63 protein-coding genes and 1 tRNA gene (2 of these 64 running past the window's edge) are annotated in these 53,697 nt (G+C 64.1%); 24 read left to right on the top strand and 40 right to left on the bottom strand.

The annotated features are described in order from the left end of the window. On the bottom strand, positions 1-573 hold the start of the coding sequence (locus D3D01_RS17330) for an MFS transporter (RefSeq protein WP_342764843.1). Its footprint begins 801 nt before the window's first position; 573 of the gene's 1,374 nt are visible here — the first part of the coding sequence; the start codon lies at positions 571-573; the stop codon falls past the left edge of the window. Between the two features lie 69 nt (positions 574-642). Between D3D01_RS17330 and D3D01_RS17325 the strand changes: the two genes are divergently transcribed. After that, positions 643-1,746, top strand: a complete 1,104-nt coding sequence (locus D3D01_RS17325) for a glycosyltransferase (protein ID WP_121513105.1) — start codon at positions 643-645, stop codon at positions 1,744-1,746. Between the two features lie 31 nt (positions 1,747-1,777). Here the strand turns inward: D3D01_RS17325 and D3D01_RS17320 are convergent, their stop codons facing one another. The 4 genes from D3D01_RS17320 to gatC form a co-directional block, all read right to left on the bottom strand. Further along, positions 1,778-1,963, bottom strand: coding sequence for a hypothetical protein (locus tag D3D01_RS17320; protein ID WP_004516202.1), 186 nt, complete (start codon positions 1,961-1,963; stop codon positions 1,778-1,780). Between the two features lie 41 nt (positions 1,964-2,004). Next, the gene (locus D3D01_RS17315) at positions 2,005-3,138 is read right to left on the bottom strand and encodes a M48 family metallopeptidase (RefSeq protein WP_233563453.1); all 1,134 of its coding nucleotides are present in this window, start codon (positions 3,136-3,138) and stop codon (positions 2,005-2,007) included. A gap of 105 nt (positions 3,139-3,243) precedes the next feature. Beyond that, positions 3,244-4,521: an Asp-tRNA(Asn)/Glu-tRNA(Gln) amidotransferase subunit GatA gene (gene gatA / locus D3D01_RS17310; RefSeq protein ID WP_101350404.1), complete on the bottom strand. Its 1,278-nt coding sequence runs from the start codon at positions 4,519-4,521 to the stop codon at positions 3,244-3,246. Beyond that, positions 4,522-4,800, bottom strand: coding sequence for an Asp-tRNA(Asn)/Glu-tRNA(Gln) amidotransferase subunit GatC (gene gatC / locus D3D01_RS17305; protein ID WP_101350405.1), 279 nt, complete (start codon positions 4,798-4,800; stop codon positions 4,522-4,524). A gap of 224 nt (positions 4,801-5,024) precedes the next feature. Between gatC and D3D01_RS17300 the strand changes: the two genes are divergently transcribed. Both D3D01_RS17300 and D3D01_RS17295 read left to right on the top strand, forming a co-directional pair. Continuing rightward, positions 5,025-5,999, top strand: coding sequence for a transcription initiation factor IIB family protein (locus tag D3D01_RS17300; protein WP_004591831.1), 975 nt, complete (start codon positions 5,025-5,027; stop codon positions 5,997-5,999). Positions 6,000-6,042: 43 nt separating this feature from the next. Continuing rightward, positions 6,043-6,519: an NUDIX hydrolase gene (locus D3D01_RS17295; protein ID WP_101350406.1), complete on the top strand. Its 477-nt coding sequence runs from the start codon at positions 6,043-6,045 to the stop codon at positions 6,517-6,519. Between the two features lie 7 nt (positions 6,520-6,526). Here D3D01_RS17295 and D3D01_RS17290 read toward each other — a convergent pair whose 3' ends face one another. The 5 genes from D3D01_RS17290 to D3D01_RS17270 form a co-directional block, all read right to left on the bottom strand. Beyond that, positions 6,527-7,621: an asparagine synthase C-terminal domain-containing protein gene (locus tag D3D01_RS17290; RefSeq protein WP_121513104.1), complete on the bottom strand. Its 1,095-nt coding sequence runs from the start codon at positions 7,619-7,621 to the stop codon at positions 6,527-6,529. Beyond that, on the bottom strand, positions 7,621-8,307 hold the full coding sequence (locus tag D3D01_RS17285) for a PHP domain-containing protein (RefSeq protein WP_101350408.1): 687 nt from the start codon (positions 8,305-8,307) through the stop codon (positions 7,621-7,623). Before D3D01_RS17285 ends, D3D01_RS17290 begins: the two co-directional genes overlap by 1 nt. Positions 8,308-8,754: 447 nt before the next feature. Next, entirely contained in the window at positions 8,755-9,990 is a 1,236-nt protein-coding gene (locus D3D01_RS17280; RefSeq protein WP_121513103.1) for a TIGR04347 family pseudo-SAM/SPASM protein, read from the bottom strand. Next, on the bottom strand, positions 9,987-10,301 hold the full coding sequence (locus D3D01_RS17275; RefSeq protein ID WP_101350410.1) for an Htur_1727 family rSAM-partnered candidate RiPP: 315 nt from the start codon (positions 10,299-10,301) through the stop codon (positions 9,987-9,989). The genes D3D01_RS17280 and D3D01_RS17275 overlap by 4 nt, the downstream gene beginning before the upstream one ends. A gap of 68 nt (positions 10,302-10,369) precedes the next feature. After that, positions 10,370-11,392: a hypothetical protein gene (locus tag D3D01_RS17270; RefSeq protein WP_121513102.1), complete on the bottom strand. Its 1,023-nt coding sequence runs from the start codon at positions 11,390-11,392 to the stop codon at positions 10,370-10,372. Positions 11,393-11,463: 71 nt separating this feature from the next. Between D3D01_RS17270 and D3D01_RS17265 the strand changes: the two genes are divergently transcribed. Continuing rightward, positions 11,464-12,105, top strand: coding sequence for a hypothetical protein (locus tag D3D01_RS17265; protein ID WP_101351456.1), 642 nt, complete (start codon positions 11,464-11,466; stop codon positions 12,103-12,105). Here D3D01_RS17265 and D3D01_RS17260 read toward each other — a convergent pair whose 3' ends face one another. Beyond that, entirely contained in the window at positions 12,106-12,780 is a 675-nt protein-coding gene (locus tag D3D01_RS17260; protein ID WP_121513101.1) for a cytochrome c biogenesis CcdA family protein, read from the bottom strand. It lies immediately after the preceding gene. Positions 12,781-12,833: 53 nt separating this feature from the next. Between D3D01_RS17260 and ccmA the strand changes: the two genes are divergently transcribed. Together ccmA and D3D01_RS17250 are read left to right on the top strand one after the other, a co-directional pair. After that, entirely contained in the window at positions 12,834-13,532 is a 699-nt protein-coding gene (ccmA, locus tag D3D01_RS17255) for a heme ABC exporter ATP-binding protein CcmA (RefSeq protein WP_121513100.1), read from the top strand. Beyond that, positions 13,529-14,206 carry a heme exporter protein CcmB gene (locus tag D3D01_RS17250; protein WP_101350414.1) on the top strand — a complete coding sequence of 226 codons (678 nt, stop codon included), beginning with the start codon at positions 13,529-13,531 and terminating at the stop codon, positions 14,204-14,206. The genes ccmA and D3D01_RS17250 overlap by 4 nt, the downstream gene beginning before the upstream one ends. A 5-nt stretch (positions 14,207-14,211) precedes the next feature. Here the strand turns inward: D3D01_RS17250 and ccsA (D3D01_RS17245) are convergent, their stop codons facing one another. The 3 genes from ccsA (D3D01_RS17245) to D3D01_RS17235 are packed head-to-tail and all read right to left on the bottom strand — an operon-like array spanning position 14,212 to position 18,483. Next, complete coding sequence (gene ccsA, locus D3D01_RS17245) at positions 14,212-16,563, bottom strand: cytochrome c biogenesis protein CcsA (RefSeq protein ID WP_121513099.1); 2,352 nt, start codon at positions 16,561-16,563, stop codon at positions 14,212-14,214. Beyond that, positions 16,560-17,024: a thioredoxin family protein gene (locus D3D01_RS17240; RefSeq protein ID WP_101350416.1), complete on the bottom strand. Its 465-nt coding sequence runs from the start codon at positions 17,022-17,024 to the stop codon at positions 16,560-16,562. Before D3D01_RS17240 ends, ccsA (D3D01_RS17245) begins: the two co-directional genes overlap by 4 nt. 49 nt (positions 17,025-17,073) lie before the next feature. Beyond that, positions 17,074-18,483: a cytochrome-c peroxidase gene (locus tag D3D01_RS17235; RefSeq protein ID WP_121513098.1), complete on the bottom strand. Its 1,410-nt coding sequence runs from the start codon at positions 18,481-18,483 to the stop codon at positions 17,074-17,076. Between the two features lie 150 nt (positions 18,484-18,633). Between D3D01_RS17235 and ccsA (D3D01_RS17230) the strand changes: the two genes are divergently transcribed. Both ccsA (D3D01_RS17230) and D3D01_RS24185 read left to right on the top strand, forming a co-directional pair. Beyond that, positions 18,634-19,392: a cytochrome c biogenesis protein CcsA gene (gene ccsA / locus D3D01_RS17230; protein ID WP_101350418.1), complete on the top strand. Its 759-nt coding sequence runs from the start codon at positions 18,634-18,636 to the stop codon at positions 19,390-19,392. Between the two features lie 2 nt (positions 19,393-19,394). Further along, the gene (locus D3D01_RS24185) at positions 19,395-19,517 is read left to right on the top strand and encodes a CcmD family protein (RefSeq protein ID WP_198560181.1); all 123 of its coding nucleotides are present in this window, start codon (positions 19,395-19,397) and stop codon (positions 19,515-19,517) included. 7 nt (positions 19,518-19,524) lie between these two features. Here the strand turns inward: D3D01_RS24185 and D3D01_RS17225 are convergent, their stop codons facing one another. Continuing rightward, positions 19,525-21,048, bottom strand: a complete 1,524-nt coding sequence (locus tag D3D01_RS17225) for a sulfite oxidase (RefSeq protein ID WP_121513097.1) — start codon at positions 21,046-21,048, stop codon at positions 19,525-19,527. 13 nt (positions 21,049-21,061) lie between these two features. Further along, the gene (locus D3D01_RS17220; RefSeq protein ID WP_101350420.1) at positions 21,062-21,559 is read right to left on the bottom strand and encodes a cytochrome c maturation protein CcmE; all 498 of its coding nucleotides are present in this window, start codon (positions 21,557-21,559) and stop codon (positions 21,062-21,064) included. Between the two features lie 254 nt (positions 21,560-21,813). Here D3D01_RS17220 and D3D01_RS17215 point away from each other — a divergent pair, with 254 nt between their 5' ends. Next, positions 21,814-22,389: a halocyanin domain-containing protein gene (locus tag D3D01_RS17215; protein ID WP_121513096.1), complete on the top strand. Its 576-nt coding sequence runs from the start codon at positions 21,814-21,816 to the stop codon at positions 22,387-22,389. Positions 22,390-22,580: 191 nt separating this feature from the next. Here D3D01_RS17215 and D3D01_RS17210 read toward each other — a convergent pair whose 3' ends face one another. Continuing rightward, positions 22,581-23,732 carry a multicopper oxidase domain-containing protein gene (locus D3D01_RS17210; RefSeq protein ID WP_121513095.1) on the bottom strand — a complete coding sequence of 384 codons (1,152 nt, stop codon included), beginning with the start codon at positions 23,730-23,732 and terminating at the stop codon, positions 22,581-22,583. 211 nt (positions 23,733-23,943) lie between these two features. Here D3D01_RS17210 and D3D01_RS17205 point away from each other — a divergent pair, with 211 nt between their 5' ends. The 3 genes from D3D01_RS17205 (at position 23,944) to D3D01_RS17195 (ending at position 25,076) form a co-directional block, all read left to right on the top strand. Then, positions 23,944-24,321 (top strand): helix-turn-helix domain-containing protein, encoded by a 378-nt coding sequence (locus D3D01_RS17205; protein ID WP_004516178.1) that lies wholly within the window; start codon positions 23,944-23,946, stop codon positions 24,319-24,321. Positions 24,322-24,323: 2 nt separating this feature from the next. Continuing rightward, the gene (locus D3D01_RS17200) at positions 24,324-24,623 is read left to right on the top strand and encodes a hypothetical protein (protein WP_053969073.1); all 300 of its coding nucleotides are present in this window, start codon (positions 24,324-24,326) and stop codon (positions 24,621-24,623) included. 156 nt (positions 24,624-24,779) lie between these two features. Beyond that, on the top strand, positions 24,780-25,076 hold the full coding sequence (locus D3D01_RS17195) for a hypothetical protein (protein WP_101350423.1): 297 nt from the start codon (positions 24,780-24,782) through the stop codon (positions 25,074-25,076). A 1-nt stretch (position 25,077) separates the two neighbouring features. On the opposite strand, the gene D3D01_RS17190 is transcribed toward D3D01_RS17195, so the two are convergent. After that, positions 25,078-26,391 carry a hypothetical protein gene (locus D3D01_RS17190; protein WP_121513094.1) on the bottom strand — a complete coding sequence of 438 codons (1,314 nt, stop codon included), beginning with the start codon at positions 26,389-26,391 and terminating at the stop codon, positions 25,078-25,080. Positions 26,392-26,480: 89 nt separating this feature from the next. Between D3D01_RS17190 and D3D01_RS17185 the strand changes: the two genes are divergently transcribed. Further along, positions 26,481-26,765 (top strand): DUF2249 domain-containing protein, encoded by a 285-nt coding sequence (locus tag D3D01_RS17185; protein ID WP_233560769.1) that lies wholly within the window; start codon positions 26,481-26,483, stop codon positions 26,763-26,765. Beyond that, on the top strand, positions 26,762-27,034 hold the full coding sequence (locus D3D01_RS17180) for a glutamyl-tRNA reductase (RefSeq protein WP_121513092.1): 273 nt from the start codon (positions 26,762-26,764) through the stop codon (positions 27,032-27,034). Before D3D01_RS17185 ends, D3D01_RS17180 begins: the two co-directional genes overlap by 4 nt. Positions 27,035-27,116: 82 nt before the next feature. On the opposite strand, the gene D3D01_RS17175 is transcribed toward D3D01_RS17180, so the two are convergent. Together D3D01_RS17175 and D3D01_RS17170 are read right to left on the bottom strand one after the other, a co-directional pair. Next, positions 27,117-27,434: a cupin domain-containing protein gene (locus tag D3D01_RS17175; RefSeq protein ID WP_121513091.1), complete on the bottom strand. Its 318-nt coding sequence runs from the start codon at positions 27,432-27,434 to the stop codon at positions 27,117-27,119. After that, positions 27,431-27,664: a DUF2249 domain-containing protein gene (locus D3D01_RS17170; RefSeq protein ID WP_101350428.1), complete on the bottom strand. Its 234-nt coding sequence runs from the start codon at positions 27,662-27,664 to the stop codon at positions 27,431-27,433. The genes D3D01_RS17175 and D3D01_RS17170 overlap by 4 nt, the downstream gene beginning before the upstream one ends. Positions 27,665-27,753: 89 nt before the next feature. Here D3D01_RS17170 and D3D01_RS17165 point away from each other — a divergent pair, with 89 nt between their 5' ends. Beyond that, positions 27,754-28,290: a hypothetical protein gene (locus D3D01_RS17165; protein ID WP_121513090.1), complete on the top strand. Its 537-nt coding sequence runs from the start codon at positions 27,754-27,756 to the stop codon at positions 28,288-28,290. A gap of 305 nt (positions 28,291-28,595) precedes the next feature. Further along, positions 28,596-28,928: a hypothetical protein gene (locus D3D01_RS17160; protein WP_101351457.1), complete on the top strand. Its 333-nt coding sequence runs from the start codon at positions 28,596-28,598 to the stop codon at positions 28,926-28,928. Between the two features lie 67 nt (positions 28,929-28,995). On the opposite strand, the gene D3D01_RS17155 is transcribed toward D3D01_RS17160, so the two are convergent. Further along, positions 28,996-29,361 carry a hypothetical protein gene (locus tag D3D01_RS17155; RefSeq protein ID WP_101350430.1) on the bottom strand — a complete coding sequence of 122 codons (366 nt, stop codon included), beginning with the start codon at positions 29,359-29,361 and terminating at the stop codon, positions 28,996-28,998. 325 nt (positions 29,362-29,686) lie between these two features. Here D3D01_RS17155 and purL point away from each other — a divergent pair, with 325 nt between their 5' ends. After that, positions 29,687-31,852 (top strand): phosphoribosylformylglycinamidine synthase subunit PurL, encoded by a 2,166-nt coding sequence (gene purL / locus D3D01_RS17150; protein ID WP_121513089.1) that lies wholly within the window; start codon positions 29,687-29,689, stop codon positions 31,850-31,852. Here purL and D3D01_RS17145 read toward each other — a convergent pair whose 3' ends face one another. The 3 genes from D3D01_RS17145 to D3D01_RS17135 all read right to left on the bottom strand — a co-directional run bounded on the left by D3D01_RS17145 (position 31,853) and on the right by D3D01_RS17135 (position 34,571). Beyond that, a complete protein-coding gene (locus tag D3D01_RS17145) occupies positions 31,853-33,070 on the bottom strand; it encodes a HAMP domain-containing sensor histidine kinase (protein WP_121513088.1) in 1,218 nt (405 codons plus the stop codon). It abuts the gene before it with no gap. A gap of 3 nt (positions 33,071-33,073) precedes the next feature. Then, positions 33,074-34,285: an FIST signal transduction protein gene (locus tag D3D01_RS17140; protein WP_121513087.1), complete on the bottom strand. Its 1,212-nt coding sequence runs from the start codon at positions 34,283-34,285 to the stop codon at positions 33,074-33,076. Positions 34,286-34,379: 94 nt separating this feature from the next. Beyond that, positions 34,380-34,571, bottom strand: a complete 192-nt coding sequence (locus D3D01_RS17135) for a hypothetical protein (RefSeq protein ID WP_101350434.1) — start codon at positions 34,569-34,571, stop codon at positions 34,380-34,382. A gap of 116 nt (positions 34,572-34,687) precedes the next feature. Between D3D01_RS17135 and hisF the strand changes: the two genes are divergently transcribed. Then, positions 34,688-35,503, top strand: coding sequence for an imidazole glycerol phosphate synthase subunit HisF (hisF, locus tag D3D01_RS17130; RefSeq protein ID WP_121513086.1), 816 nt, complete (start codon positions 34,688-34,690; stop codon positions 35,501-35,503). Between the two features lie 296 nt (positions 35,504-35,799). After that, a complete protein-coding gene (locus D3D01_RS17125; protein WP_101350436.1) occupies positions 35,800-36,648 on the top strand; it encodes a hypothetical protein in 849 nt (282 codons plus the stop codon). A 2-nt stretch (positions 36,649-36,650) separates the two neighbouring features. Here D3D01_RS17125 and D3D01_RS17120 read toward each other — a convergent pair whose 3' ends face one another. From D3D01_RS17120 to D3D01_RS17110, 3 genes are all read right to left on the bottom strand, one after another. After that, positions 36,651-36,935: a DNA-directed RNA polymerase subunit L gene (locus tag D3D01_RS17120; RefSeq protein WP_005538371.1), complete on the bottom strand. Its 285-nt coding sequence runs from the start codon at positions 36,933-36,935 to the stop codon at positions 36,651-36,653. A gap of 79 nt (positions 36,936-37,014) precedes the next feature. Next, a complete protein-coding gene (locus D3D01_RS17115) occupies positions 37,015-37,326 on the bottom strand; it encodes a C2H2-type zinc finger protein (RefSeq protein ID WP_121513085.1) in 312 nt (103 codons plus the stop codon). After that, a complete protein-coding gene (locus tag D3D01_RS17110; protein WP_121513084.1) occupies positions 37,323-38,669 on the bottom strand; it encodes a hypothetical protein in 1,347 nt (448 codons plus the stop codon). Before D3D01_RS17110 ends, D3D01_RS17115 begins: the two co-directional genes overlap by 4 nt. Positions 38,670-38,835: 166 nt before the next feature. Between D3D01_RS17110 and D3D01_RS17105 the strand changes: the two genes are divergently transcribed. From D3D01_RS17105 to D3D01_RS17090, 4 genes are all read left to right on the top strand, one after another. After that, positions 38,836-39,699 carry a heme-copper oxidase subunit III gene (locus D3D01_RS17105; RefSeq protein WP_101350439.1) on the top strand — a complete coding sequence of 288 codons (864 nt, stop codon included), beginning with the start codon at positions 38,836-38,838 and terminating at the stop codon, positions 39,697-39,699. Positions 39,700-39,741: 42 nt separating this feature from the next. After that, entirely contained in the window at positions 39,742-39,984 is a 243-nt protein-coding gene (locus D3D01_RS17100) for a flagella cluster protein (RefSeq protein WP_101350440.1), read from the top strand. 54 nt (positions 39,985-40,038) lie between these two features. Further along, a complete protein-coding gene (locus tag D3D01_RS17095; RefSeq protein ID WP_101350441.1) occupies positions 40,039-40,674 on the top strand; it encodes a PGF-CTERM sorting domain-containing protein in 636 nt (211 codons plus the stop codon). Positions 40,675-40,824: 150 nt separating this feature from the next. Continuing rightward, positions 40,825-41,865 (top strand): NAD(P)-dependent alcohol dehydrogenase, encoded by a 1,041-nt coding sequence (locus tag D3D01_RS17090; RefSeq protein ID WP_121513083.1) that lies wholly within the window; start codon positions 40,825-40,827, stop codon positions 41,863-41,865. Between the two features lie 51 nt (positions 41,866-41,916). On the opposite strand, the gene D3D01_RS17085 is transcribed toward D3D01_RS17090, so the two are convergent. The 11 genes from D3D01_RS17085 to D3D01_RS17035 all read right to left on the bottom strand — a co-directional run bounded on the left by D3D01_RS17085 (position 41,917) and on the right by D3D01_RS17035 (position 50,890). Next, positions 41,917-42,222, bottom strand: coding sequence for a hypothetical protein (locus D3D01_RS17085; protein WP_121513082.1), 306 nt, complete (start codon positions 42,220-42,222; stop codon positions 41,917-41,919). 273 nt (positions 42,223-42,495) lie between these two features. Next, a tRNA-Thr gene (locus tag D3D01_RS17080) sits at positions 42,496-42,569 on the bottom strand. 78 nt (positions 42,570-42,647) lie between these two features. After that, complete coding sequence (locus D3D01_RS17075; RefSeq protein WP_121513081.1) at positions 42,648-43,061, bottom strand: universal stress protein; 414 nt, start codon at positions 43,059-43,061, stop codon at positions 42,648-42,650. A gap of 3 nt (positions 43,062-43,064) precedes the next feature. Then, positions 43,065-43,814, bottom strand: a complete 750-nt coding sequence (locus D3D01_RS17070) for an ABC transporter ATP-binding protein (protein ID WP_101350445.1) — start codon at positions 43,812-43,814, stop codon at positions 43,065-43,067. A gap of 2 nt (positions 43,815-43,816) precedes the next feature. After that, positions 43,817-44,602 (bottom strand): ABC transporter ATP-binding protein, encoded by a 786-nt coding sequence (locus tag D3D01_RS17065; RefSeq protein WP_101350446.1) that lies wholly within the window; start codon positions 44,600-44,602, stop codon positions 43,817-43,819. Continuing rightward, positions 44,595-45,659 carry a branched-chain amino acid ABC transporter permease gene (locus D3D01_RS17060; RefSeq protein WP_121513080.1) on the bottom strand — a complete coding sequence of 355 codons (1,065 nt, stop codon included), beginning with the start codon at positions 45,657-45,659 and terminating at the stop codon, positions 44,595-44,597. The genes D3D01_RS17065 and D3D01_RS17060 overlap by 8 nt, the downstream gene beginning before the upstream one ends. Further along, positions 45,656-46,543, bottom strand: coding sequence for a branched-chain amino acid ABC transporter permease (locus D3D01_RS17055; RefSeq protein WP_121513079.1), 888 nt, complete (start codon positions 46,541-46,543; stop codon positions 45,656-45,658). The genes D3D01_RS17060 and D3D01_RS17055 overlap by 4 nt, the downstream gene beginning before the upstream one ends. A gap of 5 nt (positions 46,544-46,548) precedes the next feature. Next, a complete protein-coding gene (locus tag D3D01_RS17050) occupies positions 46,549-47,859 on the bottom strand; it encodes an amino acid ABC transporter substrate-binding protein (RefSeq protein ID WP_121513078.1) in 1,311 nt (436 codons plus the stop codon). A gap of 143 nt (positions 47,860-48,002) precedes the next feature. Further along, positions 48,003-49,550, bottom strand: coding sequence for a DASS family sodium-coupled anion symporter (locus tag D3D01_RS17045; RefSeq protein WP_121513077.1), 1,548 nt, complete (start codon positions 49,548-49,550; stop codon positions 48,003-48,005). Between the two features lie 61 nt (positions 49,551-49,611). Continuing rightward, entirely contained in the window at positions 49,612-49,863 is a 252-nt protein-coding gene (locus D3D01_RS17040) for a hypothetical protein (protein WP_101350451.1), read from the bottom strand. Positions 49,864-49,909: 46 nt separating this feature from the next. Next, positions 49,910-50,890, bottom strand: a complete 981-nt coding sequence (locus D3D01_RS17035; protein WP_121513076.1) for a class I SAM-dependent methyltransferase family protein — start codon at positions 50,888-50,890, stop codon at positions 49,910-49,912. A gap of 75 nt (positions 50,891-50,965) precedes the next feature. Here D3D01_RS17035 and dph5 point away from each other — a divergent pair, with 75 nt between their 5' ends. Further along, a complete protein-coding gene (gene dph5 / locus D3D01_RS17030) occupies positions 50,966-51,745 on the top strand; it encodes a diphthine synthase (protein WP_121513075.1) in 780 nt (259 codons plus the stop codon). Between the two features lie 24 nt (positions 51,746-51,769). Here the strand turns inward: dph5 and artA are convergent, their stop codons facing one another. Further along, the gene (gene artA / locus D3D01_RS17025) at positions 51,770-52,771 is read right to left on the bottom strand and encodes an archaeosortase A (RefSeq protein WP_121513074.1); all 1,002 of its coding nucleotides are present in this window, start codon (positions 52,769-52,771) and stop codon (positions 51,770-51,772) included. Between the two features lie 147 nt (positions 52,772-52,918). Continuing rightward, a protein-coding gene (locus tag D3D01_RS17020) for a BGTF surface domain-containing protein (protein WP_121513073.1) crosses the window boundary here: on the bottom strand, positions 52,919-53,697 show its 3' end. Its footprint extends 1,984 nt past the window's final position; the window shows 779 of its 2,763 coding nt (coding positions 1,985-2,763); the start codon falls outside the window, past its right edge; it ends in the stop codon at positions 52,919-52,921.

The following is a 53,697-nucleotide window of genomic DNA, read 5'->3' as shown; positions in this document are numbered from 1 at the left end:
AACGGCGGCCGCACACAGCCACAGCAGCGACTGCTGGGCGGGAACCTCACCGAGCGGTCCCGAGAGCAGCGTCGTCCACACGAGGCCGATGACGAGGCCGCCGGCCCACCCCCAGCCCTGGTAGCGGTTCAGGACGGCGAACCGCGCGGGCCAGTCCCGCTCGACGGTTCCGACGGTGACGAGCAGGGTCAGCACCGGCGCGACCGCGCCCGCCGCGAACCACAGCAAGCCGTTGCCGACGATGACTAGCCACGGCCGCTCCGTCAGCGAGACGAGCACCAGGGCGATGACCGCCAGTCCCAGCGCGACCAGGACGAGCGAACGGCGCTTCCCCGTTTTGTCGGCGACGCGCCCGAAGACGAGCGCGCCGGGCGCGCCCGCCGCGGCGGCCACCCCGGCGAGGACGCCCAGCATGAACGTCTCGCCGCCGATGGCGACAAAATACAGCGGCACGAGCAGCGAACCCGCGCCCAGTGCCACCGATGCGAGCGCCCAAGCGTACAGCCAGCCGTCCCGGTCCATTACCCACACTCCACCACGGTCCCGGAAAAGCGCTCTGGCGCTTGGTGGCAGGTGACAATCACCTGATTAGTGGCTTGCCAATGGCAACGGTTTAAGCCCTGGTCCTGCTACGCCGCGGCGATGGCACTGCCGCACGTCGCGACGTTTACCGACACGTATCTCCCGACCGTCAATGGGGTGACCTACACGGTGCAGACGTGGCGGGACCGCTGGCGCGACCGCGGCGGTCGCATGGGCGTGGTCTATCCGAAAAGCGACCACGACCCCGCCGACAACGAGTACCCGGTCCGGAGCCTCCCGTTCCCGTTCTACGAGGGCTTTCGCCTCGGGATGCCACAGATACCGAACGGCGTCCGGGACGCCGAACTGGTCCACGCCCACACGCCGTTCAGCCTCGGGATGGCTGGCCAGCGACTCGCGGGGAAGCTTGACATCCCGTTCGTCGCGTCGTATCACACGCCCACGAGCGAGTACGCCGAGTACGTCTCCTTCAACGGCGCTGTCGAGTCAGCGGTCCGCTCCAGCGCCGAGAGCTACGAACGCTGGTTCCTTGGCCGTGCCGACACCGTTATCGCGCCAAGCGAGCGCGCAGCGACCCATCTCCGGGAGTCTATTGGCCTCGATACAACGGTGTCCGTCGTCCCGAACGGCGTCGACACGACCGTGTTCGAACCGGTCGACACGGCCGACTTCCGGGACCGCTACGACCTCCCCGACGGCCCCATCGTCGGCTACACCGGCCGCCACGGCTACGAGAAGTGTCTAGCTGACATCATCACCGCCTGCGAGGGGCTGGACGTGACTGTCGTGCTCGGCGGCGACGGCCCGGCCCGTGAAACCCTCGAAGCGACGGCCGAACACAGCGATGTCGACGTGCGGTTTCTCGGCTTTCTGGACCGGGCGGAGCTTCCCGAGCTGTACTCGACACTTGACGTGTTCGCGTTCCCCAGCCCCGTCGAAACGCAGGGGCTGGTCGCGCTGGAGGCCAACTGCTGTGGGACGCCCGTCGCGGGCGTCGACGCCGGCGCACTCAGCGACACCATCGAAGACGGTGAAACCGGCTACTCATACGACGAAGGCGACATCGACGGTTTCCGCCGGGCTATCGAGCGCGTCCTCGATGACCAGATACAGCTTCGAGAGCGCTGTCTTGCCCGGCGGGACGTAATCAGCGTCGAGCACGCCATCGACAAACTGGCCGACGTGTACGCTAGCGTGCTGTAACCGTCATCCGAACAGCGCCGGACTCCGCAGCTCAGGCCCGCGAGTGTGACCAACCGATACCGAACGCGAGCCCGTTGAGTGTCCCGAGCAGTATCCCGAGGTAGAAATCCCCCAGTGAGACGGCCAGTATCAGGCCAGCCCCGATTCCCAGTGCCAGCCCCTTCAGGACTGTCGGCCAGTGGAGCCAGCTGAGTCGCCCTTCGGCGTCGTCGCTCATACGCTCTTTCGGGCCGCCGGCGAGTAAACTGTACCCATTCGTCACCGGCGCTCGTGCTGGTCACGGGCGGACTGTCGCTCTGCCAGCGCAGCGATGCGGCGTTCGACGTCCGGATGCGACCCGGGCAGCAGCCGTTCGGAGACGCTCCGCCAGCGGTGGGCGAGCCGTTCGGCCCGTCCCTCCGGCGGGTCGGGCGTCCCGTCTGCAATCGCGTACGGCACCACACACAGTTCCCGCACACCGGTCTCAGCAGTTCGGATGTCCGTGGCCGGGCGCTGGTCCGCTGTCAGCGTCTCCAGAGCACTGGCGAGCGCCGCCGGGGAGCCACAGATGGCGACGCCGCCTGCGTCCGCCGCGTACTCCCGGACTCTGGACAACAGCCGGTAACAGGCCGTGCTGGCGAGATACAGCGCCGCGGTAAACGGTACTGCGGCGAGCGCGAACGCGACCAGCGGGAGGTGAAAATAGGCAGCGCCGACGGCGTTTCTGCTTATTTCTCCGTCGAGGAACCGGTGAGTGAACACCGACGTTTCGAGCGTGGTCCGAAGCCTCCGGGTGGCGCGTGCGCTCACAATCGGCAGGAACGCCGCCGCTGTCATCACGAACGAGTCGCCGTTTTTCAGATGCGCGAGTTCGTGAGCGAGGACGGCGTCCAGCTCGTCGTCGGCAAGCTGGTCGATGAGCGCCGTCGTCACGAACAGCGTCCGCTCGCCGGGTCGGCTCGCGGCGTAGCTGTTCGGCGTCGCCGAGTCGATGACGCGCACTTCGGGCGTTGCCATATCCACCGTCTGGGCCAGCCGTGCGACCCGCTTGCGGAGCTGTGTCGCAGTCCGCTTGCGTTTGATCGCGGTGAAGCGCTCTCTGGTGGTTTCTGGCTCGGGTGCCTCGGGCAGGTCCGGGCCGCCGGCGGCCTCCCGTAGCGTGACCCGGTAGCCAAAGCAGCACTGGAGGGCCAACACGAGCGGTGTCCCGGCGAGCACCACGGGTCCGAGCGGGACCAGATGAAACCCCCGGGTCCAGACTGACGCGCCGACCGGGAGGCCAAGCGCCGGGAGCAAGCCGTACGCGACGTGTGCCAGGACGTACGCCGTGACCACGGCGAGGGCGTCGAAGGCGACCAGCCCGAGCAGGAGGGCACCCAGCCGTAGCCGGCGTGTACTGTGGGTGGAGGGCACTCTCGTGTTTATTTCACCAGCCTGTTCAAAAAGCGTGACGGGGCGCAAACCCGTCGACCGCGACGCGGGCGAAAAATCACTCGTTCGCTCCGCTCACTCGTGTCCCTACGCCAGCGCGCTGCCGGCGCGGATTATCTCGCGTTCGCCGAAGGCCGGTCCGACCAGTTGCAGGCCCACGGGGAGCCCATCGTCGGTCTCGCCGGCCGGCACGGAGATAGCCGGGAGGTTCGCCAGGTTCACTGGGGTCGTGTTGGCGTCGGCCAGGTACATCGTGAGCGGGTCGTCAAGGCTTTCGCCGCGTTTCATCGGCGGGACGGGCATCGTTGGTGACGCCAACACGTCGGCGTCATCCAGCGCCTCGTCGAAGTCCTGTTTGACCCACGCCCGGGCGTCCTGTGCCTTCTTGTAGTACTTGTCGTGGTAGCCCGCCGAAAGGGCGTACGTTCCGAGGAGAACCCGGCGCTTGACCTCCTCGCCGAAGCCCTCCTCGCGGGCGTTGGCGAAGGAATCGTTCCAGTTGCCGTCGTAGCCGCCCGACTGTCCGTAGCGGACGCCGTCGAACCGCGCGAGGTTCGAGGACGCCTCGGACATGGCGATGACGTAGTAGGCCTCGACGGCGTGTTCGACCGAGGGCAGGTCAACCTCGTGGTAGCTCGCGCCCTGTGCTTCGAGGTCGTCCAACGCCGTCCAGAACGTCTCGACAACCTCTTGGTCAGCCCCGTCGAGCAGCTCTGTCGGAACACCGATAGAGAGTCCGTCGACGTCACCGTCGGCAGCCGCCGCGTAGGAACCGTCGGCCTCGGGTGCTTCCTGTGTCGTTGCATCGTGTTCGTCCGGGCCGGCGATAACGTCCAGCAGTTCTGCAGCGTCCTCGACGGTCGGCGCGATGGGGCCTATCTGTTCGAGGCTGTTCGCGTAGGCCACGAGGCCGTACCGGGAGACCAGTCCGTAGGTCGGTTTGATGCCGACGACGCCACAGAACGCGGCCGGACAGCGGATGGAACCGCCGGTGTCGCTCCCCAGCGCGAGGTCAGCATCGCCGGCCGCGACAACGGCGGCCGAGCCACCGGAGGAACCGCCGGGGACGCGGCCCTCGGCGACGGGGTTCTCGACGGGGCCGAACGCCGACGTTTCGGTGGTCGTTCCCATCCCGAACTCGTCCATGTTGGTCTTGCCGGGGATGGTCGCACCGGCGTCTTTCAGCCGCTGGACGACCGTCGCGTCGTAGGGCGGGACGTAGTCGGAAAGCATCGCCGAGCCACAGGTCGTCCGGACGCCTTCGGTTGAGATGTTGTCCTTGACTGCGACGGTCGTGTCCGCCAGCGGGCCGTCCTCGGCCCCCTCGATTGTCTCGTCGGTGACGTAGCCGTTGTACGCCGTCATCTACGACACCTTCGGTCCTTTGAACTGTCCTTCCTCGGTGTCGCTGGCGTTCTGGAGTGCGTCCTCCTGTGAGAGACTTTCACGTATCTCGTCGGGGCGCATCACGTTCGAGAGGTCTGCCTCCCGTTCTGTCTCGGGCACATCGTCGAGCGCTTCGAACGCGTCGAGGATGTCACCGAACTGCTCGGTGAACCGCTCGATCTCGTCGTCTGCGAGGTCGACACGGGCGAGGTCGGCGACGTGCCGGACCTCCTCGGGATCGACGGCGGGGTCGCTCATGTCGGGCCGGAGTGCTGGATACGCGGTAAGCGTTTCGAAACACCGGGCAGAAATATAAATAAGTTAACAATTATGGGAGGTAATACACACGATTTGCCAACTCTTGTTTTCCGTTCCGAAAATTGGACTTCTGAAACAGACAAAAGTTTTAAGTCGCCGTAGATACAACAATAGGATACAACACGTTTTTCGGGTACGATACCCGGTTGTCCCACCCCCAACAAATGACCGATACCAGCATCCGCCGATACTCGAACGAGCGCGAAACGGAGACAGAGCAGACGGAGGAAGAGGAGTCGGAATCACTCGTCTGTCCGGAGTGTAGCGGTGCGCTACTCTCCGACAGCGAGCGCGGTGAGACGGTGTGCGAAGACTGTGGGCTGGTGGTCGAGGAGGACGAGATCGACCCCGGTCCCGAATGGCGCGCGTTCGATTCGAAGGAGAAAGACGAGAAATCTCGCGTCGGTGCGCCGACGACGAATATGATGCACGACAAGGGCCTGTCGACCAACATCGGCTGGCAAGACAAGGACGCCTACGGCAACTCCCTGTCCTCACGCCAGCGTGAGAAGATGCAGCGCCTGCGCACATGGAACGAGCGGTTCCGGACACGGGACTCCAAAGAGCGCAACCTCAAACAGGCGCTTGGCGAAATCGACCGTATGGCCTCCGCGCTGGGCCTGCCCGAGAACGTCCGCGAGACCGCGAGCGTCATCTATCGGCGCGCCCTCGACGAGGACCTGCTCCCCGGCCGCTCCATCGAGGGCGTCTCGACAGCGTCGCTGTACGCCGCCGCGCGACAGGCCGGCACACCGCGGTCGCTCGACGAAATCGCCGGCGTCTCCCGCGTCGAGAAGGATGAAATCGCCCGCACCTACCGCTACGTCGTCCGCGAGCTGAGCCTCGAAATCCAGCCCGCCGACCCCGAAAGCTACGTCCCGCGGTTCGCGTCGGACCTCGACCTCTCCGAGGAGGTCGAACGGCGCGCCCGCCAGCTGCTCCAGAACGCCAAGCAAGAGGGCGTCCACTCCGGGAAGTCGCCGGTCGGCCTCGCCGCCGCCGCCGTCTACGCCGCCTCGCTGCTCACCAACGAGAAGGTGACCCAGAGCCAGGTCAGCGAAGTCGCCAACATCTCCGAGGTTACCATCCGCAACCGCTACCACGAACTGCTGGAAGCGGAAGACAACATCCACCCCTGACCGGTATCGTAACCTAAACCTCTGACTGTGCCGTTCCGTCGGTATGGAGACGACCCGCCATTTTGTCGCAACCGTCTACGTTGTCAGCGACGGCCGCGTCGCGTTGCACGAACACAGCAAGCTCGACATGTGGCTGCCAGCCGGCGGCCACATCGACCGCGACGAACTGCCCCACGAAGCCGCGCTCCGCGAAACGCGCGAGGAACTGGGTCTTGATGTCGACCTCATCGCACCCCAGCAGGATATCGAGAGCGAGACGGTCCAGTCGATACCTCAGCCACAGCACTTCCTGCTCGAAGACATCAACGTCACCGCCGAGGGCGAGGTGGGCCACCAGCACATCGACTTCATTTTCTACGGCCGGGCGGACAGCCGCGACATCACACCGGGGCCGGGCGAACAGCCGGCCGAGGACTGGGAGTGGTTCTCCGTGGCTGACTTACGTGACCGGAGCGGGGAACTCCCGGCAGATGTCGTCGAGGTCGGCCAGCGAGCAATCGAGTCGGTTCACGAGCCGTAGCCGCAGCTCACTCGATGAGCGCTTCAATGTACTTCGTGACGTGATTGTCCATCCGGCGCTTGTAGCCGGCCTGCCGGGCGAGGCGGTCGAGTTCGCGGGCCGCCAGGGAGCCGTACTGGGCGGCCTTCTTGTCCCGGTCCGCAATCTCGTCCGGGAGCGACTCCCGGGCGGCCGCCCGGAGCGCGACTTTCCGCGTCTCACCGTCGACCAGCAGGTCGCCGTCCAGTCGCAGAGCAGCCCCGACGACGCGGTCGTGCAACAGCGGCGTCACCGGTTCGACGCCCGCGGCCCGCAGCGCGAGCACGTCCCGCTCTAGCTGGTCGGGGAGCGTGGCGACGACCTCGCGCTGTGCGCCCCTGACCGTGTCAGCGTCGACCCGGGGGTCCTCGGGGGCCTTTGCAACCTTCGCGTAGCCGCCGAACAGTTCGTCGGCTCCCTGCCCGAGCGCCAGCCGGTCGAAGCCATCCGCCGCGACCTGTTCGGCGGCAAGGTACAGCGGGAGCGCTATCTGTACGTCCATGGCGTTGACCCGCCCCGTCGCGCGGGCGATTTCGGGCACGGCCCGCTCGATGGCGTCGTGGGTGAGTTCGGCGACGCGCACGTCGGTCCCCAGCAGGTCCGCGGCCGACCGCGCCGCCTCAACGTCGTGGCTGTCCGGGAACCCGGCGACGTACAGCGGCGCGTCGAGCCGCGCCGCGAGCAACGCCGAGTCCACGCCGCCGGAGAAGGCGATTGCCAGCCCGTCGGTGTCGACGGCGTCGACGCTGGTCTCGACGGCCGCTTGGACCGCCTCGACCGCCGTCTCTCGGTCCGGAAACGGGTCGGGCGACGGCAGCGTGAAGCGGCGTCTGGTCCCGTCGCCGTCGCGGACGTGGGCCGCGGGGAACGACCGCGGGTCTTCCAGCGCCGCCGGGTCGTGACCCCACTGGTCGTGGCCGAGTCGCCCCTCTTCGGCAACGTCTCGCTCCACGAACAGCGGGTAACGCCCGAGCACGTCCCGGACGAGCGTCCCGTCCACGTCGCCCGCGAACCCGCCGGTCCCCGGGAGCGGGTCGCCGCTGTCGAGCGCGTCGGCGACGGCGGCCGCGTCGGCTCCCTGCATCACTGTAGGAGCTCCGCGATGCCGTTCTTGACGCGTCGCTTCGCCCCGCCAGCCGCCTGCCGGAAACTGATGCGCCACGGCGTCCGTTTCCCCTCGACGGTCGTCTTACCCTCGCGGATCGCGTCCAGAATCGCCTCGACCGTTCGCTCGTCCGTGCCGACGTTAGTGACCGCCTGCCCGACCATCTCCGCGATGTGGGCGTCACTGCCAGCGGTCATCGGCAGCCCTTTTCGTCGCGCGAACCGCTCAGCCTGCCGGTTCGACCGCCCGGTCAGCAGCCGCGAGTTGTACACTTCGATGGCGTCGGCCGTCGCGAGTTCGGCCTTCGAGATGTGTTCTAAGACGCCGTGGCGGGACTCCTGAAACGGATGCGGGACGACCGCGAGCCCGCCCTGCTCGCGGATGCGGTCAAGCGTCTCGTCGAAGGGGAGGTGGGGCGGAATCGCCTCTTGTATCCCCAGCGCGAGGACGTGTCCGGCGGCACACGTGACCTCCATGCCGGGAATCCCGACGAGGCCGTACTCCGGGGCGAGTTCGGCCGCCCGGAGGCTGGCGTCGATTTCGTCGTGGTCAGTCACAGCCAGCGCGTCCAGTCCGACACCGCTGGCTTGCTCTAAGAGGAGCTCGACCGGGTCCCGGCCGTCGTACGACAGCGACGAATGCGCGTGTAGCTCAACCGACTGCACAGGTGTCGATAGCGGGGGGCAGGGCAAAAACGCCCCGGTCCGCCCCAGTGCTCACAGAGAACAAACCGGCCGCCGTGCCCATGGCGGCCGAATGCCCGAAGGAACGCCCATCTGTCCCACGAGACTGAGCGTGTGTTTCCCGACGACACGACCGTCAATCGACGGTCGCATGTGATAGTTACCGGCACGCAGGAATGAGTCGTCCCCCTTGGTTTGGCGGGGATTAAAGTAGGGCTGTCCGGGTCGGTGGCAGCGGTTACTGCGAAGCGTGGTGCTGAGAGCCAGAAACCCCGGCCACCGGGAGACCGCAGGTCGCCCGAGCAGCGGGCGTGTAGCGCTGCCGACACCCCTCCCGTTCCGGCGTAGCCGCTCGGTCAGCCGACGGGGCGGGACTGAACGCGGGGCTGGTCAGTAGTACTTGCAGTTTCTCGACTAAACACGAGCGGGTCAGTCTGCCGAACTCCCGCCAGCGACCGAGTTCCCGCCGGTGTCGAACGGCAGCGGCCCGTGAACCTCGGCGTCCTCCAGATAGCACTGCGGGTCCGGGGCGAACAGGTCGTCCTCGACGGTGAGCGCACGCAGGCGCGACGCGCCGCGGCAGACCCCAGCGTAGCGGCAGTCGGCACACTTCCCGCTGAGGTGGTCCTCGCGGTTCCGGAGCGCCCGAAGCAGCGGATTCGACTCGTCCTCCCAGATGTCGCCGAACGAGCGGTCGCGGACGTTCCCCAGCGAGTACCCCTGCCAGAACTGTGTGAGGTGGACGTTGCCCTGATAGTCCACGTCGGCAACGCGTTCGCCGGTCGGGTCTCCGCCGTTGACCCGCAGGTACTCGTACACTCGCTTGGCCTGCGCGTCGCTCATGTGCTCGCGGGCGTACTCGACGAGGTAGGCCGCGTCGGCGTAGTTCCCGACCAGTAGTGTCTCGATTTCCTCGCCGCGGTCGTGGTACTTCCGAGTCATGTCACAGACCCGCTTGACCGCCTGCCGGCGGTCCTCAGGTGTGAGGTCAGCGTCAACGATTTCAGTCCCGCGCCCGCCGTAGTCCAGATGGTAGAAACAGAAGCGGTCGACCCCCACGTCGGTCAGCAGGTCCACGACGCCCTCCAGGTCGGCGGCGTTGCGCTCGGTGATGGTGTACCGGAGGCCGGTCTTCAGGCCCGCGTCGAGGCAGTTCTCGATGCCCTGGACCGCGCCCTCGAACGCGCCGTCGACCCCGCGGAAGTCGTCGTTTCGCTCCGGGAGGCCGTCGACGGAGACGCCGGCGTATTTCAGCCCAGCATTCTTGAGCGACTCGGCGCGCTCCTCTGTGATGAGCGTCCCGTTGGTCGAGAGCACCGGGCGGACACCGACCTCGTTCGCGTAGGCGACCAGTTCTTCGAGGTCATTGCGGACGAGCGGTTCGCCGCCGGAAAACAGCACCACCGGCGCGCCGTAGTCGGCCAGGTCCTCCAGCAGCGCCTTCCCCTCGGCCGTCGAGAGCTCGCCGTCGGCGATGTCGGTGTCGGCGGCGGCGTAGCAGTGGTCGCAGTAGAGATTACACTGCTTCGTAACGTTCCAGACGACGACGGGGCGGCGCTGTTTCCGGTCGCGTATCTGGCGCTTGGTCGACTCGTCGGCCGCGTCGTACCGGAGGCCATCGCCCTCGGCATCGAGGTCACAGAGCAGTTTCGAGACCGAAATCATCGGTTCTCACCCCGGAGTGTCTCCGACTCCATCTCGTCGATGCTCATCGTGGCATCTTCCCCCGTCGCCCCCGACCCGAGGGCCGCGTCGTCGGTCTGGTAGCGGCGGGTCTCGTCGGCGGGACACAGCCACAGCGTGACGGCGGTCCGGCCAAACAGCGACGCGGCCTGCTCCCTGGCGATGTCGGCGGACGGTGCGCTGACGCTTCCGACGTGGGCCAGCGGGTCCGCCGTGTCCTCGCGGACGAACACCTCCCACTCGCGGCTCGTTGCGCCCCGCGGGGCGTCCACCTCGTGGTCGAACTCTTCCATACCCCCCTGTTAGTCTCCCCAAGAAAAACGGGACTGGCGTGTTCTCAGCTACTGGGAACTACCCGCCCTCACTCGGAGCCCTGTGCGTCCCGGAGCGTCTCCGTGTCGACGTCCTGCCGGACGCGTATCGCACTCTCGCCGACCTGCTCGACGGTCGGGTCGTCGAAGACCGGCCAGTACGACAGGCGGAACGTCTCCCGCTCGGCGGACTCCGCGGCCCCGCGATAGACGGCCTCGACGGCCGAGCGCCGGGCGGGCGCGTTGGGGGCGAACGCCAGCGTGACCTGCATCCGCGCGGTGTCGTAGGACTGCTCGTCGCTGCCCAGAAAGACCGTACTCGCCAGCGCCCCGTGGAGGTCGCCGTCAACGCCCTCGAAACTGCCGGGGGTCGGCGACGGGAACAGCACACCCTGGGCGTCGGCGGCGACGTACGCGTCGTAAAACAGGGGCCGGGTCTCGGGGCTGGCACTCGCCCACGACTGGCCCTCGCCGGTCCTGGCCTCAAGCAGCGCCGCGGTGAGGTCCTCGTCCCGGTCGCCGCTGAACCGGACGTAGACGCTCCACTCGTTGCCGCCGATGTAGGTGAGCCGTCGCTCGCCCTCCTCGTCGGTCTGGTAGTACACCCGGTAGCCGGCGTCCGACGACCCCTCGGTCATGCCCCGGGCTTCGAACGAGTCGAGCAGGGCCTCCGTCGGTCCGCGGGCGATGACGACGACTTCGAGCGCCTCGGTGCGGTATGTCATCGCCAGCGGGACGCTGTCTTCCGTTCGGGCGTCGCTGGCCGCGTCGGCGATGAGTTCGTTCCCGGCCGACGCGTCGAGCCGAGCGAACCGCAGGTCGGAGACGTTCACGGTCTGGTAGCCCACCTGCGCGGGGTTCGAGTACGGGAGCGTCCACAGCGGGGGGAGCCAGCGCCGGAGCCGGTACGCTGCCGGTACGCGCTGGACTGTCGGCTCGGGGGTCGGTGTCGGGGTGTCGGGCGCGGTGTCCGTCTCGCTGCCGAACAGGCCGCCCGAGCAGCCGGCGACCGGAACCGAGAGCGCGGAGCCGAGCAACGCGAGCGTCCGCCGGCGCGTCTGGTTTCGAGGCACGGTTTGAGAGCCTTGTCCGGATGTTTTTCCACCGAACCTATGAGCGTTGTGCAATCCCGGCAGACCGCCAGATGTTGGCGGGACGCTGGCGGGTCGAGGCCCCGAACGCGTCGACCGACTCGTTTTTTATCGGCCGGACGTACTACAGACCGATGCCGGACCGACACGGGCCGACTGCGGCGTTGGGCGTCGGCGGCGGACTGGCGGCCTGTGTCGCCGCCGGATTCGGGTACGCGGCCCTGACCGGTCCCATCGGGGCAGTACGGACCATCCACGTCTGGGTCGGGACCGCGTGGACGGCGCTCGTCCTCGCGTACGGGTTCGTCCTGGCACCGCTGTTGCGCGAACGTGATACGGCGGCGGCCTACCCGATAGTGGCGCGGCTCGCACCGACGACGCTGGTCCTGCTGCCGACGCTGACGGTCGTGACGCTGGCCGCCGGCGTCACGATGGCGCTCGCGTACGGTATCGTGTGGCCGATGACGACGCTCGTGCGCGCCGTGTTCGGCGTTGCGGTCGCTATCGCCGGTATCGCACTGCTCGGCGTGTTACCGGCGGACGTACTTACCTACCGCGAACTCCGCAGTGCGGACCCCGACCCGGAACGGGTCGTCTCCCTCGGCGTCCGGACCGCGACACTGCTTACCGTCCAAGGGGCGCTGCAGGTCACGATGCTGTTCCTGATGCTCCGCGTCGCCGCGATGACCGGCTAATCAAAGCGTCGAGAGGAGCACGCGGTCCAGTTGAAACAACAACGCGACGCCGCTGACAAGCAGGAGGTACCCGGCGAGCCGGCGGACCGATTCCGTCTGCTCGGCACCCGGGAGTACCTCCCTGACCCGCCCGCCGGCGACCTTGCTCCCGTAGGCGACACCGAGCATCGGGAGCCCGAACCCGACGCCGTAGCTAAACAGCAGGAGGCCGCTCTGTGAGATGTCGCCCGTCGTGCCCGCGTACGCCAGCACAGCGCCGAGGACCGGGCCGACACACGGGAGCCAGAGGATGCCGATGACGAGCCCGAGCGCGAACCCGGCGGCGATTGGGTGGGCCGAACTGGAGAGGATGCCGAGCCCGTCGACCCGTCCCGAGACCTTCGACGCCGTCGCCGCGTACGCCTCGTGGAGGTCGTCGTCGGCCATGACCGCGCCGAAGGCGATGATGACGAGGAACGCGGGGGCCCGCAGCGAGTCGGAGGTGAGCGTCCCCAGGTAGCCGGTGACTAGGCCGACGAGGGTAAAGGAGACGACGCTCCCGCCGACAATCGCGAGCGGTTTCAGCCGGTGACCCACGCTCCCCGACAGGAGCGGCGGGAGCACCGGGAGACAACACGGCGTGAGAACGGTCATGGCACCGGCGGCAAACGACGCCAGGAGTGAGACCGCTGCCATACCCGTACTTGGATTACAAAAGGTAAAAACATCTGCTGTCCGTCCCTCCGGTGATGGCCGTCCTCTCGCTGTCTACAGTCTCGAAGTATTTCGGGCCGAAGGTCGGTGTTGAGGGGATCGATATCGAGGTGGGTCGCGGCGAGTCGGTGCTGTTGTTCGGTCACAACGGGTCGGGCAAGACCACGCTACTCAGGCTCCTGGCGACGCTGACGCGACCGAGCGAGGGGACGATTTCGCTTGAGGGAGCCGAGTTCTCCCGCGACCGACCGACACAGCGTGGGGAAATCGGCTTCGTGGCACACGAGACGTACCACTACGAGCAACTGACCGCCCGGGAGAACCTCCGCCTGCACGCCAGGCTCCACGGGGTGGACCGGAGCCGGTGTGAGACCCAGCTCGACGCCGTCGGGCTCGCGGACAGAGCCAGCGACCCCGTAAGCGAGTTCTCCCACGGGATGGCAAAGCGGCTCGCACTCGCGCGGGCGACGCTGCATGACCCTTTGCTGTTGTTGCTAGACGAGCCGTTCACTGGACTTGATCAAGAGTCTCTCCTACGAGTGACGGACCAGCTACGCAATCTGGAGGAGACGACAATCGTCTTCGCGACACACGATGTCGACCACGGGTTCACTCACGCCGACCGGGTGCTCACACTCAAGGGAGGACAGCTCGTCCGTGATATTGACACGGCCGACTGTCCCGGGCCGGACGCGATCAGACAACAGTACGTGGACACACCTCGACAACCATGATTCGACGGTATCTGCGCGCAGTTCGGGCTATCGCGGCGAAGGACCTGTTGCTCGAAGCCCGCGGGAAGCGGCGGGCCAACGGCGCGGCGGTGCTGGCGCTGCTGATAGTCGTCATCTTCTCGTTCGTGTTCGTCCGCCGGGTCGACGAGCCGGCGGTCATCGCCCGCGGTGGGCTCTGGATAGCGCTCGTGTTCGCCACGACGCTCGCGCTCTCCCGGGGCATCGCCGTCGAGGACGACAACGCCGCAATCGAGGGGCTGATGCTCGCCCCCGTCGACCGGTCCGCGATCTACCTCGGGAAGGTCTGTAGCTCGGCGGTGTTCGTGACGGCTATCGGGTGGGTGACCCTCGTCGCGGTGACGGTGTTTCTGGGGACGCCGTTCGAGCCCGCCCTGCTCGTCCAGTTGGCGCTCGTGTTCCCGCTCGCGGCAGTCGGATTCAGCGCCGCCGGCGTGTTACTGACCGCGCTGACGCTGAACTCACAGGTCAACGAGTCGCTGCTCCCGGTGTTACTCGTCCCGCTTGTCGTGCCGGTCATCCTCGCTGGAATCGAACTCACGAGCCTCTCCAGGGGGCCGTTCTGGCTGTCGGAGTGGTTCCGAATCCTCCTCGTCTACGACGGGGCCGTGCTCGTCACCGGGTGGGTGAGCTTCGAGTTCGTCATCGAAGCCTGACCCCGTCACTCGCGGGCACCGACGGCACCCGAGGCCGGGTCGAACAGGAAGACCAGCGCCATCCCGACGAGCATCACCGCGACGCCGAACCATATCTGGTTGGCCAGCGGGTAGCGGCTGATTTCAATCGAGAGTCCGCCGGCAGTGCGGGTCCCGACGACGTACGTGTCGCCAGCAAGCCCGCGCTCGATGAGCGGGTCGTTGGTCTGCATGTCGCGCCCGCGATAAGACTGCTCGGCGACGGTGCCGTCGGCGACCAGCGTATCGCCCCGATACAGCTGGACATCGTACTGATGGTCAACGACCCGTGGCGTGTACGCGTCCGTCGGTGGGGCCGATATGGGTCCGACGTTCTCGCCGGTAGTGTAGACGAGCGCGTCGATATTCTCTGAGCGGGGATCAGAGAGGGACCCACGGGCGACGATTACCGATCCCTCTTCGAACTGCACCGCCCCACTGTCGGCACCGACCCACACGCGCGAGTCGTTGAGCTGTGCGATGGTGGTGTTCTCGAAGCGCTGGACCGCTGTCACCTCCCCTTTCACGAGCAATACTGACGTCGAGGGGGAGACCGAGCCAATCTCGGCCGGCGTCATCGCTGCGTCGGTTATCGTCGGCGTGTGCTCCGGCGAGTAATTGGTTACCTCGACCGTGTACGGCGACCCCTCGACGTCGCGGACGATTCGCTCCCCGGTATCGTCCAGTTCGGTCGCGCCGGCGATACCGACGGACGCCGTCGTCGAGAAGACGTAGACGAACGAGACAGAGACGACGAGTAGCGCCGCGCCGACGTGGATGAGCGCAATGCCAGTCTCGTTCAGCTTCGCGCGCCGTCCGGTTAGCCGACGGAGGCGTCCCGTGTAGCGGACGACCCATGCGCCTGCGAAGTAAATCGCTGGCGGCAGCACGGTAACCACGCTGAGGCTCCCGATTGCGCGGTAGTACAGCGGGTCGAACGGCTCCGTCGAGGCCAGTTGCCACTCGGGTCGGGCCAAGGCGACGCCGACGGCGAGGGCGGCGACGAGCACCGCCGCGGCCGTCCCGACCGTCACCCGCTCGCCGTACCGCTCGCGCTGGGCGTACATGCCGCCGGCGAGCAACATCGCGACGACGACCGGGAAGCTCCAGAGGTTGTAGTATCGCGCGTCAACACTGACCTCGACGCCCGAAGCGAGGCTGCGCACCACGGGAAACGTGAGGCCCCAGAGCGAGACGAACGCAAGCATGATGAACCCGAGCACAGCAGCGTGGTAAATCGTCGCCCGGTCGAGCAGCCCCGCCTCATCTGTGTCTCCCTGTTCAGTCCTGAACCAGTGGACGAACGCGGGGCCGACTGCCAAGGTGCTCGTCCCTCCGAGAAGGAACAAGACGCCGCTTCCGATGCCCCCACCGGCGAACGAGTGGACGCTCCGGAAGACGCCGCTCCGGACCACAGTCGTCGCGTAGATAACCAGCGGGAACAACGCGGCCGTGGCAGCGGGCGCGAGCACCGCGTACCGGCCCGAGCGTCGGTACTGATTAAGCGTGTGTAACACGGCAGTCAGGCCGAGCCACGGAATGAGCACGGACGTTTCGACCGGATCCCACGACCAGAAACCACCCCAGCCGAGCACCCGGTACGCCCAGAGCCCGCCGAGCGTTATTGCGGCGGTCAACAGAAGCCACGACGCCCGGAGCCAACGTGTCATGCCGTCCAGCCAGTCGTCGAGCACGCTCTCGGTCCCCCGGAGCCTGGCAACGAAGTGTGTCACGCCAACAGTGAAGGGCACCACTAACAGTGCGTACGCCGAGAACGTGATCGGCGGGTGGATCGCCATGAACGGGTCAACCAGCAACGGATTCAGACCGCTGCCATCCCGTGGAATCCCGTTCGCTGCGACGGCGGGATACCTTGTCGACAGGGGGGTAAACGGACTGTCAGTGACGAGCATCCAGGCGAAGACGGTGACAACCCCCATTCCGAGGGATTGGGGGAGACGCGCGCCACGCGCACTATACCGATCCAGAAGCAGAGTCGCTGTGACGACAACGGCCGTAAGCATCGCCCACAGGAGCACCGACCCCGCGTTGGACGCGTAGACGCCCGTGACTTTGTACAGCGTCGGGAGATAGTTTGCAGTGTTGTCCCAGACATACGCGTTGGTGTAATCCCCACTGAGAAACTGCAAGGTCAGGTACAGCAGTGCAATGACGAATGACCCCGTCGCAACTCCTGCAGCGCCTTTGCTGACCCGAAGGAACGACTGGTCGCCGGTCGCGTACTCGTAGCCGAGCAATACTGTGGCGAGTACGCTCCCGAACAGGCCGATTGCCAGCAGCCAGGTACCAACGGCAAGACCGAACACGACCGCTGTCATGTTGCCTCCTCGGACCTCTCTTCAAGTATTGCGAGTAGTTCGTCCCGCCCGATATACCCCTCAACGCTCTCGACAGTTTCGCCTTCGGGTGTCATGATCCGATGCTGTGGTGGATACGTCGCCTGATGCTGGCGAACCAGCCCCGTCCCGTTCCCAGGTTCATCGATGTTTACCGCGAGCAAGACGTACTCATCTAGCACAGCGCGAACGGTTTCGTTTCGATAGTGGTTCTTGTCATACCGCTCGCAGTACGTGCACCACGTCGCCCAGTAGTAGACCAGAACCGGCTTGTCCTGTGACTGGGCCGCGTCGAACGCAGTGCTGGGCTCAGTTTCCCACTCTAGACCTCCCTGATACGTGTGCGCGTCGTCACGGACCACCGGTGCGGCGTTCATTGAGTAGTGGCCCACCCCAAGGACCACTAGAAAGAACGCGACGGTGAGCGTTTTACGAGCATTCATTTGCTGACTGGAATAAAAGATGTAGTGCCAGAAAGGCTGTCGATTCCGCTTACTTGCGCTGTGCGTAGGCTACAGCGATTAGCGCGATGATCAGCGCAGCGGCCATCATGAACGCAGCAGTACTAGTCGGGGAGCCTCCGTCACCGCCACCGCTGACCCCGGCTTGCTGTGGGGCAGCCGTCTGCTGTGACGCAGCCGTCTCTGCAGGCGTCCCGACAGAGGCGGCGGCGTCGGTCTCCGGAGCAGATGCGTCACCTGCGTCTTCAGGGAGCATCGGCTCGCCGCCGCTCCGGGACGGGATGCGCGGCATCTGCTGTTCGGGGTACTGCCCGGTGAGACTGGTCATGAACGCGGTGACGTTTTCGGCCTGCTGGTCGGAAATGTTCTGTCCCACCTGACAGGAAGCCATCACTTTCGTCGCGTTCTCCAGCGTCCGAACCTGACCGTTATGGAAGTACGGCGCTGTATGTTCAACGTTCCGGAGCGTCGGAACCTTGAATTTGTGTTCGTCACTGCTATCACCGGTCACGCCGGCACGCCCGGAGTCGGCGTACAGGTTGTACCGGTCGATGTACTGGTCACACTGCGGGTTCGACCCCTGGTAGACGCCCAGTTTCTGGTAGTACCCGTTCCCGTTCTCCATCTGCCACTGCGGGCCGTTGAACGCGGGACCGGAGTGACAGCCCTGACAGCCCAGTTCCTTGAACGTCTCCATCCCGTTGAGTTGTCGTTCGGTCAGGGCGTCCTCGTCCCCTCTGACGTACCGGTCGTACGAGCTGTTCGGGGTGATGAGCGTCCGCTCGTAGGCTGCGATCGCGTCGACGGTGTTGTTGAGCGTGACCGGGTTCTCGCCGCCGTAGACCTCCTCGTACATCTCGACGTAGCCCTCGTTGCTACGTATCTTCTCCATCGCCGCTTCCGAGGTCGGCATCCCCATCTCGACGCCCGCGGTGATGGGCCCTTTCGCCTGTTGTTCGAGCGTGTCGGCACGGCCGTCCCAGAACTGGGTACTCATGAACACGGCGTTCCACACCGTCGGCGAGTTCCGCGGCCCGGTCTGGCCGTGGACGCCGCGGCCGACGGTCCGGCTGCCGTCACCACCTTCCATCACGTTGTGGCAGGTGTTACAGGAGATAGACCCCGTGTCGGACAGGCGGGGGTCGAAGAACAGTTTCTTGCCGAGCTCGATTTTCGCCTCCGTGTCGTTTGGCTGCCGGACCTCCTCGTAGGACGGCAGCGGCTGACTGGTCGGCGGCTCGACGGGTAAATCGGACGTCTCGTTGCTACTCTGATTACTCGTCTGTGCGGTTTGTTGCGCTGTCTCGTCAAGCGTGTCGCCCACTGCCTCGCCCGACGGCCCCCCATCCACAGCACCAACGGTGCTTACGATCGGTCCGCCGATCAACAGCAGCGACATGCCAACGACGAAGACGGCGCGAGCCAACGGCTGTCGCGACATATTCGCACATGTTCCGGCTCCTTATTAAAACGGAGCGGTAAATATACAGGGAGTCCGTCGACACAGCCGGTCGCAGTCTATCGATTATCGGCCTACGAGTCCGTGGGAATCCGCACAACAGTTTTTAAGTTGGCCTGAAGAACTGAGCGTATGAGCGTATTGGCACGGCTCGAAACCCGCGGTATTCCGTCCCTCCGCGCGCTGTTGCGGTCCAACGTTATCAAGTACTTGACCCTTCTAGCCGGAGTCGCGTCGCTGGGAAGCGTCTTCGGTATGGCGTCGGATTCGATGTACGGCGTGAGCCACAAGATTAACCTCATCGCGTACTGGCACATCGGTCTGGCGACGGCCGCGGCGGTCGCGCTCACCGTGACGTTTCTCGGCTGTGCCCTCTATCTGGCGACCGAGACGCCGTTCTGGGAGTTCCTCGCCCACTCGTCGGGCGAGGTCGGGTTCCTCATGGTCACGCTGACGCTGGTGACCGGGAGCGTGTGGGGGCGCGTCATCTGGAACAGCTGGTGGGAGTGGACCGACATCCGTCTGGTCACGTTCCTCATTATCTGGTTCATCTACGCGGGCTACCTGCTCATCTACTCCGCCGGCGGGGACTCCGCCTCACTCAAACGCATCACGTCGGTATACGGCATCATCGGGTTCGTGACTGTGCCGCTCTCGTACCTGTCCACGCGGCTCTGGACCCCCACGTTCCACCGGCCGACGGCGGGGAACCCGGACACGCAGGCGACGATTACCGTCCCGGCGCTGTTGCTCTCTATCGCGGCGCTCCTGCTGGTCTACCTCTATCTCGTCGGCTCGCGCGTACAGCTACGGGAACTCAAGCGCCGCGTCGACTACGCACGCCGCGACCGGTCGCTCGACGACCACGCGATGGGGAAGGGGGGTGAGTGAACGTGGAACCCCTCCTCCTCGTCGGGTACAGCGCTGTCTTCCTAGCGCTCATCATGTACGTCGGCTACCTCCGGAACCGGATTACGGCGCTCGAAGAACAGGTCTCGGACCTCGTCGACCAGTAACCCCGTCTCACAGCTGCACGCTGAGGTCGAGCCGGCTCCAGCCGGTCGCGCCGTCCGGGAACGGGCTCGAACGCACGCGCGTCTGCTCCGTTCCGGTCCCGTCGACCGCTTTCGCCACGACGGTGTAGCTCGTGCTGTCGGGCTGCCACTCGTACTTCCACTGTCGCCAGGTGTCGGGGTCGGGCAGCGGGTCCGACAGCGTCGCCGTGTCCCACGTCTCGCCGCCGTCGAGCGAGACGCGAACCTCCTGTATCCCGTCGGTCCCGGCGTAAGCGTGGCCGCCGAGCTGGACCCGTCCGTCCGAGGGGCGGTTGCTTGCGCCGAACTTGACGACCGTGTTGACCGTCCCCATGCCGTTCCAGCCCCGCTCCTCCCAGTAGCCGCTCTCCGACTGGTCGACGACCTCGATTTCGTCGAGCCACTTCACGTTGAGCTTCCCCCACCGGTTCGGAATCAGCGCGCGGACGGGGTAGCCGTGCTCGCGCGGGAGTTGCTGCTCGTTCATCCCGTAGGCCAGCATCGCCTCCGGGAGCATCGACATCGGCACCGAGTAGTAGTAGTCGTCGGTCGCCCGGAGGACGACGTGGCTCCCGTTCGCGCCGGCCTCGTCTAGAAGGTCCAGCAGCGAACACCCCGTCCAGAGGGCGGTCCCTATCTGCTCGCCGTCGACCGGGTCGCCCAGACAGCGTAGCGTCTTGAACCGATGTACTGTCTCGCGCTGTCGGAGTTCCTCGTAGGTGAACTCCCGCTCGGTTTCGACGTTGCCGGTGACCGAGAGCGCCCAGTTCTCTGCCTCGACGGTCGGCGGGCGGGGGTTGATGTCGACGGTGAAAAACGAGTCCGTCGTGTCAACCAGCCCCACCATCCCGTCGACGTTGAGCGAACGGTCAGCCGCCGCGTCGAGACGCTGCTGGACCAGGTCGGACGCCTCGCTCTCGGACGGCGGCGTCGACAGTTCATCCGTCCGGGACCCGCTGCCCTGGACGAAGCCGACGGCGTGTGCGACGACGTTGTAGGCACCGAGGCCAGCGAGGGTCTTGACGAACGCCCGCCTGTCGTCGGGGGTCGATAGCTGGTCGGCGTCGTCGGTCGAGCGCGCAATCACCAGCCCGGTCCCGACTGTCCCGGCGGCGGCGGGCACCACGGCGGCCAGCGGTGACCAGACGGTCGCGGCGACGAACGCCCAGACGACGGCCAGCGAGAGGGCCATCCCGCCGACGTTCGGGGCTTCGCCGACGAGGCGCTCGCCCGCCCGGAAGCCGGCGTAGCTGACCGCGCCGGTGACGCCGGCCAGCGCGATGCCGAACACGAGGAAGGCAAGCGAGAACGACAGGTCGCCGAAGTTCCAGATGATGGAGGCGACCACCGAACTCGGAAGGACGTCCAGCGCGGTTCGGCTGGCCGCGATTATGACGAACTCCCGCGTGGTGCCATACAGCGCGAAGGAGGTCCCCACAACCGAGACGCCGCTGGCGAAGACCGTCAGCGCACGACGAGACCGGCCCTGGAAGACCGAAGGTGTCTCACTCATAGGTCAGACGGTGTTATTCCCGGCGTGGCGCGGCCACTCGTTCGCTGTTCGTTCCGTCCGACGCGTTGCCGTAGGCCCCCTTGTCGTAGCCCGTGACGTTCGCGTGGGTGCCGTTCATCGACCCGTACTGCGTGGAGTTGTTGTGACCCGACGGGTGCTCGCCCTCGTGTGCGCGGATGGACAGCGACTCCGCCTCGACCGCGCTCCCGTTGTAGTACCCCTTGGCGACGACCGTTCGTCCGGCGGACATCGTCTCCGGCATCGGCCCCTCGTAGACGACGGGCACCGACGCGTTCCCGTCGGTGACCGCAAACGAGAGCCGCTCGTTCGTCTGCTCGATGTCGATGGCGATGCCTTCGAGGTTCACTCTGTCGCCGTCGTATTCGCCGGTGTTCGTTATTTTGGTCGGTGTCGTAAACTCGGCCGCACCGCCCATCGTGGTGACGGCCATCGCTCCGAACAGCACCGGGATTACCACGCCCCCGACGAGAAGCCTTGTTTTCGTTTGCATAGATAGTGTGGTGTCACGGCCAGACCGGTCGGTCACGACACGGTTCGTGTGTAGACACGTGATGCATACAGGAGTTTGTAACTACCGAACGCGTACGCATCCTTGTTGAAGAGTAGGTACGCGAGCGTGTTTCAGTAGTGCAGCCGGTTATCAGGTTTTGGGAACGCACGCCGCTATTATTCCCCCGAACATATTCACTTACTCGTGACCGGTATGGTCGCGTGACGCGTCGGGCGGAACGCAATTCGATAACTATGACTGATACAGGAGACATTGACAGACGTCGGTTCATCGCGAGTATCGGCACAGTAGTCGCGGGGGCATCCGTCGCGGGGTGTACTGCGCCCGGGACGACATCGAGTTCGGCAGAGCAGTCGCCGAGCGGCGAGACCGAAGCGGACGCCGGCGGGGCGACGGCCACCCCGACCCCGACGGAGGAAGCGACGGCCGCCGCACAGTCGGGTGGTGGGGACGTGCCGTCCTCGGTGTCGTCGTATCTCAGCGACACGAGCAACTTCGACGGCAGTGTGACCGACGCGACCGGACAGGACACCGTCACGGTGGAGGTCGGGGCATCGGGGAACAACGGGAACTTCGCTTATGCTCCGGCGGCAGTCGAGATATCGACCGGAACGACGGTGCAGTGGGAGTGGACGGGCAAGGGGGCCGCACACAACGTCGTGGCCGAGGACGAGACCTTCAACTCCGGTTCGTCGGAAAGCGGGACAGGCGTGAAGTTCGAATACACCTTCGAGGAGACCGGCGTGTACAACTACTACTGCACGCCCCACAAGGCGCTCGGCATGAAAGGCAGCGTCATCGTCCGGTAACGCGGTAGCGATCGCCGGACTGAATCCGCCATCGGCTTCTTCTCTGCGGCGTGGTGCCTCATTCTGTGGTCGCGGCCAGTGGCCAGCGACTCGGCTGCCGGACGACAGCCGGATTCGATATAGCATCAGCTAATTTATGACCTCTCTCCCGAGAGTGCCTCGAAAAGCGAGTCGATGCGCCGAGCGTTGCGTTATGCGTCGTAGCCGGCGTAGTCCATCAGCTGTTTGAAGATGTCGGTGTCCATCGCTTCTTTGTAGACAACACCGGTGATCATCCCACCGGGGTACGAGGTCCCGTTCATCGCGTGGCTGACCTTGTGACAGTGCGCGAGGTAGATGCCGGGATCGGCGTCGGCTTCGAACTCAATCGTGTGCCGACCGGCGGGCGGGATACTGGTGATATCTTGGTCGTGGCGGGCGGCTTCCGGAATCTTTCCGCCGTCCTTGTGGGTCACCTGGAAGCGGTGGTTGTGGATGTGCATCGGGTGGTCCATGTACCCGTTGTTACACATGTGGATGCGCACCGTATCGCCCTGCTCGACGATGATCGGCGAGCCGTCCTCCGGGTGAAGCGTCCGGGGCGCCGACTTACCGTTGACGGTGAACGTGTCGGGGCGGCGGTTGCGAACATCGTAGCTAGCGTCCATGCCTGCCATCTGTCGGTTCAGCCGGGAGTCCCACTCCTTCAGGGTCATGAAGTACTCCTTGTCGGCCGGCTCGTACCCCTTCGGATCGACGCGGAAGATGCCGTACATCCCCATGTCGATGTGGCGATGGGTCTGGTAGTGGCAGTGATAGAGATGCGTGCCCGGCACGTTCGCGGGGATGGTGTAGGTGTGCTTCTCGCCAGGGTCGATACGAATACCCGTCGTCGTCGGGACGCCGTCGTCTTCCCACTGCTTCTGGACGGCGTGGAAGTGGACTGTGTGCGGGCGCATGCCGTCCGTGTTGTCGAAGGTGACCTCCATGTCCTCGCCCTCCGTCGTCCGGAGAATCGGCCCCGGGACGCTCGGTTCGCCATCGTCAGCTTTGAACGCCCACACCTTCGGCAGTTCGACCGGGCCGCCCATCGACTCACCGGGATGGGCTTCGTGTTTGGCCGGAACGGAGGACAGCGTCACTTCGCCACCCTGTTCGTCGACGTTGACGATTTCCGGCGGCGACGTGGTCGGGAGGTCGCTGTCGGATTGTGCTGGGGTAGTGGTGGTGTCGACTGACTCTTCAGTTGGAACCTCACCCGGAGCGGTACAGCCCGCAAGCGCGACCGTGCCGCCGAGGCCGGAGGCTTTCACGAAGTCGCGACGGGAGATGCCCGATCCGGGTGCGCCGATCTGGTCTTCCATAAGCAATTGGGGGTAAGACACCACAGTATAAACCCCCAAAGCGAGTTCTCAGGCCAACAGAAGCGTTCTCAGTAATTGGGAACGACTGCACGATTACAGATAAGTTCCCCATATATTGCGTGCTGTGTTACGGAAACGTCGACTCTGTCGGGCGGTAGGCGGTTCTAAGTCGGTTACATTAAACGTCTTGGGCGGGCAGTGTCGGGCAAGGATGGTCCGGGACCCCTTCGCTGACGAGGAGACGCCGGAGTTACAGGCGGTCCTCGACGCACTCGACGACGAGGACTGCCGCGCCATTGTCAGCGTTCTGGAGGAACCGTTGACGGCGAGCGAGATATCCGACCGGAGCGGCGTACCGCTATCGACGACCTACCGAAAGCTGGAGCTACTGACGGAGTCCTCGTTGCTGTACGAGGGTGTGGAAGTCAGGTCGGACGGTCAACACGCCAGTCGGTACGCGATTGACTTCGAGGAGGTCGTCATCAGCCTCGACGAGGAACTGTCGCTCACCGTCGACATCTCACATCGCGCTCGGACGCCGGACCAACGGCTCGAAAACCTCTGGTCTGAGGTGCGAAAGGAGACATAACCATGGTACACATCCCAAGTTCACAGGTCGGCATCGTCGTCTCGAAGACACTGATCCTCATTCTTGGTGGACTGATAACGTACTACTCGTATCAGGCGTACAGCCGGACGAAAAGCCCCCAGCACAAGTGGCTCACATACGGGTTCGGCGTGGTGACGCTCGGTGCGTTTGCCGGCGGCGTGCTCGACATCGCCATCGGCAGGTATCTCGGCCAAGAACTGCTTCCGGTAAGCGTCTTCACGTCGAGTTCGCTAACAGCCATCGGTCTGGGCATCATCCTGTACTCGCTGTACGTGCGGTAGCGAGCACGGAGAGCGCCCACCCGGTAACAGATTCGCTTCTTCCGCCTCGATCTCGTCGGAACGGGCCGCTGGTCCGTTTCGCGTCGTGACGGTGGGATTCCCACCGACTGGAAACGCTACGGACGGTATATTTGTACGGACGTGTCAATCAGGAGCATGCTCGGAGCGAACGCAGTGCTGTTAATCGGAATGAAGACAGTCACACTGTTCTGTGGTGTGGTACTGACGACGTTGACCTACCGCGCATACCGTCGCACTCAGGCACCGGCGATGCGGGCGCTCTGTTTCGGCATCGGGTTCGTCACGCTGGGCGCAATACTCGGCGGGAGCCTCCACCAGCTCGTCGGGCTGCCGGTGGCACAGAGCGTCACTGTCGAAGAACTGTTCACCGCTGCTGGATTCTTTATTCTGACGTACTCGCTGTACACCGATCAACCGACCACGACGACCTGAGTCACGAGTCCTCGGCGGGCGTGCGTTCACGGCCGGTCAGGAGTGTCGGCAGCGATTGTGGGCTATGCTCGACGAAGACGGCGACGAGGTTACCCGCGAACAGGACGGTCCCGAAAAACGCGAGTAGCCCGACTGCTAGTGCCGTGCCGTTCGGTGTCTCAAGCCACTGCTGACTCACGAGAAGGGCGTATGCGATAGTCAGTGCAACGCCATCGACCGCCGCGATACGGTGGTCGTACAGGTCATCGACCATCGGCACGTCCTCGAAACCGAGACGGTCGCTGTACCGATGGACCCAGATGATGAACGGGACGACGTGATACAGCGTCCCGAAGACGACAAAGCCGACGCCGCCGACGAGCAATACTGTCGACGGCTGACCGAGCAGCCCGGTGTACGCCAGCGGGTCGGTCCACCACGCGACCGCCGTCAGGCCTGCCCAGAGAAACAGCGACAACGCTGCGACGCTGTAGCGGGTCAGCATCGGTGACCACTCGACTCGCGCACCGATAAGCTGTCGCGCCAGAAGCACCGCCACCACGCCGAGCCCAGCAGCGACCAGTACTGCACCGAGCCGGGCCAGAACGAGCGAGCCGACCAGGCGACCGCCAGCCAAGACAAGGACGCCGACCGGATAACAAGCGGTCTCAACCCGCTGGACCGCCGTGTCAATGCGGCCGGTGTCGGCCTGGGTGAACATCGGGGCGAGCTGGGCCAGCGCGCCCGCGACAGTAGTCAGGACCGCGCCGAACACGGCGAGCGTTCCGTGGGCCAGCAAGAGCCCCTGCCGGCCGATTCCCAAAAGCGGGAGGACGCCGGCGGCGTGGTCCAGCGCCAGCACCAACCCCGCAGCCGTCACGAGGGCGAAAAACACCAGTGCCCAGCCGAAGTGAATCGCCGTGACGTCGGGCTTCGCAGTGAGTAGCGTCCGCCCGACGTTGTAACAGAGGGTCCAGACCCCGACCAGCGCGATTGCGCCAGCAACTGGCAATAGCTCGGGAGTCCCCGTTAGGAAGCCAGCTGCCAGCCCTACGAACCCGACCGCTGCGAGTGGTAACTGCACAGCGGCAAGGCGATGCGAATGAAGTTCGATGCCACACCAGACTGGGACAAACTGCGTCAGTGCGCCCATGATGGTGAGACAGACCCATCCCGCAAGCAGCAGGTGGACCTGCGCGAGGTGGCCGGCCCGACCCTCGACGACACCGACGGTGACACCGGCGACCAGAAACGCCAGCGCGACGACGAAATGACGCAGCGGAACCGTCATCGGCGGTGCGGCGTCAGCGTCCACATCAGCAGGTATTCCGCTCATTATCGTCTGATACGGTTCTGTCCCTGCTGGCAGTGTGGCCGAATATGTTCGGGAAAAGGGTCGGCCCGCTTACAACCAAACGAAGACACATGACACCGAACCACCAACCAACAGCCCAGACCGCGGCCCTGGTTTCGGAAACCGATGCGCCCGATGACGCGCCGACGGAATCCCTCGATGTGCAGTCGCTGGGGCCGCCGAAGCCGCTCAAGCAGACGCTGGAGTTGCTTGCGGACCTCGACGACGATACTGTTCTCGTCCAGTTCAACGACCGTGCCCCACAGCACCTCTATCCGAAACTCGAAGACAGAGGATACGACTTCGAAAGTGTTGAGACCGAGGACACGACAGTGACGGTCATCTGGCGAAGATGAGTCGGAGCACGGAGTCCCCTGTCGATGTCGACGAAGCGGTCGCTCGTATCAACAGCCGCGGTGCGAAGATTCAGCAGGAGCAACTCGAACAGACGCTGTCACAGCTCCAGCAGGACGGTGACCTGACGGCTGCCCAGCGGCTGGCGGTGGAACAACTGAGCGAGCGGCTCGTCGAGCGACTGCTCGCTGTCCCCCGTGCAAGTCTTCAGGACGCGGCAAAGAACGCGGACGACGAGCGGATCGAAACGGCGATTTCCCTGTTCGAGTGAGGCGAGCGGTCGTACTCCCCTGGCGACTAGTGCGTCCGCAGAATACGATGTTCGAACGAAGAGACAGCCGACCAGTATGCGCCTACTCCGACGACGCCGCCAGAACGAGCAGTGCCTCGCTGTCCGCCGCTGCGGTGGGGGAGATGTCCTGATCCCCGTCAAACCGGACGACATCACCGGGAGAGAGTGACAGCGTCTCGTCACCGAGCGTCAGGTCCACAGCGCCTGAACGGAGGACGAACACGATGTCCCGACCGGGATGCTTGTGCGCCGGAATCGACTCGCCCGCACCAAGCGTCAACTGGACCGTCTTCGGCTCCCCCTCAAACAACCTCGTCCGGCCGTTTTCGCCGCCGTCGAGCGTTGCTCGCTCCGTTTTTGCGGCAGTAGATTCGCTCATTGTTTCGGGAGGTCCGCGACGTACTTTTCTGGACCGTCCTGCTCACACTGGTAGTTCGCCGCGTCGAACGCCTCGACCTCGGCTTGCATTTCGTAGAACAGTGGCTTCGGTTCGTGGTCGTTGATGATCCGAAGCGTCTCCCCGGACGACAGCGCCTCAAAGGAGTCGTGTATCTTCGAGTGTCGCTCGGGCGGCGGCGTCTCACGCAGGTCGAGTGTGGTTGCTGGCATCACCTGCGTGTTCGCCGGGAGTCGGGGAGGGGGTTGCCCCGAACACGTTCGGGAGTAGGCCCTGATGTGTGCCACCCGTTCACTCCACTATGAGCCTTCTCTCCGGCCTCCGCGGCGGCTCAGACGTCGGGTTTGACAGCTACGGAACCTTCGTTCTCGAACACAACCCCGACCCCGGCCCGTTTCTGTCTGAGACAGCGGTACTGACCGGTGCCGACCACGCTGCCTTCCACCGCCTCACGATGGACCTGTTCGACGAGCGTGGCGTGTACGACATGACCTTTGGGTACAACCTCGCACGACTGAACCTCGACCATCGGCACCCGGACGCGGGCTTCCGCTACGGCCGTGAACCCGACGACGGCAGTGTTCTCAGAGCGGAGTTCACGCCGACGACCGAGTTCTGCCCCCAGAGCGACACGCTGACTGTCGGCGCGTTCCGCGCCTGGAATGGGCTCTCGGACCGCCACGAGTATGATCTTGTCCGCGTTCGCGTAAGCCCGGATCACCACCAGAGTACGAGTATCAACGACAAACTCCAGCAACTCGAGACACGGTACCGACACACCGGTGAACTCCAAGCCGACGATGAAGGCGAAGCGTCCGACGAGAGCGTCCCGTTCTGACAGCCGACAGCCCGCAGCGTAGCGTGCTCCGTAACCTCGTGAAGCATACCCGCTGGCAGTCGGTCCGGGCAACCACACTGGCAGAATACTGCGGGGAGAACCAACCTTTTGTGACGGCTGAAAACATGGAAACCATTATACGGTCTGCTGGGCGACATATCGTAAGCCGAGTCGACTGGGGTGGGATATCGGTGGCTTGGTGGGACCGTGGAGGGGTCTCTCTACGAAAAGGGTAACAGCGTGTCAAAAAATGATAGTACTGCACTTCCACCGCGATGCCACAGCCAGCCGGGGGCGAAACTGACATGAGTAGCGGCATCGTCCGAGATGCGGACGGGACCTACAACAAGCGGCTTCTGGGACTCGTTCTTCTCGTTTTACTCGCCGCCATCGGCGCTGGTGTCGGAACTCTCGGTCTCACCGACACTAACGACCCGGCTCCCAACCAGCCCGCCGTTGAGACGCCGCCTACTCCGACAGAGTCACCCTCGGCAGAGACACCGGCCGGAACCGACTCTACGCCGACCGAAAGCGGCGGCAGTGGCTCGCCGCCACCGAGTGCGCTCCTGACTGAAACCCCGACACCGGCTACCGACGAGTCGAACGGGACACCCACCAGCAACACGACGGTTGCGTAGCCCGGTCCCGCTGGGACATCTCACTTGCTAGCGTCGCTACTTCGAAGGGGTGCGCCTGTGGGAGTTTTCAAGAAAACAGGAGCGTGAGATTGAAGCCGGTCACGACGAGGCCAAGCACTGTCAGGAGCACCGGCGGGCCGTAGTAGAGCAGTGGGTCTTCCTCCAGCACGCCACCCCAGATGCTCAAGCCGAGACAACAGTAGATAACAAGCAGTTTGAGTCCGAGGAAGCCACCGCCGCCGAACGACTGGATCGCCCACCGAATCGCGGGATTCGCCTCGGTGAACGTCGGGACGAAATAGACGATGGCGATGGTAGTAACCACGTCGCCGACGCCGTAGGTCGCCAGCGCCACCGCCCACACGCTGGAGAACGACCGGACAGAGAAGGAACTCCCCTCCAGCGTCAGCCAGTCGCTATCCGCGGACCCCATCCTGTACCGGGGTACGTCTAGCGGCCATATATACTGCGAGGGCCAGTTATCTGATTTGAAAAAAGAGTTCCGTGTGGTTCCTGCAGAATACCGGCACAGGACCTCATTATGACTGCGCTACGTCTTCATCTTCACTTCCTGAAAACCATAGTCGAGGGAAGTGGAAGCTCGTAGTCAGACATGCGTTTCAGCTATTGGCTGCGGGTCGTTGAACAGGTCACTCACCTCGCGTGGGACGTGTGCTCCCGACGCTGTTGTACGTTCGTGTGCTGCCGGCGCGGGTGCATGGAAAGGGACTTATCTTGTGGGCGGCCACGACGAGGTAATGAGCCTGTCCGACGCGGACCACGAACTCGTGGTCGAGGAGATCGGTCGGGAGCCGACACGGGCGGAGGCCGCTCTCTTCGAGAACCTCTGGAGCGAACACTGCGCGTATCGCTCCTCTCGCCCCCTGCTGTCGGCGTTCGACTCCGAGGGCGAGCAGGTCGTCATCGGCCCCGGCGACGACGCAGCCGTCGTCTCCCTGCCGTCCCACGGTGACGGCGAGGAGATGTACATCACGATGGGCGTCGAGTCCCACAACCACCCGTCCTACGTCGACCCCTTCGACGGGGCGGCGACGGGCGTTGGCGGTATCGTCCGCGATACACTGTCGATGGGCGCGTATCCCATCGCGCTAGCCGACTGCCTGTACTTCGGCGACTTCGACCGAGAGCACTCCCGCTATCTCTTCGAGGGCGTCGTCGAGGGTATCTCCCACTACGGGAACTGTATCGGCGTCCCGACCGTCACCGGTAGCGTCGCCTTCCACGACGACTACGAGGGGAACCCGCTCGTGAACGTTTCCTGTATCGGCCTGCTGGAACCCGAGCGGACCATCACCGCCGAGGCACAGGAGCCGGGCAACAAGCTCGTCCTCGTCGGCAACGCGACGGGCCGGGACGGCCTCGGCGGCGCGTCATTCGCCAGCGAGGACCTCGCCGAGGACGCCGAAACGGAGGACCGGCCGGCTGTGCAGGTCGGCGACCCGTACTCGGAGAAACTGCTCATCGAGTGCAACGAGGCGCTGCTGGACGAGGGCCTCGTCGAGTCGGCCCGCGACCTCGGGGCCGCTGGCCTCGGTGGGGCGTCTTCGGAACTCGTCGCCAAGGGCGGCCTCGGCGCGCGCATCGAGCTCGACCGCGTCCACGAGCGCGAGCCAAACATGAACGCCATGGAGTACCTGCTCGCCGAGAGCCAGGAGCGGATGGTCTACGAGGTCGCGCCGGAGAACGTCGACCGCGTGGCCGAACTCGCCGAGCGGTTCGACCTCGGCTGTTCGGTCATCGGCGAACTCACCGAGCCGGGTACGAACTACGTCTGTACCTTCGAGGGCGAGACGGTCGTCGACGTGGACGCCGTGTTCCTCGGGGACGGTGCGCCGATGAACGACCTGCCGAGCGACGCGCCACCGAAACAGGAACGGAACCTGCCGACCGTGTCACTGGAGGAAGCCTTCGAGCGCATCGTCGCCAGTCCGAACTGCGCCTCGAAGCGGTGGGTGTACCGCCAGTACGACCACGAGGTGCAGGTCCGCACGAGCGTCCTGCCGGGGGACGACGCCGCCCTGCTCGCCATCCGCGAAGCCGGCACCGGCCTCGCTTTCTCGGCCGGCGCGGACCCCAACTGGACCGACGCGGCCCCCTACGAGGGCGCTCGCGCCGTCGCCTTGGAGAACGCCACCAACGTCGCCGCGAAGGGCGCGACGCCCCACGCGGCCGTGGACTGCCTGAACGGCGGAAACCCCGAGAAGCCGGATGTCTACGGCGGCTTCAAAGGTATCGTCGACGGCTTGGCCGACATGTGCAGCGACCTCGACGTGCCGGTCGTCGGCGGCAACGTCTCGCTGTACAACGACTCCCAGGAGGGGCCGATTCCGCCCACGCCGACGCTCGCACTGGTCGGGGTCAAGGAAGGCTACGACGCTCCGCCGCTGTCGCTGTCCGGCGAGGGAACGCTCGTGGTCGTCGGCGACACCGCGCTGGAAGGCGAGACCGACCCGCGGCTGGGCGGCTCAGAGTACACCGCGCAGTTCGGCGGTACCGACCGCTTCCCCGCCCTCCCGGCGGACTCGACGGAGGCCATCGAAACGATTGCCGAGGTCGCCGACGCTGACCACGTGCTCGCGAGCCACGACGTGAGCCACGGTGGCCTCGCGGTGACGCTGGCAGAGATGGTCCACGAGGACGCCGGCGCGTCGGTCGAAATCGAAACGGTCGACCGCGGGACCAAGAACCGACTCCTGTTCAACGAGCGGCCCGGCCGCGTCGTGTTCGAGACGACCGACCCGGCAGCAGTCCGTGAGGCCTTCGATGGCGTCGCGCCGGTGACGGAGCTCGGTGAGGCCACCGGCTCGAACCACCTCGATATCGCCGTCACCGACGAGCAACTGCAGTACGACGCCGCGGAAATCGCCGCTCTGCGGTCAGTTATCGACGACGAACTGGCCTGATTACCAGCGGATATCGAACCGCGTCCCGCCCATCTCACTCTCTGTAACCGCGACCGACCAGCCGTGTGCTTCAGCGATGCTCTGAACGATCGACAGGCCAAAGCCCGTCCCGTCCGAGTTCGTTGAGTAGCCGTGTTCGAACACCAGCTCACGGTCGTCCGGTGGAATACCGGGACCATCGTCCGCGATGGAGAACCCACTCTGCTCGTGTCTCTCGGGCACAGACACAACAACGGAGCAGTCAGCGCCCGCGTGCTCGATGGCGTTCCGGTAGAGATTTTCGAAGAGCTGCTGGAGGCGCTCGGCGTCCGCCTCGACGGTCGCTTCGGTTTCGATGGTAAGCGTTGCGTCCTCGGTTTCGACCTGTTGCCACGCGTCGGCGGCGACGGTTTCGATGGAGACGCTCGCGGTCTCTCCGACGACTCGCCCCTGGCGCGCGAGCGTCAGCGTATCATCGAGAATCTGGGCCATCCGGTCGTGTGCTGCAGCGATTTCCTGTAGCCCTTCCTGCACAGCCCCATCCTCAATGTCATCAAGCAGGAGATGGGTGCGACCGGAGGCGATGTTCAACGGGTTCCGAAGGTCGTGGCTGACGATACTGACAAACTCGTCGAGCCGCTCGTTCTGGTGTTTCAGCTGTTGCTCCCGGCGCTTTCGATCTGTGATGTCGGTGTATATCCCGAACCCTTCCAGCTGGCTGCTGTCACGGGTGACAATCGTACTCCGGAACAGATACGTCCGGACCTCGCCTGATGCGGTCATCCGTCTGACCTCTTGCTCTGACTGACCGGTCTGTTCCCACCAGTCTGTCCTGATACCTTCGGCGTCGGACCCGGGTGGCGCAAGGAGTGTCCGAAGCTTCGCTCCGACTGCATCCGTCTGGTCGTAGCCAAACGACTCCGCAAACGCTTCGTTGATCGACTTGACGTACGGTTCTCGCTGCTCGAACCCGACGACGACAGCCGGGTTCGGAATGTTTCCCAGAAGCGCGTCAAATCGTTCCTGTGCCGCCAGCTGTACGCGGAGTTCACTCGCGACGAGTGCGACGTATCCCTCGTGGTTGTGCTGGATTATATCACAGATGTCCTGTGCATCCGTGTTGTCTATCTCCGTTTCGTCGCTGATACCGAGGTCAGCTATCGCGTCGTCGACGATAGCCGACGCCTTCTCGATGCCCACCGTTTCTGCGAACTTTGAAACGAGTCCTGTTCGATCCATCTGTTACTCCGGCAGTGCGAAAAGCACCGTTGTCGTGTTGTGAAAGCCACTGAGCTGTCCGGCCTGCATACACAGCTCCCCGTACGTCTCAAACCCAGCGACTGGAGCCGACAGGGTCGACGTGATACCGTCGACAGCCGCCGGAAACGCGTCGTCGAAGAGAATCTGACGGCACGCGCAGTCGTAGACGAACGCGCCGGCGATATTACCGTCGCACAGCGAGACAGCGTCGACAGCAGCCTGCTCGGCGGACCTGATCTGGTCCCGTCTGTCGCCATGCATTATCCGAAGGACAGTCCCCGCCGGAATATCGACGGCGAACTGCAGTGCGCCAGTCTCTTCAATCGCAGTCCGTGGCCAGCGAATCTTGTAGGTGTCACCCTGGTCGATGCCAAACAGGTATGCGACCATGAGCTTCCTGAGCTGCGCTGAACCGACGGGGACATCATCGACCGCGACCCCTAACGTCTCCGCAACGTGGTCTCGGACGGCGTCTTTCCACACGTCGAAGGCTGGCTCACCGTTGAGTTCGTGAACCACGTTTCCGGAGACATCAGTTACCTCCCAAGGCTCCGAGATGGGGCTGTGACCGTGGTTGACAGTAATGATCGGACGTTTCTCGCCGGAAACGAGTACGAGAACGACTGCGTCCTCGACAACCGACGCATCACAAAACACCGGCGTTGACTCCATCCGGAGACCGTCAGACGCTGCCCCACCTGCGAATTCGACATAGGGGCCGAGCCGTCGCTGGACCGACAACGACAACTGCTCACCGACACCTGCGAGACCGTCGTGGAGAACGATCGCTGACTGGTACGGTTCTTCGATGTTTCCAGGAAGCGACCGGACAGCGTCTCTGACAGTCCCACGGGTGTTGTCGCTGAGGCCAGCAGCAAGGGCCGTATCGAACCGGAACGAATCACTGGTAACGAGCGTGACGGCCACGCCGGTATCCATCGCTCGCTCCTCGGTGAACGTGCCACTGGCTGTACAGCCGACAACGGCTGTCTCGTCGCCGACGAGCGCATTCACGCCCGCCAGAACGGCTTCAGCATCGAACTCAGAGCTAGCAAACACTTGACAGAAATCCACTCGCTCGGCGTCAAGCCGGTCACGAGCAGTGCTTGTCGCCTCCCGGCCAGCGCGTTTCCCAGCAGTCGCCACTGACGTTCCCGTAGCGACCGCCGTACGTGCGTCTGACTGGGACGGCATCGTACAACAGTTATTGACGTGTAAGCCTATATACCCCTCCCCAGAAATATCAGATCTGATATTTATGCCGGTCGGTGAGGCCATATCGACCGTCTCAGGCCAGCGCCAGCGCGAGACCGAAGGTGAGAACCAGTCCGACCAGCAGTACGCCGAGCCCTGTGCCGACCTGCGACATGGTGAACGCGCTCTGTGGGGCCGTCGACCGAAGCGGCGGTTCGCGCGCGGGGAGTTCGACGTGTTCAGGGTCGTAATCCGGCCGGTCCTCCTCGTGGTGGTCGTCTGCCATAGTCGGTGGTTCAAGAGCGTCGTACGTGTAGCTGTCGGATTGGCACTGCGTATCGGCCAGACACTTGCACCAGTCGAAACGGTCAAGCGGCGTTGTGTCGAATCCACAGCTATCGAATGACGCTCACAAAACGGATCATCCCCTGTATCGACGTGGACGTGGACGAGAACGGGGACGCGGCGGTGTACACGGGAGTCAACTTCGAGGACCTGGAGTACACCGGCGACCCGGTAGAGATGGCCAAAGCCTACAACGAGTCCGGCGCTGACGAGTTCGTCTTTCTGGACATCACCGCCTCCGCCGAGGGGCGCGAGACGATGCTTGATACAGTTTCGGCTGTGGCCGACGAAGTGTTCATTCCGCTGACCGTCGGCGGCGGTATCCGTACCCGTGCTGACATCAAAGAGACGCTCCGGGCCGGTGCCGATAAGGTCTCGATCAACTCCGGGGCCATCGCCGAACCGGACCTCATCAACGAGGGCGCGGCAGCCTTCGGGAGCCAGTGCATCGTCATCTCCGTCGACGCCCGGCGGCGCTTTGACAACGACGGCGAGCACTACACCGAGGTCGACGGCGAGTCCTGCTGGTTCGAATGCACCGTCAAGGGCGGGCGCGAGGGAACTGGACTGGACGTCATCGAGTGGGCCACCGAAGCAGAAGAGCGCGGCGCGGGCGAGCTGTTCGTCAACTCTATCGACGCCGACGGGACCAAGGATGGCTACGACATCCCGCTGATGAAAGCCGTCTGTGACACCGTCTCGACGCCGGTTATCGCTTCCTCTGGCTGTGGCGGCCCGGAGGACATGGAGGAAGTGTTCGTCGACGCCGGCGCGGACGCCGGTCTCGCCGCCTCTATCTTCCACTTCGGCGAGTACTCCATCGCCGAGACCAAGGAGTATCTCAACGGCAAGGGGATTCCGGTCCGACTGTAACACCGTCCCCGGCCTGGGGTCGAAATAGTAAATAGCCGTACCTGTCTCTTTCTTTGTATGACGCAGTTCTCTGGGCGTCTCGGATGGCCTCGGTTTTTTCCGCGTCTCGGCGTTCGGTATCAGCTGTCGGCGTCAGCGGGCACAGATTCGGCAGTCGCTGGCAGTACCCGTCCGTGGGGGAGATCGTACCCGGGGCGTCAACTGGCTGAGCGACAGTGGGGGTACGGCTCCGGAGAGTCGCAGCGCCGTGGCCTAGCATCGGGCAGGCTTTATCCGCCCACCACGGAGCATCACCAATGAAATGGCGGTGTGAGTGGTGTGGCAAACCTCACGAGGAAAATGACCCGCCGTGTGACAACTGCGGACACGGTTCCTTCGAAGAGGCCGTGACGCAAGTCAACGAAGAAGTCGTCGAGGGCGGACCCAGATGGGTCTGTCTGGACTGCGGTCGCCAGCACCAGAAGAACTCGCCGCCGTGCAAACGCTGTGGCGGGAGTAACTTCGAGCGACGGACGGGGCCGCCGGAGGACGACCCGCTGGATGATATAAAGACCGGCTGGCTGGACGTGCTCGAAACGAAGTACGTGCTCGGCTACGCCGCCGTGGCACTGCTGCTCGGCCTCATTGTGCTTGCTGCTGTCGGCGGCATCACGCTGCCGGGCTTCGCCGCCGAAACCCCCGCCGGCCCACCGCAGATCGCATCCCCCGCCGGAAGCGGCGACACCGTCGACTCGCTCTCGCTCGCCGCAGTCGAGGGCACCTACGTCGACGTGTACAACGTCCGGCGGTCGGGCGTCGGCGGCGGGACGGTCTCGCGGAACGCGACCCTAGACGACGCCGCAGCCTACTACAACAAGGGCCGTGTCGACGCGCGATACGACAACGGCGAGCGGCCGACGCGCGAAGGGGTCTCCCGGTTCGCCCCCTCGTGTGAGCGCCCAGTCGTGGTCAGCTACGAGGTGGCCTACGACCGGACGCCGCAGTCACTCAGCCAGTACCAGAACGAGACGGCACTGGCGACCGCACTCGTCGACAGCTACATTGAGCGAGGCAACAGGATTCAGAGAGCGGAGGACGGACTGATCGGTCTCGACATCCACGTTGGTCCGGACGAACGCGTGTTCGTCACGTACGTGCTCTGTTAGAATTACGCGGCGGCTTCGAACGCGTCGGTAAAGCTGTCTGCCTTCTCGATGACGGCGTCGGTTCCGTCTTCGAGCGCTTCCAGCGCGTCGACGCCCTCCTCGGTCTTGATTGTCAGCACCGGGTCCGTCTGGCCACCGGACTGTTCCGGGTTCACGTCGTAGGTCGCCGCCGTGACGCCCTCTGTCTCCAGCAGCGCCCCTTTGATGACGTTCATGAACGTGTGGTCCTCACCGGCGATTTCGATAGAGAGTTCCGTGTCGGATTTGTCGATAACGCGAAGGTCCATACCCATCTGTTGGTCACCTGCGACCCATCAACGCTTCGCTTCCCGTCCGCTGTGTCGGTGACAGCGTGACACCCGGAGACTACACGAGTGCGTACACCATCAGGAAGCCAAAGTAGAGGAGTACGAGCGCGCCCAGTGCTTGGAGTCGGAACGTCGAAAGCGACTCTTCCTCCTCGCTGTGGGCCGCTCGAAAGGCCTCAATCTCCTCGTCGCCAAGTTCGTTAGGGTGGGCCAGACCGCGGTGGAGCGCGAGCCAAGACTCGCGGGCGAACGGCCGGCCGCAGTACGAACACGTGTGGGCTGTGGCGTCGGCCGGGACATCGTAGGCTGGTTCGTCGTCGGTACTTGTCGCTGCCGCATCAGCTACCGGCTGGGTTGCTGTGTCAGTCATAGATGTGGGAGTGCCACCTCCGGCTGTGAGACGACCCAGAGACTCGTCATCGTATAAAACACCATGACCGCGATGAACGGGTACTGCGACCGAATCGCCTGCAGCCGCGCGGGAAACAGGTCGTATGCGGCGGCGTGGGCCACCCAGATAGCGACCAGATGACCGACGATGACCGACGCGAGCGCGACCGCGCCGAACCACGCCGGCAGGTCGACGGTCGGCACTACTGCCGGATTCGCAAACGGCGACGTAAGCGCGACAGCCAGCGAGGGCGCGAGCACGAGGAAGTATCCGAGGTAATGCGCGAAATGATAACCAACGGCGATGGCGACGAGCGGCGGCGCGAACCGCCGTGCGAGAACAGCCGGGGTCAGATACGTGTCCGACATATCGCGGGAGAGCCGGACCGCGAGTCGATACACGCCGAGGAAGCCGGCGAAGCCGACGCCGAGCGCGACCGGATACAGGAGATGCGGCGGGACACCGGCTGCGACGAGTGGCGTCGTCAGGTCGCGCCAAGCCGGCGTCGTGACCAGCCCGTCGTATGTCGTGACCCACAGCAGGGCGACCACGAAGGCGACCTCGTCAGGCCCGTCGACCAGCCGCGGCGTCGAGAGGTCCATGCCGGGGAGTCGGAGTCGGAGTCCGTCCTCATCGCGGCCGATGGGTGCAAAGCGACCGTAGTAGCGGAACACCCGTTCCACCGGGTCGGCGTGAGCGAACCAGTCGTCAGGCCCGAACACGAGCGCGCCCGCGAGTGTCACCACAGCGTAGCCGGCGACAACTGACGCGAGCAGTCGGGGCTGGTCAGCGAGCGGGCTGACGACCTCTACCCATACCAGCACGAGCAGGCCGCCGACGGCGGGCCACGACCCGACACGGGCCGGGTAACTTCGGTCGAGTGTCGGGAGAAACCCCGCGAGGGTCTTGAACGGATTGAGCGTCGCCCAGCTGTTCCCCACGAGGTACGTCGTCATCGTCAGCCCGGCCCACCAGCCGACCCAGACGAGCAGTATTGCGAGATTCGTCCGGGCGTTCGTCGGCCCAATGAAGCCGACGACGAACACTGCGGCGAGTCCGGCAAGCCCGATGAGCTGCCCAGCGAGCCGCAGGATGCCTTCGAAATTACCCGACAGCGGTCGCCCCCAGTCGTGTATCCGCTCGATGAACGCGCGGTCAGTGACAAACGACGCCAGCAGGAACGACGCGCCGACGGCCGCGCCGCCGGTACTCAGAAAGAGCCACGTCGGGATCGTCAGTGACTCGCGGCCGCCGCCGGCGAGACTGCCGCCGTGTGCGCTTGCCGTCCCCGTCGCGGCCAGCCAGCCCAGTCCGCACACCACCAGCGCGACCGTACGACGCCTCCCAGATGTCATCGTCGATAGTTGGGGCTTCGCCCCCGTGTAGTTTCCGGGATGCCGGCGAGGCACCCGTCGGATCGGGGTTGCGGTGGCACAGGCCGCAGGGAATTGGATGGGCTTTTAGTATTCCGTTCGCAAGGGCCCTAGTATGAGTGTCTCCGATGAACACGCGGACGACGGGCACGGGGACCACCACCTCCCGGCGACGGAGGACTGGCCCCACGGGTTCGGCGAGGCCAGCTGGTGGCCCTTTGTGACGGCGATCGGTGGTTCGGGCATCTACGTCAGCGCGGCCCTGCTCGTGCTCTCGATGGGTGAGAACGCACTTGTCAGCCAGACTGTCGGGGCAGGAGCGATGGCCGGGAGTGTCGGCCTCTTCCTCGTTGGCATCTACGGCTGGCTGTACCACGCCTTCGTCTCGGACTTCTGGGAGCGCGGGACGGACTACCACTCGGACAAGACGCTGAAGTTCGCCATGCTCCTGTTCCTCGGGAGCGAAATCGCCACGTTCGGCGCTGGCTTCGTGTACTACTTCATTGTGCGCGGCGGCGAGGTCTGGACACAGGCGGCAGTGCCCGAAGTCTTCGGCTCGCTGGTGATTATTAACACGCTGATTCTGATTGCCAGCTCCGTGACGCTGCACTTCAGTCACGTCGCGCTCCGTAACGGGGACCGCAGCCGGTTCCTGAAGCTGCTGGGCGCGACGCTGCTACTGGGCATCGTCTTCATCGGCGGACAGGTCTACGAGTACTACGAGTTCATCGTCCACAAGGGCTTTACAATCGGTGGCGGCATCTACGGGTCCGCGTTCTACGGGCTGACTGGGCTCCACGGGCTCCACGTCACGATGGGCGCTGTACTCCTCGGTATTGTCTTCATCCGCGGGTACTACGGGCAGTACTCGGCTGAACGGCACACCTCCGTCTCGACGGCGTCGATGTACTGGCACTTCGTCGATATCGTCTGGATCTTCCTCGTCGTCGTGCTCTACATGGGCGCGAACCTGGTGTAAGTCGCCGACGAGTTTTAGACAGCCGCCGCTCGTTTCACACGTATGGATCGGCTAGACATCAGCGGGAGCTTTGACGTTCACGAGTACCGACACGGGCTCAAGCTGCTGAAAGACGACCGGGGTACGATGACGCTGTCGAACCGAGAGGGGTTCGCCTGTCCGGCCTGTGGCAACGAGTTCGAGACGCTCTTTATCAGCGACAAACGGACAAACACCTTCGGAAACCCCGGGTCGCCCTTCTGTCTGGTCCGGACTGATGACCAGCTGCTGGTCCTGACACATTGAGCCGGACCGACTTCGGTAACAAGGCTTATTCCACCGCATCCGATTCGGTGAGGTATGCATCGGATTATCCCCGCAATCGGCCTCGCTGCCCTCGTCGTGCTATCCGGTTGTGTGACGGCGACGGTTGACTCGACTGTGGCCGCCGACGGCACAGTTTCTGAGTACGACCTGACCCTCGAAATGTCCCCGTCAGTGTACGACGGGCTTCAGAATCAGGCCCAGCAGGAAGGCTATGACTCGGTCGAAGGATATCTTCTGGCCGACGTGAACACCAGTCGAATGTCGAACTACACGTACGAACAAGAACTGGAGGGTGAGAACGTCACGCTCTCGATGACATTCACGGACTGGAACCCCGGCCCGGAAAGCGATGTGTCGGTCAACGCGAGCGGGGGCAACGTCACGTTCGAAGACCGGACGTTCGTTACTGCGAACGAGGATACTGATGTAGCCTTCGGCGACGGCGTCGCAGTCGAGTACCGGCTGACGATGCCCGCCGACATCTCGTCTTCGAACGCTGATATCGTTCAAAACGAGACCGCTGTCTGGGAGTACGCGGCTGATGAGCCGGTCGAGGACCCAATCCGCGCGACCAGCCCCGCCCCCTCGTCGGCCTTCGGTCCCGGTATGGGAATTCCCGTCGCCGTCGTGGCACTGCTGGGGGCCGCGCTGCTTGCCAGTCGGGACTGAGTAGCTGCGTCACCGCACCGCTGTTTTTATATTCGGACGCAACGCCGACCGACTGCTCGACACTCTTCCAGACGGGTTGACAACGATACAGCCAATATATACGATTTTTTATAATATGGGTTTATTGTCGTTTCGTCCGGATACAGGACGATGCGCGCAGCCAGACTCCACGAGTACACGCACGACATGTCGAACGGGCTCTCGATAGACGACGTAGGTGCGCCACAGGTCGCAGCCGGAGATGATGTCATCGTCGAAGTCGACGGAGCCGGCTGGTGCCAGACTGACAATCACATCATCGAGGGAATGTGGGAGCAGTACGTCCCGCAGGACCTCCCGATGACGCTGGGCCACGAGAACGCCGGCACAGTCGTCGAGACGGGCGACGACGTTGACATCGTCTCGGAAGGCGACAAAGTCATCTGCCACCCGGTCCAGACCTGCGGGACCTGCCGACCGTGCCGGCAAGGTGAGACCATGTACTGCGAGAACGACGCGTTCAACGGACTGACGACCGACGGCGGCTTCGCCGACCAGTTACTGACCAGCGACCGGTCGGTCATCCCGCTCCCCGATGGCGTCGACCCGGCTGACATCGCCCCGCACGCCGACGCCGGTATCACGGCCTATCACGCGGCGAAGAAGGCCGTCGACGGACTCAATCCCGGCGACACAGCGGTCGTTATCGGCATCGGCGGCCTCGGTCACATCGGCCTCCAGTGCCTCGACGCCATGTGTGCCGCCGACCTCGTCGCCGTCGACATCAAGCAGTCCGCTCGCGACCTCGCCGACGACCTCGGTGCACACTACACCATCAACCCAAAAAGCGAAGACGTCGCCGCCGAGGTCGAAGCCATCAGCGATGGCGTCGGTGCCGCACAAGTCCTTGATTTCGTCGGGGCCGATGAGACGACGGCGCTCGCGCCCGATATCTGTGCCGCCGGCGGCGACCACCACATCATCGGCTACGGCGGCCATATCCACGAACCCGCGCAGGCGCTCGTCAACGGCGAATTCGCCTATCAGGGAAACATCGTCGGTCAGTACACCGAGCTGCAGGAACTGGTCGCACTCGTTGACCGCGGCGCGGTTACCCTCCACACGACCCAGTACGACCTCAGCGAGGTGAACACCGTCGCACAGATGCTGGAAAACCGGGAGATAGACGGCCGGGCGGTCATCACGCCCTGAACCGTTCCCGAGACGGTATCCCATCGCCGGACGGAGTACCCACCGTTCGGCTCAGCGACCGTCGGCGCGGGTCTGCTCCGTTTCCTCGGCCAGATCGTGATAGCGCCTGAGAAACGTGTCTCGACTCACGGTCCCGGCACCGGCCGCTTCGAGTCGGTCTTCCAGCCCGGCCCGGCCGAAGTGACAGTACTCTTGGTAGCAGGGCTTGCACAGATATTCGAAGGACTTGTCATCGCGGTTCCAGCGATTACCGTACTTGTCGTATTCTCGGGCGTCAGACCGGGCAACTGTGTCACCGCATGCGATACAACAGACGTCTTCGTCGGTGTCGCGGTGCCAGGCGTTTCGGAAATCCATCAGAACCACACTCCATCTGACTGTCCGCACGTGCGTCCCTCGTGCCGGTCTCGCGGGCACACCGCAGTCTCCGCCAGTAATTCGTGCTGTGTGACCATCGTTTACGGCTAGAAATTCCGCCCGGCAGTCCGTTGCCGTATCGCATCACTGCCGAGGGTCGTTTTTATCCCGCTCCCGGAGCACCGTCGGGACAGCGACGCAACACCTACGACTGTCGACAAGTCGTCTCCGTAGAGAACGCGGCTAACTCGTAGAACGGGATTCGAAAAGGGAAGCCGGTGGAGGGATTTGAACCCTCGGCCTAATCCTTACGAAGGATTCGCTCTGCCAGTCTGAGCTACACCGGCGCGTCGCTCGCGTACATCAGTTGTTGGACGCATAACCGCAATAAGGATTGCGAATCGGGGCCACCGAGAGAGACGTTCTCACTCAGCTCGAGACCCGACGACGGTGACCGGGTCGTCCGCCTCAAGCAGGACCTGCTGGGAGACGCTCCCGAACACGGCCTTGCCGGTCGGCGACCGCTTTCTGGACCCCATGACGATCTGGTCGACATCGAACTCCTCGGCTAGGTCGATGATGCCGTCAGCCGGCGGCTGCTGGCCCTCAGCTAGCTGGACATCGACATCGTGGTCCTCGAGATAGTCGCGTACGAGCCTGACTGTCGAGATCCGCTCGACGTTGCGTATCTCCTCGGGCGCTTCCGCTTCTTCCTTGGTCAGTGCGTGTGTGATTACGGCCTCGATCTCGGTCTCGGCAGACGGTAGCTCCGCAACGAAGGCGGCCTGGCCGCGAGCGCGGTCTTCGTCGGCGTCGACTGGGACAAGTATCGTGTACATGTTTTACCCTCCTAGATACAAGCGTCCGACTTCCTCGTCGTTAAGCAGTTCGGTCCCCGTGCCGGTGAACTTGATTTCGCCGCTTGCGAGCACGAAGCCCCGGTCGGCGATAGAGAGCCCCTTTTCGGCGTTCTGTTCGACGAGCAGGATGGTCGTCCCGAGGTCGTTGAGCTGCTTGATGCGCTCGAACACGTCGTCGATAAACCGCGGTTCGAGTCCGATAGACGGCTCATCGAGCATCATCACGTCCGGTTCAACCATTAGCGCGCGGGCCAGTTCCAGCAGGCGACGCTGGCCGCCCGAGAGGGTGCCGGCAGACTGGCTCCGGAGGTCGGCGAGCACCGGGAACTCCGCGTACAGTTCCTCGGCACGGGCGGCGGCGCGGTCGTCGTCGTTGAACACGTACCCGCCCATCAGCATGTTCTCGTGGACGCTCATCCCCGGGAAGACGCTGGCATCTTGCAGCACGTAGCTCATCCCGTTGCTGAGGTTCTGCTGTGGCGACCGGCCAGTGATGTCTTCGCCCCGAAACGACACTGTCCCAGTCTGGACATCCGCGAAGCCGTAGATGCTCTTCATCAGCGTGGACTTCCCCGAGCCGTTCGGACCGATGAGACAGGCGACCTGTTCGTCCTCGACAGCGATGCTCACGTCGTGTAACACCGTCGTGTTGCCGTAGCCGGCTGTGACGTTCTCCATCCGAAGCACCGGCTCCCCGGTCGAGTCGCCCGTGGCGTCTGGTGTGGATGCCATACTTACTCCCTCCCGAGGTACGCGTCGAGCACGCGCTGGTCGTTCTGTATCTCTTGGGGCGTCCCCTCAGCGATACGTTCGCCGTGGGCCAGGACGTAGATGCGGTCGGCGATGTCCATGACGAAGTCCATGTTGTGTTCGATGAGGAAGATGGTCGACTCCTGTTCCTCGTTGGCACTGCGGATGTAGTCGATGAGATTCCCAAGCATCGAGGGGTTGATGCCACCGGCCGGTTCGTCCATCAGCAGGATCTCCGGTTCCGACATCAGCTCCATCGCGAACTCGAGTAGCTTCTGCTGGCCGAAGCTCATCCGCCCGGCGCGGGTCTCGGCCAGCCCGCCGAGGTCGACGTAGTCCAGCAGTTCGTCCGTCCGGGCGAGCAGCGAACTGTCGGGGCGACGCATGAGGCTTGAGACGTCAGCGCCGCCCTCCTGTGCCGCAAGCAGCAGGTTCTCGCGGACGGTCATGTCCCCGAAGATGCGGGTTTCCTGGAACATCCGGCCCAGGCCGGCCCGCGCGATTTTGTGTTCGGGCCAGTCCGTCACGTCCTCGCCCTGCAGGTAGACCCGGCCCTCGTCGGGCGTCAGCGTGCCGGTGATGCAGTTGAACAGCGTGGACTTGCCGGCGCCGTTCGGCCCGATGAGGCCGACGATTTCGCCGCTGTGGATTGCGATGTCCACGTCGTCGACGGCGGTCAGCCCGCCGAAGCGCTTCGTGACGCCGTCCGTCTGCAACACCGCACGGTCGCTGTCCGTGTCGGTCACCGGGCCGCTCGTCGCTTTACTCATCGGCACTCACCTCCGATCCGTCGTCAGTATCTGTGGCGGCCATGCCGCCGTGCTTGTAGTAGTCCATCTGGCTCGCGTATTCGCTGAGCGTTCCGACGACCCCCTTGGGGAAGCCGATAACAGTGATGATGACGGCCCCACCGAGCAAGACGAGCTGCCACCCGACGGCGTACGTCTCCACGAGTTCGATGATGGTGTGGAGGCCGAACGCGCCGATGACGGGGCCGGCAACGGTGCCGGACCCGCCCAGCAGCGCCATCGCGATGAGCTCCACGTTCCACGCGCCGTTGTAGGCGGTCTGGGGGTCGATGAACGTGTTGAACAGGCTGTACGCGGCCCCGGCAAAGCCCGTGAACAGGCCGGCCAGCATCCACGCGGCTGTCTTGTAGTAGGTGGTATTGAACCCCATCGCCGTGGCCTTTTCCTCGTCGTCGCGGATGGCGTTCAGCACGAAGCCAAAGCGTGTCCCCGAGAGGTAGTAGACGAGCCCCATCTCGAAGACGAGAACGCCGAGGAACAGGTAGTAGAAGGTCTCGGCCGATGGCGTCTCCAGCAGTATCTTGCCGCTGGCGCCACCGGTGATATCGAGGATGCGGGAGACCTGTTGCGCGACCAGCAGGACGCCCAGCGTCGCAATGGCAAAGTAGTGGCCACGGAGCCGAAGCACGACGATGCCGATGATAGCTGCGAAGGTGACGGCGAGCAAGCCGGCCAGCAGGAACGCGACCGGGAACGCGAGGGCGAAGTCCTTCGTCAGGATGGCCGTCGCGTACGCGCCGATCCCGAAGAAGGCCATATTCCCGAAACTCGGATACCCGGTCTGTCCGCCGACGATGTCCCAGGAGAGCGCCAGGATGGCGAACAGGAACATCTCAGTGAGGACGGTCATGTAGTAGCCGCCCTCCAGTCCGAGAACGGGGAACGAAGCTGCAATCAGCGCCCCGAGACCGAGAAGCGGCCAGCCGTAGTCGTCACAGGTCCCGAGGAACCGGTCGACTTGCTCTGGCGGAAGAATCGACCGGAGGACGCCGCCAGACTCCTCGTCAGTCGTGCTCATTGGTCAGCCCCCTGGCCGAACAGGCCCTTCGGTTTGAGAATGAGCAGGACGATGAGCAGCGAGAAGCTCACTGCGAGCGTCCACTGCGAGGACGCGAAGCCGGCGACCAGTTCCTCGACCGAGCCGAGCAACAGGCCGCCGATGAGCGCGCCGGGGATGCTTCCGACGCCGCCAAAGACCACGATGATAAAGCTCTTGAGCGTGTAGATGAGCCCCATCTGTGGCTGGATGTTCAGGATGACGGCGATGAACGCGCCGATACCACCGGCGATGGCCGATGAGACGCCGAAAGTCACCGCGCGGGTGTGCTCGACGTCGATGCCGACCAGCGCCGCGGCTTCGGGGTTCTGCGAGACGGCCCGTATCGCTCGTCCGGTCCGTGTTTTCTGGAGGAACACGTACATGAGCGCGGTGAGGACGAGCGCGCCGGCGAAGGCGACAAGTTTCATCTTCGGGACGACAATACCGGCGAGAGTCATCGACGGGTCCGCGAAGCTGACCTGAATCGACCGCGGGTTCGCCGACCACGCCTGTATCGCCAGTTGCTGGATGGCGATGCTCGCGCCGAAGGTCACCAGCAGTGTGAGGAAGATGTCGGTTCCGATGACCCGCGAGACCAGCGTTCGCTGGAGCGCGTAGCCGATTCCGAACAGTACGGCGATGGCGACCGGGATGGTCGCCAGAAACAGGAGTGGCGACCCCTCCGCGTTCCCGGTAATCAGCGTCAGCACCCAGTAAGAGGTGTAGCCACCGAGCATCACCATCTCGCCGTGGGCGAGATTGATGATGTCGACGACGCCCCAGATGAGCGCGAATCCGACCGCCACGCCTGCGAACAGCGCACCGACCAGCAGGCCGTTGACGACGAACTGGGTGGCAGCCATCGCTCTCAGCGCTCGCTCCAGTCGGGCATCGGATATATCGGTTCCGACTGTGCGACGTTCTCCGGGTACGTGATCTGGAGGCCCGGGTCAGGCTGCCACTGATAGACCAGCATGTTCTTGTCGATGACGCCGCTGTCATCGAAGGCGACAGACCCGTACACCGTCGAGAATTCGGCCTGTCGGATGTGGTCTCGGACCGCTGTCGGGTTGAGTTCGTCGACGTTCTGGAAGGCGTTCATATAGGTGAGGATGACTGCCTCGCCGGCCGCGCTGTGGTAGTCCGGCGTGTAGTCGTAGTTCTCCTCGATAGCCGAGACGAAGTCGCCGGTCTTGCCAAACACCGGATCGTCGAAGTTCGCGTTGACGGCCCACGAGGACGGCCCGTACAGATAATCACCGTTCGCGCCGGCCTCGTTCTTGAACGATTCGTTGAGGCTGCCGACGGTCCCCATCGCCGCGTCGACGTTGACGTTCTGACTCTCCATCTGGTTGGCCAGAATAATGTTGTGCTTCTGGTGGGCACACAGCAGGAGGATGTCAGCGCCGCTGTCTCGAACTCTGCCGAGGTTCGTCGAGAGGTCAGATGTGTCCGAGGGGAACGTCTGGTCGACGACCAGTTCCAGATCTGTGTCACTGATTTTGTTCCGTGCCCCCTCTGCGGTCGACTGGCTGAACGTGCCGTCTTCGGCAAGGATCGCGATAGACTCCGGTGCCGAGTCCTGTGCGAGGCACATGTCGATGTAGCTCTTGGCGTACTTGTTCGCCGTCGGCAGGAGGCCGAAAATCCACTCGTTGCCCTGTGCGAAAATTTCCGGGCTTGCGCCGCCGCCCTCGACCATCGGCTTCTGGTTCTGTGCGGCCACGGCGCTCGCGGGCAGGGTGACCGTACTTGAGTACGGTCCGAGCAGGTAGTCGATCCCTTCGCGGTCGATCAGTTCCTGATAGATGGACTTCGACTGGGAGGCGTCGGTGCTGTCGTCCCGGAGCACCATCTCCAGTTCGTACGTGTTGCCGTCGCCGGCCTCGACGCCGCCGGACTCGTTGATGCGCTGGATGGTCAGTTCGTACGCGTCCTTGTACAACTGCCCGAGGTCGGCGTTGTCTCCAGTGAGACTCATCGAGCCACCGAGGGTGATGACGTTCGTTCCACTGCCGCTTTCACCGGTGGAGCCGCCGTCGCCGCCACCACTTCCATCGCCCCCGTCGCTACTGCCGTCGCCCCCGTCACCAGAACAGCCAGCGAGGCCGGTCAGTCCGAGGACACCTGTGCTTCCTGCCACCTTCAGAAACGCGCGTCGGTCGTGTTGTCCAGTCATAGGTCGTTTTACACCCGTGTATCAATGATACACGGCCTGTACGTTCCGTTGTGACATACCCTATTAAATGTTAAGGATACGGCGACAGAGACAGACCTGTACGTATAAAACCCCTCTCAGAGCGAGCCACGCGGAAGAGCGGCCTACCAGAGTATGTGTGGCCAGAAGACCGCGAAGGAAACGAGGACGAGCCCTGTCAACACGAGCGTCATCAGGACGTTCAGCACGACACCGGCCCGTATCATATCCCGCTGCTCTAGGTGGCCGCTGCCGAAGACAATGGCGTTCGGCGGCGTCGCGACGGGGAGTGCGAACGCGAAGCTCGCCGCGATAGCCCCGGTAACCGTCAGCGTGATCGCAGCCTGCACCGGCTCAACGCCGAGTGTTCCGGCGAGCACGCTCCCGAGGCCGATGAGGATCGGAGCGAGTATCGTTGTCGTCGCCGTATTTGAGGACAGTTCCGTCACCAGCACGGTGAAGACGACGACAGCAAGCACGACGAGGACCAGCGGTGCGCCGACTAGAGTATCGAAGACAGTCCGTGCCAGCCACGTCGTCGCCTCGGTTTCGGCCAGTGCATCTGCCAGTGAGATGCCGCCACCGAACAGGATAATCGTCCCCCAGTCGATATCAACCAGATTCTCCCAGTCGTCGGCGCCGGAAAGAACGAGTGCCGGAATCGCGAGCAGTCCGACCACCACGAGATACAGGACGCCCCGATGCCCCGTCAGACCGAACACAGTGTCGCCTGCGCCGCCGAACAGTGTCACGAACACCGGGTCGGGAAGAATGCCTTCGAACAGGAACCCAAGCCCACCGAGGATCCACAGGCCCGCTGTAGCCGCAAAGATATACGCTGCGCGGCGACCGCCCGTCGATAGCGGCCCCTCCTCCGCAAGATACGCTTTCGCCTGCGCGTTCGCTCCACTCACGTCTTCGACTTCCGGCGGGTAGAGCCAGAACGTCAGAACGTACCACGTCAGTGGGAGGGTCAACACGACGATCGGAAGCCCGATGGCCAGCCACTGCACGAACGATATCTCGACACCGATGAGCCTGTCGAGAAACGCCACGGCGACGACATTTGGCGGTGTCCCGATGAGGGTCCCAACCCCGCCGACGCTCGCCGCGTAGGCCGTGCCGAGCAAGGTCGCGACCCGCATGTTCGATGTCTCGCCGTCGGGAACATCTCGACCGACAACCTCGGCAAGCACACCCAGCGCGACGGGCGTCATCATCGCCGTCGTCGCCGTGTTCGACACCCACATCGAGAGAAACGCCGTCGCAACCATGATTGCCAGAATGAGCAGTCGTGGCGAGCGCCCCATCCAGCTAATGAGGTGCAGGGCGATGCGACGGTCGATGTTGTGAGTCTGGAGCGCCTTCGCGAGCATGAAGCCGGCCACGAACAGGTAGATGAGCGGGTCGGCAAACCCCGAGAGTGCGGCCTCCATCTCGGTGTAGATGCCGAACACCGTCAGTAACACCGGTATCAGCAGCGCCGTTACCGGGAGCGGCAGCGCGTCGGTCACCCAGAGAATCGCCGCGAAGGCCATCGTCGCCAGTGCATACTGGGCGGCGATATCGAGTCCGGACGGCGTCGGGACCGCGGCTATCACAGCTGTCGAGGCGAGCGCGACGGCAATCGCCGCCGCCGTTCGTCGCGGTCGCGTTCGACCCGACCAGGTCATGGCAAGCCCCGCTGGTTAGTCACCGCGTCTCGGCGTCCGTTGGATATCCCTTCGGTCATGGTTAGAAGTTCGAAACCAGCACGCGAACCTGCTCGGTAGTCAGCTCCGACTGGTACAGATCGAACAACACTTCGAGTCGTTGCTCCGAGAGGCTCCGGTTGTTGTTCTCCAGCATCGAGATGTGAGCCTGCATGATATCGTCGATTTCCACCTCGACCTCCCGCTGGCCGAACCCCGCCGCGACGCGGAGGAGCCGCCACGCTGTCGGCGAGATGTCGTGGATGTCGATGTCGTCACCCTCGCTCACCTCCATCTGCTACTATTCCCCACCATCAGACGAATGAACATAACTGTTCGTCTTAGCGTGTCAGCCGAACGTCGAGAACGACGTTGTGTTCTTTCGGGGCATACGACCGAACAGTGTGGCGCGTTTCGACCGTCACGTCGTACGTCGGCTCCGCAGCCGCCCGGATCACTCGCTCGCCGGGACCGAACAGGTCATCCTCGTGCTGAATGTCGTAGTAATGCAGAACGCACTCGTCGGCCGCCAGACAGACGGCGGTCTCAAGAAACTCATCGGCGCTGTGGGGCAGGTTCATCACGACGCGGTCGGCCCAGCCCTCGTACTCGCCGGCAACCTCGCGTACGTCGCCACAGATACCGGTCACGCGGTCGGAGACGCCGTTTTGCTCTGCGTTTGCCCGGAGGTACTTGATCGCCGTCTCGTTGATGTCGGTCCCGACACAGGTCGCCTCGCGTTTGGCGAACGGAATCACGAACGGACCGACACCGGCGAACATGTCGAAGGCTCGCTCTCCCGCACTGACCTGCTTGGTAACACGATGGCGCTCTGTCGCCAGCCGCGGCGAGAAGTACACTTCGGCGAGGTCGAGGTCGAACGTACAGCCGTACTCCCGGTGAGTGACTGCTGTACCTTCGCCGGCGAGTACGTCCCAGTCGCGGACCCGCTGTTCGCCCTTGATTTTCGATGCGCGATTCAACACCGCTCGCACGGGGAGGTCCGACTTCATAATCGCGTCGGCAATCGCCCGCGCCCGCTCGTCGTCGTCCTCGTCGACAATCGCGACATCGCCGATGCGTTCGTAGCTCGGATCGTAGCCGAGGGCATCCGCCGGCATCGTCTGGCCTTCGCGAACCGGCGGATCTGCCTCCACGACGGCCAGGTCTGACGGCACCGCTGTGGGGTCGGTGACAGGAACGTATAGCTGGCCGTCGACGACCGTGATATCGTAGCCGTCGTCGACGAGGTTTGCCTCGGCGAGGCGCTGGCGCGTCTCTTCGCCGGCCTCGCGGGGAACGCGAACGCAGGGAACGCCCATACGTCTCTTCCCCGACCGTGGGCGGTAAGCCTGACGCTTCGCGCCCTTTATGCCCGGCGGCGACCCACTCCGGATATGCTCACTTTCGTCGGACTGGGCCTCTATGACGAGCGCTCTGTCACGGTCGCAGGCCGCGACGCCATCCGGGACGCCGACCGGGTGTTCGCCGAGTTCTACACGAGCCGGCTGATCGGCACTGATCTCGAAACGCTGGAAGACGCGCTGGAGACGAGTATCGAACTCCGCGACCGTGCCGGTATCGAGCAGGACCCCGAGCCGATTCTCGAAGCCGCTGAGCGCGAAAGCGTCGTCTTCTGTACCGCCGGGGATACGATGGTCTCAACGACACACACTGATCTCCGACTCCGTGCCGAGAACCGCGGTATCCAGACCCGAATCGTCCACGGCACGACCGCCCAGACTGCCGCCGGTTCGCTGACCGGCCTGCAGAACTACCGCTTCGGGAAGGCCACAACGCTCCCCTTCGAAGACGCCCACGGCGGTGACGGCGTTCCGGATAGCGTCGTTGCTACCATCGAGGACAATCAGGACCGGGACCTCCATACGCTGGTCTACCTCGATATCAAGGTCGACGACCCCCACTGGGACGACAGCGACGACACGTACATGACCGCAAGCCAGGCCGCCGCCATGCTGTCGGAGCCATTCCCGGACACGCACGGCGTTGTCGTGGCCAGAGCCGGCAGTCCTGAACCACTGGTGGTTGCTGCTACGCTCGACGAACTCGCTACACAGACGTTTGGCGACCCGCTACATTTGCTTGTCATCCCCGGGTCACTTCATCCGCTTGAGGCGGATGCACTGGAGTCAATCGCTGGTGCAGCGCTAGAATAGCGAGTGTCGGTCCCGCGGCGCGGTTCAGTCGTCACCGGGCGCTGCGGGGCTCGACTCCGACCGGTCCTTTTCGAACGCCGTTCCGAGGTCGTACTCGGTTCCGGTCACGAGAAACAGGAGGTCCTCGACGATAACCGTGAGTTCCGGTAGCTCCCGCATCAGTACCCACGTCAGCCCGACGAGGACGATGACGGAGCCGAACTGCGCCACCATCCGGTCGACGATGTAGTAGGACACGAGCTGTGGGTCACTGAGGCCAAACAGCGTCATGACCGTTCCCGGGAAGAACTGCGCCTTCTGGAGGCCAAAGGCCAGGGCGATCCCGAGGTTCCGAAGGAGATTCAAGACATAAATGATACCGACGGCCCCGACCAGCACGCGGAGCTTCCGCCGCCACGGTGCCTTGACTGCCAGTATGCCGCCGGCGAAGATGGAGATGCTGCCGATACCTGTACAGGCCAGAATAATAGTGTACGTTATCGGCCGCTCGTTCCTGTCGAACCAGAATGTGTTTTCGTAAGGGTACTGCTTCGACGCGATGTCGATGCCGTTGTACGAAAGCCCGTCGACTACCATCGGGTCGTACCCGATGAGCGTCATCAGGAAGGCGACCTGATCAGTGACGATCTCGATGATTGTCTGGCGGAGCGGCCCGATAGTGAGAAAGGGCACGTAGATGACGCCCATGATACCGATGGCACGGGTCAATACCAGCAACGACTCCCGGCCGTTCCAGAGTAAATAGCCGGTGTACAGCGACAGTGGGACGGCCATGACGCTTCCCAGTCCCTCGACGACGCTTTTCTGTATCAGTATGAAATGCGGGGCCAGGACGAGCCAGTACGCCGCGAATAAAACCCAGCCGGCCGTGCCAACGGGGCGGGCCAGCCGCGTATCATACTGCGCAACGGCCACGCTTCCCAGAAACGCCGCAAGAACGAGCCACATCAGCGGTTCCGAAACTGTGACCGGGTCGAACGACAGTCCAGCGATGTCGACGCCTGCCTGCAGGACTGTCTCACTCATTGCTCGTACGTTAGCCAAACCGGCGTATATGTTTTGTCGTTGCGCTACTGTGCGGTAGTGTCGTCAGACCGACCTATCGGTAGCGCTGTCGCTACCGGCGTAGCGCACGAAAGAAAGAACGGTGTTCAGGGACCGGAGGTGTTCCGGTTAGTTGTCGCGTCGGACGGCGAGGAGCGCAGCAGCGACGAGCGCGATGAGCGCGATAGCTGCCGTGAAGCCGGGACCTTCCGCGGCGGTGGTCTCAGCTTCTTCGGTTCCGGAGTCCATGGTGGTGGCCTCCTCAGTCTGCTCCTCGGTTTCGGTTTCCGTGTCCGGCGCTTCGGTTTCGGTTTCCGTGTCCGGCGCTTCGGTCTGCTCTTCCTCGGCTGAGACGGTCACGTTCGCACTGTCCGTGACGGCGGAGCCGTTGGCGGTGTATGGACCGTCAGCGCCCGGGAAGTCGTACGCTTCGTTGCCGTTGGTGTCGAGGTGCGGCATCGCGATGGCCGTGAAGTCCTCGTCCATCGGCTCGTCGAGCGTGATCGTGATGTCCTCGTGGCTGCCTGCCTCGAGGTACTCCGAGTTCCCGACAACGCTACCCTCGACCTCGCCGTCAAGGAGAGTGCTGTCGTGAATCACGATGAAGCCACCCTCGGACAGCTGCGCGCTGTCGACGACGACTTCGCTCCCGTCGGATTCCTGGTCACTGATGCTCACGGTGGCCGTGTCGGCTTCGACGATGCGGCCGTCTTCCTCGTCGCTGAAGTCAGAGTCACCATCGACATCGAGCGTCTGGACGGTGAAGTTCGTGCCGGCGGAGTATTCGCTGAAGTCAGCCGTGGCAGTGTACGTGCCATCAGGTGCGACATCAGTTTCCGGGCGGAGGACGAACGGGTTCGCCTCGCTTTCAGACTCCATCTCAACTTCGAGTTCGGAGCCGGGGGCGA

This window comes from Haloarcula sp. Atlit-7R, from assembly GCF_003666065.1.
GTDB classification, from domain to species: Archaea; Halobacteriota; Halobacteria; order Halobacteriales; family Haloarculaceae; genus Haloarcula; species Haloarcula taiwanensis.
The sequence above is the reverse complement of the archived record's forward strand: the minus strand, read 5'-3'. Positions and strand labels throughout refer to the sequence as shown.

Bases quoted from the DNA above. Each gene is read 5' to 3' on its own strand.
- D3D01_RS17240 (WP_101350416.1), bottom strand. From the start codon at position 17,024: ATGAATGCTCGTAAAACGCTCACCGTCGCGTTCTTTCTAGTGGTCCTT.
- D3D01_RS17045 (WP_121513077.1), bottom strand. From the start codon at position 49,550: ATGACCTGGTCGGGTCGAACGCGACCGCGACGAACGGCGGCGGCGATT.
- ccsA (WP_121513099.1), bottom strand. From the start codon at position 16,563: ATGACAGCGGTCGTGTTCGGTCTTGCCGTTGGTACCTGGCTGCTGGCA.
- D3D01_RS17135 (WP_101350434.1), bottom strand. From the start codon at position 34,571: ATGGCAGACGACCACCACGAGGAGGACCGGCCGGATTACGACCCTGAA.
- dph5 (WP_121513075.1), top strand. From the start codon at position 50,966: ATGCTCACTTTCGTCGGACTGGGCCTCTATGACGAGCGCTCTGTCACG.
- D3D01_RS17170 (WP_101350428.1), bottom strand. From the start codon at position 27,664: ATGCCAGCAACCACACTCGACCTGCGTGAGACGCCGCCGCCCGAGCGA.
- D3D01_RS17065 (WP_101350446.1), bottom strand. From the start codon at position 44,602: ATGAGTAAAGCGACGAGCGGCCCGGTGACCGACACGGACAGCGACCGT.
- D3D01_RS17235 (WP_121513098.1), bottom strand. From the start codon at position 18,483: ATGTCGCGACAGCCGTTGGCTCGCGCCGTCTTCGTCGTTGGCATGTCG.
- D3D01_RS17300 (WP_004591831.1), top strand. From the start codon at position 5,025: ATGACCGATACCAGCATCCGCCGATACTCGAACGAGCGCGAAACGGAG.
- D3D01_RS17155 (WP_101350430.1), bottom strand. From the start codon at position 29,361: ATGGGGTCCGCGGATAGCGACTGGCTGACGCTGGAGGGGAGTTCCTTC.
- D3D01_RS17325 (WP_121513105.1), top strand. From the start codon at position 643: ATGGCACTGCCGCACGTCGCGACGTTTACCGACACGTATCTCCCGACC.
- gatC (WP_101350405.1), bottom strand. From the start codon at position 4,800: ATGAGCGACCCCGCCGTCGATCCCGAGGAGGTCCGGCACGTCGCCGAC.
- D3D01_RS17075 (WP_121513081.1), bottom strand. From the start codon at position 43,061: ATGTACACGATACTTGTCCCAGTCGACGCCGACGAAGACCGCGCTCGC.
- D3D01_RS17265 (WP_101351456.1), top strand. From the start codon at position 11,464: ATGTTGGCGGGACGCTGGCGGGTCGAGGCCCCGAACGCGTCGACCGAC.
- D3D01_RS17250 (WP_101350414.1), top strand. From the start codon at position 13,529: ATGATTCGACGGTATCTGCGCGCAGTTCGGGCTATCGCGGCGAAGGAC.
- D3D01_RS17190 (WP_121513094.1), bottom strand. From the start codon at position 26,391: ATGAGCGGAATACCTGCTGATGTGGACGCTGACGCCGCACCGCCGATG.
- D3D01_RS17085 (WP_121513082.1), bottom strand. From the start codon at position 42,222: ATGGATTTCCGAAACGCCTGGCACCGCGACACCGACGAAGACGTCTGT.
- D3D01_RS17060 (WP_121513080.1), bottom strand. From the start codon at position 45,659: ATGAGCACGACTGACGAGGAGTCTGGCGGCGTCCTCCGGTCGATTCTT.
- ccsA (WP_101350418.1), top strand. From the start codon at position 18,634: ATGAGCGTATTGGCACGGCTCGAAACCCGCGGTATTCCGTCCCTCCGC.
- D3D01_RS17320 (WP_004516202.1), bottom strand. From the start codon at position 1,963: ATGAGCGACGACGCCGAAGGGCGACTCAGCTGGCTCCACTGGCCGACA.
- D3D01_RS17215 (WP_121513096.1), top strand. From the start codon at position 21,814: ATGACTGATACAGGAGACATTGACAGACGTCGGTTCATCGCGAGTATC.
- D3D01_RS17175 (WP_121513091.1), bottom strand. From the start codon at position 27,434: ATGAGCGAATCTACTGCCGCAAAAACGGAGCGAGCAACGCTCGACGGC.
- ccmA (WP_121513100.1), top strand. From the start codon at position 12,834: ATGGCCGTCCTCTCGCTGTCTACAGTCTCGAAGTATTTCGGGCCGAAG.
- hisF (WP_121513086.1), top strand. From the start codon at position 34,688: ATGACGCTCACAAAACGGATCATCCCCTGTATCGACGTGGACGTGGAC.
- D3D01_RS17260 (WP_121513101.1), bottom strand. From the start codon at position 12,780: ATGGCAGCGGTCTCACTCCTGGCGTCGTTTGCCGCCGGTGCCATGACC.
- D3D01_RS17280 (WP_121513103.1), bottom strand. From the start codon at position 9,990: ATGATTTCGGTCTCGAAACTGCTCTGTGACCTCGATGCCGAGGGCGAT.
- D3D01_RS17100 (WP_101350440.1), top strand. From the start codon at position 39,742: ATGGATCGGCTAGACATCAGCGGGAGCTTTGACGTTCACGAGTACCGA.
- D3D01_RS17125 (WP_101350436.1), top strand. From the start codon at position 35,800: ATGAAATGGCGGTGTGAGTGGTGTGGCAAACCTCACGAGGAAAATGAC.
- D3D01_RS17165 (WP_121513090.1), top strand. From the start codon at position 27,754: ATGAGCCTTCTCTCCGGCCTCCGCGGCGGCTCAGACGTCGGGTTTGAC.
- D3D01_RS17195 (WP_101350423.1), top strand. From the start codon at position 24,780: ATGCTCGGAGCGAACGCAGTGCTGTTAATCGGAATGAAGACAGTCACA.
- D3D01_RS17140 (WP_121513087.1), bottom strand. From the start codon at position 34,285: ATGCCGTCCCAGTCAGACGCACGTACGGCGGTCGCTACGGGAACGTCA.
- D3D01_RS17205 (WP_004516178.1), top strand. From the start codon at position 23,944: ATGGTCCGGGACCCCTTCGCTGACGAGGAGACGCCGGAGTTACAGGCG.
- D3D01_RS17070 (WP_101350445.1), bottom strand. From the start codon at position 43,814: ATGGCATCCACACCAGACGCCACGGGCGACTCGACCGGGGAGCCGGTG.
- D3D01_RS17160 (WP_101351457.1), top strand. From the start codon at position 28,596: ATGAGTAGCGGCATCGTCCGAGATGCGGACGGGACCTACAACAAGCGG.
- D3D01_RS17105 (WP_101350439.1), top strand. From the start codon at position 38,836: ATGAGTGTCTCCGATGAACACGCGGACGACGGGCACGGGGACCACCAC.
- D3D01_RS17095 (WP_101350441.1), top strand. From the start codon at position 40,039: ATGCATCGGATTATCCCCGCAATCGGCCTCGCTGCCCTCGTCGTGCTA.
- D3D01_RS17185 (WP_233560769.1), top strand. From the start codon at position 26,481: ATGACACCGAACCACCAACCAACAGCCCAGACCGCGGCCCTGGTTTCG.
- D3D01_RS17115 (WP_121513085.1), bottom strand. From the start codon at position 37,326: ATGACTGACACAGCAACCCAGCCGGTAGCTGATGCGGCAGCGACAAGT.
- D3D01_RS17055 (WP_121513079.1), bottom strand. From the start codon at position 46,543: ATGGCTGCCACCCAGTTCGTCGTCAACGGCCTGCTGGTCGGTGCGCTG.
- D3D01_RS17120 (WP_005538371.1), bottom strand. From the start codon at position 36,935: ATGGACCTTCGCGTTATCGACAAATCCGACACGGAACTCTCTATCGAA.
- D3D01_RS17145 (WP_121513088.1), bottom strand. From the start codon at position 33,070: ATGGATCGAACAGGACTCGTTTCAAAGTTCGCAGAAACGGTGGGCATC.
- D3D01_RS17225 (WP_121513097.1), bottom strand. From the start codon at position 21,048: ATGAGTGAGACACCTTCGGTCTTCCAGGGCCGGTCTCGTCGTGCGCTG.
- gatA (WP_101350404.1), bottom strand. From the start codon at position 4,521: ATGACGGCGTACAACGGCTACGTCACCGACGAGACAATCGAGGGGGCC.
- D3D01_RS17295 (WP_101350406.1), top strand. From the start codon at position 6,043: ATGGAGACGACCCGCCATTTTGTCGCAACCGTCTACGTTGTCAGCGAC.
- D3D01_RS17200 (WP_053969073.1), top strand. From the start codon at position 24,324: ATGGTACACATCCCAAGTTCACAGGTCGGCATCGTCGTCTCGAAGACA.
- purL (WP_121513089.1), top strand. From the start codon at position 29,687: ATGAGCCTGTCCGACGCGGACCACGAACTCGTGGTCGAGGAGATCGGT.
- artA (WP_121513074.1), bottom strand. From the start codon at position 52,771: ATGAGTGAGACAGTCCTGCAGGCAGGCGTCGACATCGCTGGACTGTCG.
- D3D01_RS17040 (WP_101350451.1), bottom strand. From the start codon at position 49,863: ATGGAGGTGAGCGAGGGTGACGACATCGACATCCACGACATCTCGCCG.
- D3D01_RS17090 (WP_121513083.1), top strand. From the start codon at position 40,825: ATGCGCGCAGCCAGACTCCACGAGTACACGCACGACATGTCGAACGGG.
- D3D01_RS17290 (WP_121513104.1), bottom strand. From the start codon at position 7,621: ATGCAGGGAGCCGACGCGGCCGCCGTCGCCGACGCGCTCGACAGCGGC.
- D3D01_RS17275 (WP_101350410.1), bottom strand. From the start codon at position 10,301: ATGGAAGAGTTCGACCACGAGGTGGACGCCCCGCGGGGCGCAACGAGC.
- D3D01_RS17035 (WP_121513076.1), bottom strand. From the start codon at position 50,890: ATGGGCGTTCCCTGCGTTCGCGTTCCCCGCGAGGCCGGCGAAGAGACG.
- D3D01_RS17220 (WP_101350420.1), bottom strand. From the start codon at position 21,559: ATGCAAACGAAAACAAGGCTTCTCGTCGGGGGCGTGGTAATCCCGGTG.
- D3D01_RS17210 (WP_121513095.1), bottom strand. From the start codon at position 23,732: ATGGAAGACCAGATCGGCGCACCCGGATCGGGCATCTCCCGTCGCGAC.
- D3D01_RS17050 (WP_121513078.1), bottom strand. From the start codon at position 47,859: ATGACTGGACAACACGACCGACGCGCGTTTCTGAAGGTGGCAGGAAGC.
- D3D01_RS17180 (WP_121513092.1), top strand. From the start codon at position 26,762: ATGAGTCGGAGCACGGAGTCCCCTGTCGATGTCGACGAAGCGGTCGCT.